A 47,245-nucleotide genomic window follows, 5' to 3' on the forward strand; every position below is an offset into this window, starting at 1 on the left:
ACGACGACCACTTCGTCTCCTCGTACCTGTCTCGCTACACCGGCTACTACCTCACCGGCGATGGCGGCCACATCGACGAGGACGGTTACGTGTTCGTCATGGGACGCATCGACGACGTCATCAATGTTGCCGGCCATCGGCTGTCGACCGGAGCGATGGAGGAGGCTCTCGCCGGGCATCCGGCCGTCGCCGAATGTGCAGTCATCGGGGTGGCGGACCCGATCAAGGGACAGATCCCGCGCGGATTCGTCGTCCTCAAAGACGGTGTCGACGCCGATGAAACGGACCTGTCGGCAGAGCTGGTCCAACGGGTGCGCACCCAGATCGGTGCCGTCGCCGCGCTCAGAGACATCGCGATCGTGGCGGGCCTGCCCAAGACCCGGTCCGGAAAGATCCTGCGCAAGACCATGCGAGCAATCGCCGACGGTGTGCAGGAGCCGGGCCCCTCGACCATCGATGACGTGAGCGTCCTCGACGCCATCCGTCCCATCTTGCGGCGCACTGACACCGCACGATCGACGGAAGGCGGACGATGAGGACTTGGTTGATCACGGGAGGGACCTCTGGCTTCGGCCGGGCGTATGCCGAGGAGGTCCTGGCGCAGGGTGATCAGGTGGTACTGACGGCGCGGAGGGTCGAGCAGCTCGACGGGTGGGCACAGAATCACGAAGCCCAGGCGCTGGTCCTGCCACTGGACGTCACCGATCCGGCCCAGGTCACCGACGCGGTCGCGGCCGCTCACGGCCGGTTCGGTGCGATCGACGTGGTGGTCAACAACGCCGGCGGCGGCTCGCACGGAGCCGTTGAGGACGCGGACGAGGCGGAGATCCGGTCGACGTTCGAGGCCAACTTCTTCGGCACGGCCAGGGTCATCCGTGCGGTTCTGCCCGGGATGCGAGCCCGTCGCAGTGGTTGCATCGTGAACATCTCGTCGGTCGGTGGCCTGCGTGCCTTTCCGGGTGTGGGGTATTACAACGCGGCGAAGTTCGCCGTCGAAGGGCTCTCGGAGTCGCTGCGCCACGAGGTGGAGCCGCTGGGGATCACGGTTCTGGTCGTCGAGCCCGGGGCGTTCCGCACGAGGTCCGACAGCGCCGGCTATTCGGATTCCACCGCCCCGGTGCTCGAGGACTACGCGGGCACTGTGGGTGTGTTGCGTGATGCACTCGTCGCCATGAACGGCAGGCAGCCCGGTGACCCTCGGCGGGCCGCGCAGGCCGTCGTCCAGGCGGTGGTGGGAGGCAACCCGCCACACCACCTCGTGCTGGGCAACCTCGGGTTCGAGCAGGTCACCGGGAAGCTTGAAGCGATGCTGGCCGAGATCCGGGCCTGGGAACCCGTCTCCCGCAGCGCGGACTTCCCCGAGAGCACGCACACGCCCGGCGCCTACGTCTGACCGGCGACCGATGTGGCCACCGGCTCCGTCTATCGGCATTTCCCGTCGAAAGCCGTGGAGGCAACATGACCATCACCAGTGAGAACGCTGCGGCCGAGCCCGCTGACTTCACCCGGCAGCGCCCCATCCCGGACAACCTCGTCCCGGATCTCAACGACGTGAACGCCTTCACTCACGACAAGCTCGCCTCCGGAATCGTCCGGCAGTACGCCCCCTGGGCCTGGGGTCGAGCCGAGAAGCTCGGCTCGCGGGTATGGGATCCTCGGGTGCTCAAAGCTGCACGCGACGCGCAGCGGTTCGTGCCCGAGCTGCGGACGCTGGACCGGCTCGGTAACGAGGTCCACGACGTCGACTTCCACCCCGCCTACCACGAGCTGATGTCGCTGGGCTTCGGCTCCGGCGTTCACTCGCTGGCGTGGACGGCGGATCAGCCAGGTGCGCACTCGGCCCGCGCCGTGCTGTCGTACCTGTGGAACCAGATCGACGGATCGACCGCCTGCCCGATCGGCATGGCGTACGCATCGATCCCGGTCCTGCGCAACCGGCCCGAACTGGCGCCGTGGGCCGAGGCGATCGCGGCAGAGGGCTACGACCCGGCGGACGTGCCGATCGAGCAGAAGTCCGCGGGCACGATCGGCTACTTCATGACCGAGAAGCACGGCGGCTCCGATCTCCGCGCCAACGTCACCGTCGCGCGCCCGGTCGGCCGCCGCGGCCCGGGCGAGACCTACGTGATCAACGGGCACAAATGGTTCGCGTCGGTGCCGATGTCGGATGCGTACTTGACCGTCGCCCAGACCGAAGGCGGGGTGTCCTGCCTTCTGGTTCCGCGCCGACGTCCGGACGGCAGTCTCAACGGGATCAGGATCAACCGACTCAAGGACAAGCTGGGCAACAAGGCGAACGCCTCGTCGGAGATCGAGTACCACGACGCCCTCGCCTTCCTCGTCGGTGAGGAGGGCAAGGGCGTGCGGGTGATCCTGTCCTCGGCCGAGTACACCCGGCTCGACTTCGCCGTCGGCTCCGCCGGTCTGATGCGGGCTGCGCTGTCGCAGTGCCTGCACCACAACGACAATCGCTCCGCGTTCGGCGCGCCGCTGTCGCAGCTGCCGATCCAGGCGCCGGTACTGGCCGACCTCGCGCTGGAGTGGGCCGGGGCCGCTCACCTCGGGTTCCGCGTGGCCCGCGCCGAGGACCACCAGGACGACGTGTCCGAGGAGCTGGTCAGCCGTCTGCTGACTCCGGTGGCGAAGTTCTGGAACTGCCGGCGTGTATCGAGCGTGACCGAGGAGGTGATCCAGTCCATCGGCGGTAACGCCTACATCGAGGAGCACCCCTGTCCCCGCTACTACCGGGAGGCACCGCTGAACGCGATCTGGGAGGGCACCTCGAACATGATGGTGATGGACGTCGGGCGCGTCCTCACCCGCGAGCCGAAGGCGATCGAGCCCGTGCTCGACGAAATCCGCACTGTCGCCGCGGAGCACCCGCTGCTGGACGATGTCCTCGCCGAGATCGAGGAACTCGTCATGGCGCCGGAGAACACCGCCCGCTACCTGGTGACCCGAATCGCGCTCGCGGTGCAGGCAGCGCTGCTCGTCCAGCACGCGCCCACGGTCGTCTCCGACGCGTTCGTCGCCTCACGGCTGGGAACCAGCTGGGGACCCGGGTACGGCACGCTGCGCGGCGTCGACTTCGAGGCCGTCATCGACTTCGCTCGGCTCAGCTGATCGACAGCTACACCTCACTCGCGTCAAGAAACCGGCTGGGAATTAGGCGGTATTCCTCCCGGTCTGAGCACCTCCCTGGATGTGTATCAGCGACAATATTGCTATCAACGATAAATTTATTTCGGCTCGAGCAGTGCTGTCTGCACTATGTTGATCGGCGGATAGGACGTTGCATTGAAGAACGTTTCAGTGCTCGACCGATTGGGGTGTTTTGGGGTGGCGGTTCGTAGTTTCGACAAGTTGTTCGTCGACGGCCAGTGGTTGGACTCGACCGGGTCGGGACGGATCGAGGTGATCTCGCCCCACACCGAGCAGGCGATCGCCTCCGTGCCCGACGGCACCGCCGGTGACATGGATCGGGCGGTCGCGGCCGCGCGGCAGGCGTTCGACCAGGGCGCGTGGCCCCGGCTGGCCCCCGAGGAGCGGATCGCCACCGTAGAGCGGTTCGCCGATGCCTTCCGGCGGCGGCTGCCCGAGGTGGCCGAGGTGGTGAGCGCGGAGAACGGCTGCCCGATCACGCTGTCCACCCACCTGCAGGCGGCCGGCCCGCTGGCCATCGTCGAGAGCTTCCTGACGGTGGCCAAGGAGTTCCCCTGGGAGAGTCAGCGGCCGGGGGCGACGCACGCGTCGGTGACCGTGCGCCGCGAGCCGGTCGGAGTGGTCGCGGCCATCGTGCCGTGGAACGTGCCGCTGATCCTCACCCTGTCCAAGTTGGTGCCGGCGCTGCTGGCCGGGTGCACGGTCGTGCTCAAGCCGGCCCCGGAGACCCCGCTGGACGCGTTCGTCATGGTGGAGGCGCTGGTGGAGGCCGGACTGCCGGCCGGCATGGTCAACGTGGTCCCGGGCGGGCGGGAGGTCGGCGAGCACCTGGTCCGCCACCGCGATGTGGACAAGGTCGCGTTCACCGGTTCCACCGCCGCCGGGCGGATCATCGCCGGCATCTGCGGCGAGCAGCTCAAGCGGTGCAGCCTGGAGCTGGGCGGCAAGAGCGCGGCCATCGTGCTCGACGATGCCGACCTGGCTGTGGTCGCAGAGGGTCTGAAGGCCACCTCGTTGCTCAACAGTGGGCAGGGCTGTGTCAACCAGTCTCGGGTGCTGGCCAGCCGGGCCAACTACGACAACGTGGTTGAGGCGGTGGTGGGGACCATGCGCTCGATGCCGGTGGGTGACCCGGCCGACCCGGCCACCGAGATCGGCCCGATGACGACCCGGCGCCAGCAGGAGCGGGTGGAGGGCTACATCGCGCTGGGCGAGAAGGAGGGCGCCGAGCTGGTGCTCGGCGGAACGGGCCGCCCGGACGGCCTGAACCGAGGCTGGTACGTGCGCCCGACGGTGTTCCGCAACGCGGACAACAACATGCGGATCTCCCGCGAGGAAATCTTCGGGCCGGTGATCACCGTGATTCCGTTCGACGACGTCGACGACGCCGTGCGCATTGCCAACGACTCCGAGTACGGCCTGGCCGGTTCGGTGTGGACCAGTGACTCCGACGCCGGAAATGCCGTCGCCCGGCGAGTCCGCACCGGCATGGTCGGCATCAACGGCTTCATGCCTGACTACGCCGCTCCCTTCGGCGGCTACAAGGCCTCCGGCATCGGCCGCGAGTTCGGCCCCGAGGGCCTGTCCGCCTACACCGAGATCAAGGCCATCTACCCGCCGCCGACCGCTTAGCGATGAGATCAGGGGTGGGTGGGGGCGCCGGGCCGGTCGGTGTCGAGCCGTCCGCTGAAGCGGAAGTAAGCGGCGATCAGAATGCCGATGGACAGCCAGCTGAGGCCGAGGATCTTGGCGTTGGCGTCGGCGTTCCAGAGCGCGTAGAGCAGCACCGCGGTGCCGATGACCGGGGAGATCCAGTGGACGAGCACCTTGCGGCTGCGGCCGCGGACGCCGAAGTGCACGAGCACCGCGATGTGCAGCAGGATGTAGGCGGTTATTGCACCGAAGGTCACCAGCGTCGTGAGTAGTTCTTCTTCCTGGGTACCGGCGATTCCGATCACCAGTGACAGCAGGGCGATGAACAGCATGGCGTTGCGCGGCACCCCGCGCGCGCTCACCGTCGACAGGAACCGGGGCAGCTGCCGGTCCCGGGCCATGCTGAACACCAGTCGGGACGACGTCGCCTGTGAGGCGATCGAGTTGGCGAAGATCGCGATCAGGGCAGAGGTGAGCGTGACCAGCACTTTGAACCACACCCCGACGACCTGGCCGGCGAGGTCGTAGTAGGCGCTGTTGGTGGCGTCTCCGTCGGGGAAGGTGGTGCCCCGCGGGACGTAGATCGCGGCCAGATACACCTGCAGCACGAACAGAAACGTCACGGCGACCAGTACGATCATGGTCGCCTTCGCCACGGCGCGACCCCCGCCGCGGGCTTCCTCGTTCAGCGTCGAGATCGCGTCGAATCCGATGAAGGCCAGTGCGGCGATCGGAATGGCGCCGAACACGATGCTCCACGAGAACCGGTCCGGGTCGAAGAACGGCCACAGCATCAGGTGGGCCCGTAATCCGACGAGGTCGGACAGCACCCAGACCACGAAGATCGCGAGCACGACGAGCTGGATGAGGAGGAACACCTTGTTCATCGTCGCGGTGACGGCGATGCCGCCGAGGTTGATGCCGGCCGCGAGCACCACGAAGACGATGATCCAGGCCCAGGCGGGGACCGCGGACCACAGACTGACCATGGCAGCGGCCGAGAACACCGACGCCAGCGCCGGCAACAACAGGTAGTCCAGAAGGATCGCCCAGCCGGCGAGAAACCCCACGAAGCTGTTGAGCCCCAGCCGCACGTAGGAGTAGACCGACCCGGCAATGGGATAATGCAGCGCCATCTCGCGGTAGGACAGGCCGCTGAACACCATCGCGACCGCGGCGACCACGAAGACCAGCCCCACCATGCCCGCGGAGAAGTTGAAGATGAGCCCGAACACCGCGAGCGGCGAGATCGGCACGATGTAGATCAACCCGTAGACGACCACGTCGGTCAGCGACATCGACCGGCGCAGCTCCTGCCGGTAGCCGAACTCCTCCAGCGTGGGCGCGCCAGGCCGCTGCGCGGAGCCGGCGGCGCCGGGGCTCGGGCCGCGGCCGCCGGGCTCAGTCATGCCGGCGGAGGAAATCGCCCACGACCCGGGTGAACTCCGCGGGCGTCTCGAGGTGCGGGATGTGGCTGGCGCCGGCGAACTCGTGGTGGCGTACGTCGCTGATGCGCTCCACGAACGGTGCCCATGCCTGGGGGCGGGCCTCGTCATACTCGCCGCTCAGCACGAGAGTCGGGGCGGAGATGCCGTCGAGACGGTCGATGACGGACCAGCCGACAAGCGTTCCGGTGATCGTGAACTCGCTGGGTCCGAACATGGTGCCGTAGACCGTCGGATCGTTCTCCACGTTCGCGAAGCTGTCCTGTAGATCCTGGGGCCACGGGTCGAGTCGGCAGATATGCCGTCGGTAGAACTGGTCCACCGCGGAGAGGTACTCGGCACTGTCGGTCGTGCCGGCCCGCTCGTGCTCGGCGATGAGGTCCTGGGTCTCACGCGGCATGGCACCCAGCAACTCGGTGATGCCCTGTGCGAACAGCGACATCGATGCCAGACCGTTGGCCAGGGTCATGCTCGCCACCCCGCCGGGGTGCCTCAGCACGTACTCCGGCGCGAGCATTCCGCCCCACGAGTGCCCGAGCAGGTGGAACCCGTCGGTGAGCCCGAGGCGCTCCACGAGGTTGCGCAGCTCGGCGACGAACAGCTCGATGGTCCAGAACTCCGGCGGGGCGTCGGGCAGGTGGCTGCTGTTGCCGCAACCGATCTGGTCGTAGTGCACCACCCGGCGCCCGTCGTGCCCGAGCGCTCCCACAGCGAGCGTGTAGTTGTGCGCCATGCCGGGGCCGCCGTGCAGGACCACGACCGGCCGGCGCTCCTCATTCGGCTCCGCCGGATGAAGCACCCGCACCCACGTCTGGTGGTCACCGAACGGGAGCGTCAGCGTTTCGACCCGCCCGGGGACCGCAGCCTCGCCGGCTGTCGATTCCAAGCCGTTTGATTCCATGCTCGAATCCACGATGGTGACTGAAACATGGAAACGGTCTGCCGGCAACGCCTTGAATATGAGTTTTTTTAATGAGAGGGTGAGAAAAATCGCGGCGCGCGCTGTCCGTCGCCCTCTTGGGCCCGTCGCCGCCATCGCGGTCATATTGTCATCGGGGACGATAGTCCCCGGAGGTCTACAGGCGGGAGATTCCGGAACCCGTGACAGGGTGGGGGAGTGTTCGCATTTAGGTAATGCGACACCTGTCTCCTCGTGGCACACGCACCGTCGTCACCCCTCGGCACCACTGCCCGGGAGACCCGGTTGTCGTCATGTTCTTGATGCCGGCGACCTATGATTGTTTTCGCTGACGATCCTCCGGGACGCGAATTTGACATGTGACGTGGTTCGAACAAGGGTGGCGGTACCTACGGCGCGGTACCCCGCCGGCTCGTGCGCCAGGACTGGCATCGCCTCGACCTGATATCGCGATTCGGATTGCCGCACGCGACACGCTGCCTACGGCTCGGGCGAGGCTCGCCAAGTTTCCTGGGGTGACCGAAGAGGAGGTGTGGGACGTAATCAGCGGGCTGCGAAACTGTAAACGACTTGGCCACCTTCGCCTTCCGGTCACCATTGACATACCGGACGGTCCGAGTCTGTACCTCATGTACGGAGCCCCCCGTCTTGTCCTGAAAGTGGCGCTGTCCGCCGTTGTCGAGTGCCGTCGGTGATGATCCGGTCGATCTGCTCGTGGTCGGAATCGATCGAAGATCAGCTGGAAATCGGCTCACAGTAGACCTGACTCACCACGTATCCTGGAGACGTCTCGTGCCGGGTGAGGACAGCGGAAGGGGCAACCGCCCACAATGGGACTGAACACCAGAGATCACGGCAAAGGCTAAAAACAGCGTGATCTGGGCGTGTTGCGGCCGCATGTCGCCAACCGTCCCGGCAGAGCGGCTGACGATGAGGAGTTCCACCTCCCCGTGACTGGAGTGTGGGTGCGCGGATGACATCAATGAAGATTGAACAGATACGGCGACTGCGTCGGCCAAAGGACGATCAGGGCTCGGTTGTGTGGGGTGAACGAGTGCTGAAATCCTATCTACGCGCCATTCTGAGATCCAGCGCGACCGCCGCTGATCCTGCCCCTGCAGTCCATTCGTAGCCGTTCTGGCACGTCCGGCTGCGCCCTCGTCGGCGGCGCGGTGCATGTGGCTCGATTCCCTGCCCGGCCGCCGGATCAGCCTGCCATTTTCGCTTGAGCCACCGTGCCCACGGCCATGGCCTGACCGCACCCTGCTCGCGGCCCACCCTGCCGCCGTCATCCGAAGTTGTGAATCGAATGGGCACCGCTCGGAGACGAAACCCGGGCGAGCCTCGAAAAGCTGGAGGAACAAGGTGATCCACTCCCGACGGTCGTTCCTGATCGGCGTGCCCGTCGTGGCCGCAGCGGCGATGGTGACGACGTCCACAGCGGCGATGGCCGCCCCATCCCACCAGAGCCCGATCGCTATCCGGTCCCGATCCGCCGTCGAGGACCCCAAGCTCCCCGAACTCGTCATCGACTACCCCGACCACGTCGACCTGCACGTCCACTACGTCCGACACGACGCGAACAATCCCGCCGGCTGCACCATCCGCGGCCCCGAGGAAACCATCCAAGCCGACGTCCCCGCCGACACCGCCGCCGTACACATCGCCGGCGTGCGCTACGAGCTGCTGCAGTTCCACTTCCACACCCGCTCCGAGCACGTCCTGGACGGGCACCACTACTCCCTCGAACAGCACTACGTGCACCGCGGGCCACAGGGCCAAACCCTCGTCATCGCGCTGTTCCTCACCCACGGCGGGCGCGGCGGCACCCCCCAGGACGCGGTACTGCACACCCTCCCCCAGGAGTGCGGCACAGATCGGCAGATCACCGTCAACCTGAAGAAATCGCTGCCCGGCGATCTGTCCACGTTCCGCTACGACGGCTCACTCACTACCGCGCCCTACACCGAAGGCGTCGCATGGCTCATCCTGCGCCGGCACCACGCCGTCACCGACGCCACCGTCAACCGCTTCGAGGAACTGTTCCCCAAGGGCAACGCACGCAAGCTGCAGCCACTGAACAACCGCACCGTGCGCTACCGCCGACAGCGGTAGCCGGCCCGGCGACACCGACGGCCCACGTCTGTAGATCGTCTCTTCTGCGTCTTCATCGACGTGTCAGCGTGGGACAACCGTGCCTGGCGTCATTCGGGTTCAGCGCTTCGACAAGTGGGGGTACATCATGCAGGTCGGCGTCACCCTGGGCTTCAGTAATCTTCGAGACGACATGACCGACGCGCAGATGTTCCGCGCCGAAGCACAGTTGGCGCTTCGCGTCGAAGAATTCGGCTTCGACACAGTTTGGGCAGTCGAGCACCATTTCGACAACTACAGCATGTGTACGGACAACATCCAGTTCCTCGCGTGGGTCGCCGCCCGCACGGATCGGGTCAGGCTCGGGACGGCGGCCGTCATCCTGCCGTGGCACGACCCCCTGCGGGTCGCCGAAAAGATGATCATGCTCGACATCCTGTCCGAGGGCCGCGCGCTCTTCGGAATGGGTCGCGGCCTCTCCCGCAAGGAGTACGCGTCACTCGGCGTGGACATGGGGGAGTCGCGAGAGCGCTTCGACGAGGCCGCCGCGATGATCCTGGGCGCACTGGAGACCGGGGTCATCTCAGGCGACGGGCCTTTCTACTCGCAGCCGGAGGTCGAGCTCCGCCCGCGACCCGAGTCCTCCTTCGCGGATCGCGTCTACTGCGTGGCGGGCTCGCCGGAATCCGTCGTCTCGGCCGTGGCGGCGAAGGGCAGGCTGCTGGCCTTCATCACCGGTCCGGTCGAGGACGACATGGCGAACTTCCTGGCCTATCGCGAGCAGTACGAGGCGGCCCACGGGACCGAGGCTCCGCCGATAGCCGTGACCCTGAACCTCTACTGCCACGATGACGGCGAGCTCGCCCGGGAGCGCGCCTCCGGGTACGTGCCCCGCTTCTTCTACTCGAACGTCGAGCACTACGAGATGGCGGGCGAGCACTTCACGGGTATCGGCGGCTACGACCGGCACGACGAGCGGGCCCGCCAGCTTCGCGAGCTCGGGCTGGAGAACGCCGCCGCCCGTTATGCGGGGGCCGCTCTCGTCGGCACGCCGGACGACGTGCTGGCCACGTTGGCGCACGTGCGCGACGTCCTGGGTCGCTTCGAGCTGCAGTTGGTCCCGTGCTTCGGCGGTATGCCGGTGGAGCAGGCCGACGCGAGCCTGGAGCTCTTGGCGCGCGAGGTGCTCCCGGTTGCGAAGAAGTTCGACTGAGCCACGGCGCGCTCCGTCACACCTGGGCCCAGCGTTCCTTCGGGCACTTGACAGTCGAGAACAGTCCTCCTAACCTCTTAAATTAAGTTTGATGGTTACAGGAGAGGCGATCATGGCCCGCAAGTTCGCCGAGTTGATGTTCACGCGGGCCGTCCGCGCTGCGCAAGCCAGATACGGCGGCAGGGCGGACCGCCTGCTCACCGCCGCCGACCCACGGGACCGGCTCGGGCCGGACGAGGTGGAGTTCCTGCAGACCCGCGACGGGTTCCACCTCGCCACGGTCGGCGAGACGGGCTGGCCGTACGTGCAGTTCCGCGGGGGCCCGCCCGGGTTCCTGCAGGTACTCGACGAGCGCACCATCGCCTGGGCCGACTTCCGCGGCAACCGCCAGTACGTGAGCACCGGCAACCTCGATCCGGCAGGGGATGCGCGGGTGGCGATCATCGCCATGGACCACGCCCGGCAGCTGCGTATCAAGCTGCTCGGCACCGCGCGGATCATCGATGCCGACGCCGACCCCGAGCTCACAGCACGGGTGACCGTGCCTGGTTACCGCGCGGTCGTAGAGCGGGTAGTGGTGGTGGAGCTGGCGGCATTCGACTGGAACTGCCCGCAGCACATCACGCCCCGATACACCGCCGACGAGCTGCGGGACGTCGTGGCTCCGCTGGTGGCCGAGCTGGAGCAACTGCGCGCCGAGAACGCCCGGCTCCGCTCCGCTGCACAGGACGCACCGGTCAGGGCACGTTGAGGATCTCGAGGCGGCACGACCCTGCGATACGTCCCGCCACTTGCTCTGACGGCCGTTTCATGGCCCGCTCGATGCGGCCGAGCCGAGGCCCGCGAGCGCGGTCGCGGTGAGGTTGCTCAGCGCGCACCCGTTCGGCGGATGGGTGCCCATAGTTGGTCGGCGTCGCCGGCGGCGAGCCGGCCTCGGTAGACGTCGATCTTGTGGTCGATGATCTTGAGGTTTTCCTGTATCTCAGCGAGTTTGGCAATCACGTCGGCACGGTGGGCTTCCATCAGGGCGAGTCGTTCCTGCTCGTTGCCGTGCCCGGCGGATACGAGCTCGGCGTAGCGACGGATGGCCTTGATGGGCATGCCGGTGGCCCGCAGCTTGGTGCAGACGACGATCCAGTCGAGGTCGCGCTGGTGGTAGCGGCGCCAGCCGCCGCCGGTGCGGTCGACGGTCGTGACGACCAAGCCCGCGCGTTCGTAGTAGCGCAGGGTGTGGACGCTGACCCCGGTGCGGCGCGCTGCCTCGGCGATGCTCAGCCCTGACCGGGGGTCGGAGCGAGCGGGCTCGGGTACCGGTTGCGGCTTGACTTCGAGCACGCTCTAAATCCTAGCGTCGTGATCATGATTGCTTCAGCGCCGCAGCGGACCACCGCCGGTGAGCCCGGACGACGCCGACGATTCCTGGTTCTCGCGATCTGTTGCGCCAGCGTGATCGTCGTGGTCATGGACATCTCCATCGTCAACGTCGCGCTGCCGGTCATCCGGCGCGATCTGCGCGCCTCGGTGTCCGGCCTGCAGTGGACGGTCGACGCGTACACCCTGGTGCTGGCCGGCTTCCTGGTGCTGGCCGGGTCCGTCGCCGACCGGGTCGGCCGTCGGCGAATCTTGCAGGTCGGCCTCGCTACGTTCGGGCTCGGCTCGTTGCTGTGCGGCCTGGCGCCGAGCATCGATTGGCTGATCGCGGCGCGTGCGCTGCAGGCCGTCGGTGGAACGATGCTCAACCCGGTGGCGATGGCGATCGTCGCCACCACGTTCCCGGAGCCGGCCGAGCGGGCCAGGGCCATCGGCGTGTTCGGCTCGGTATCCGGCCTGGCGCTGGCGCTGGGTCCGATCCTCGGCGGCGCCCTGGTCGACGGTTTCGGCTGGCGCTCCGTCTTCTGGATCAACGTGCCGATCGTGGTGGCCGCGATCGTGTGCACCGCGCTGTTCGTGCCCGAGTCACGTGCTGCCCGGGCACGCCGGTTCGACCCGGTGGGCCAGATCCTGATGATCCTCATGCTGAGCTGCGTCGTCTACGCGATCATCGAGTCCACCAGGTTGGGCTGGACCTCGCCGGTCATCCTCGGTTTACTCGGCATCGCGATGCTCAGCGCGCTGGGCATCCTCGGCTATGAACCGCGCCGAATCGACCCGCTGCTGGAGCTACGCCTATTTCGCAGCGTGCCGTTCAGTTCGGCGATCCTGATGGCGCTCTTCGCCTTGTGCGGGTTCAGCGCGTTCCTGTTCGTGACCACTCAGTATCTGCAGGACGTGCGCGGTATGTCGGCGCTGACGGCCGGGCTGTGCCTGCTCCCGGTCGGGGTGCTGGTCGTGGTGCTGTCGCCATTCACCGGCCGAATAGTCGGCGCGCGTGGTTCTCGACTACCGCTGGTGGTCTCCGGGGCCGCGCTGGCGTTCGGCGGCGCCGCGTCGATCTGGCTCGTACCGGACACTCCGCTGCCGGCCGTGCTCGCGATCCATCTTCTCTTCGGCATGTTCCTCGCCACCGTCAACCCGCCGATCACCACCACGGCAGTCTCCGGAATGCCCCGGTCGATGGCCGGAGTGGCAACCTCGTTGGCCTCCGCCGGCCGGCAGACGGGCACCACCCTGGGCGTCGCGATCTCCGGAACCATCGTCGGATCGGCCTCGGCGCGCGGCGGGACGGCGTTCACCAGCGCCGAGCACGGCGTGTGGTGGCTGGTTCTCGGGCTCGGCGTCGGGATCCTTGCCATAGGGCTCCTCAGCACCGGGCGCTGGGCCTCGGACACCGCCGTGCGGGCCGCAGCATTGTTCGAGGGCGTCGACAACGGCGCCGCGGTGGGCCGGCCGTGAACCACGTGGGCTGCAGGACGTCGAGGACGGACCTATCGTCAGCGTTTCGGTGTACCCGCGCCCCCGCTGAGGAGGGCCGCGTGAGGGCTGTCGACCACTTCGCGCCTGACATGCCGAGTCGGGTGACGAACTGATCGCCGGCGAGATCGACAACTGGGAGGCGAACCGATCATGCAGGTGCAGGGCTATCCACTGGAATGCGTGACGTCCGAGGGCGAACGGATGCTCGTCATCGGTTGGGTCGAGATCGGAGGCACGCTCGGCGGAGGCGAGATGCCCGCCCCGTGCGTCGTCAGCCTCGACGGGACACCATCCGAGTTGCACGCGCTGACGGGCCCGGTCGAGTTCCGGCTACCGAGCGGGCACTAGCCCGGCGAACAGCGAGCGATCGCGGTCGCGAGGTCGCGTCCGCGTTTCACGCGGCGGGCCCAAGGAATCCGGGCTGATCCCTCGATGGGGTCGATCGGCGAGCCGAGACCGAGTGTGCGGTGTGCCGGCATGCCGCGCGGATGTCCGGCGGCCCATATAGGAATGTCGTCGTGGACCAGGTCGTGGTCGACGTGCTCGACGCCGTAGAGCGTCAGGACTGGTCGACGGTGCGGTTGTTGCTGCATCCCTACCTGCATTGGACCCAGGACGGCGTCGTAGTGCGCGGTCGTACCAAGATCACGGCCGACCGGCCGTGACGCGTCACGCAGTGACGCGTGGGGTGACCACGTCGCAACGCGTTACGCGTCCCGCCCACCCTGTTCCTCGTCGAGGGCGGTGACCAGCCGATCCAGCACACGCATCGCGCTGTCGAACGCCTCGGGGCCGACGTGGTCACCCCATGCCGTCTCGATCTCGGCGACCCGCTTCCCGGCCAGTGCGAGGACCTCCCGCCCACGAACCGTGGGGAAGATCAGCTTGGCGCGTCCGTCGGCAGGGTCGCGCCGACGCTCGAGGTAGCCCTTGCGCTGGAGGTCATCCACCAGTTCGGCACAGGCCGCGAGGCTCAGCTGAGCCCGTCCTGCCAGCGTCGTGAGCCGGACGCCGTCCACGCCCACGTTCCCGAAGATGTGCAGGTGGGCGTCCCGTAGATCGGTGACGCCGTTCTCGGCCGCCACCGCGAGGACCTCCCGCCGGAAGCGCTGGAGGAGGCGGACGAGGAGCTGCCCCACCGCCAGGCGGTCGGTTGGCAGTGGCCGGGTTGACGATCTCACGATCGAGCACAATACTCCGGAATCCGAAGCATCGGATTCCGAAGTATCTGGAGGAGACGTGCAGGTCGACACGGGCATCGGCCCCGTGCATGTCGAGGTCGTCGGGGACGGCCCGGCTGCCGTGCTGTGGCACAGCCTGTTCCTGGATTCACGCCAGTGGGACCGCGTCCGCCACACCCTGGCGGCCCATCGCACGCTTGTGCTGGTCGACGGCCCCGGGCACGGGCAGGGCGGCCTGCCGCCCCACCGCTTCACGTTCGACGACTGCGCCGACGCCGCCGCGCTCGCCCTCGGCACCCTGGGCCTCGGGCAGGACGTCGACTGGGTCGGCAACGCGTGGGGTGGGCACGTCGGCTACGCGTACGCCTCCCGGTACCCGGCGCGAAGCCTGGTGACGATCGGCGCACCGCCGACGCCGCTACCGCCCGCCGAGCGGCGGCAGATCGCTCTGCTGACCGCGGCTTACCGTGCCGTCGGCCCTCGCCCTCTCACCGGCGCGGTCGTCGCCGCCCTCCTCGGTGCGGACGCGGACGCGCAGTCCGTCGCCGTGGTCCGCGACACGTTCCGATCGAACAACCGAACGGGGATGCAGCGCGTGATGCGCGCGATGATGCTCCAACGGCCGGATCTCACCGACCGGCTCCACCGGATCTCCGCACCGGTCCTGCTGATCGCCGGGGACCGGGATCCGATGTGGACACCGGCCCGGGCCGCGGAGACCGCTGCAGGGCTCCCGCACGTCCGGACCGCCGCGATCGAGAACGCCGGGCACCTCCCTCCGCTCGAGAAGCCGGCGCGGACGGCCGTGGAGATCCTCTCGTTCTGGCGTCAGACGTCGCCCGTGACGTCCTGACAGAAGTGGGGGAGTGCCGGCCTCGGCCCGCGGCGACCGTCCTCACGGTGGAGTCTGCGATACCGCCGATTAACGCTGCCATAAGCCAACGTTTTTTCAACGTCCGTCGCAGATCAGGAGAAGGTCCGCTGCGAGAGATGAACTGTGAAGAGGGTGGCCAGCAGCAAACCCCGCGTCGTGATCACCCACTGGGTCCATGACGATGTCATCGACCACCTGCATCAGTTCTCCACGCCGGTACCGGTGGCCGGTCGCACCGTGTTGTCCCGTGACGAGGTGCTGGCTCGCGCGCGCGACGCCGACGGTCTGCTCGCGTGCATGACCGACCGCGTGGACGATGACCTTCTCGATCGCTGTCCACGCCTGCGGGTCATCAGCGCAACGCTGAAGGGGTACGACAACTTCGACGCCGCCGCCTGCACCCAGCACGGGGTGTGGCTGACCGCACTGCCCAGCCAGCTCACCGCACCGACGGCAGAGCTCTGCATCGGGCTGATCATCGGGCTGATGCGACACGTGGCTGCAGGCGACAGGCACGTGCGCAGCGGCGCATTCCGCGGCTGGCGACCAGAGCTGTACGGAGCCGGCCTGGCCGGGTCAACGGTCGGAATGATCGGTATGGGCGCGATCGGGCAAGCGCTGGCACGGAGATTGCGCGCGTTCGACGCACGAGTGCTCTATCACGACGTCCGGCCGCTGATGCCCGAGCACGAGGCCGAACTGGACGTCCGGCGGGCGTCGCTGGATGAGCTACTCGGTGCGGGCCATGTGGTGCTGCCGCTGCTGCCGCTCCGAGATGACACCGCAGGCCTGCTCGACAGAAGCGCACTCGCCCGGATGCGGACCGGGGCGTACCTGGTGAACGTCAGCCGTGGGTCCGTGGTCGACGAGGCTGCCGTGGCCGATGCGCTCGAATCGGGACGGCTCGGCGGCTACGCGGCCGACGTCTTCGCCCTGGAGGACTGGGCCCGGGCCGACCGCCCCGGTCGCATCGACCCGACCTTGCTCATGCACCCGAACACCCTCTTCACCCCGCATCTGGGTTCGGGGGTCGACGACGTCCGGCGCGCGATGAGCCACGCGGCCGTCGACCAGATCGCCCAGGCCCTGGCCGGCGGGCGCCCTGAATACGCAGTCAACGACGCACACAGCGGAACAACCTGAGCTCGTGCAAGGAGTACAGCATGCGACGACAAATCCTGCTCCTGAGGTTCGAAACGCAGACAACGCCGCGCGCGGGAGATCCGTCCAGCTTGACCGTGCAATCGGGTCCGGGCTCGATAACCCTGCTGGAGGGCGACGACTCCTGGGTGCCGACCGAGGCGTCCTACGAGACCCGCGTCACCATCACCGGTGAGACCACCTTCGTAGAGGAAGGCGAAATCGTCTTCAACGGTGCAGGTTTGCGGCTGACCACGGTCGGTGCGGGCGTTATCGAACCCTCCGCCGAGGAGGGCACGTCGCGCGGTGCTGTGAACTGGCAGGTCGAGGGCACGGGCCGGCTGAGCGGTGCAACCGGACTGGTGTCAGCGAACTTCGAGTTCGAGCCTGAGCGCGGGAGTGCTGTGGACTATCACATTGTTCGGCTCTTCCTCCCCTGACCGGGGCCCGGATGCCACGGATCAGGGCGCTGCGGTGCCGGCGCTGTGCCAGTCGCGGACGGCGGCCACCGCCTCCTGCTGGCTGAGCCGGGAGCCGGCGTCGTACGGCGGGTTGAACCGGTCCGCACCCAGCGCCTGCCGGACCTGAGCGACCAGCTCCGCTTCGTCCTGCCGGAGCAGCGGCAGCGGCAAGGTCCGCAGGCCGACCCGGCGGCGCAGGCCCTCGACTGCCCCCGCCAGCAGCGCCGCCCTCTCGGGGTCACCCTCCACGAACGCCAGCCGAGCGAACGCGGCCAGGCACAGAGTGAGGCCGCGAGTGCTGTGGGCCACCAGGCTCAGCTCCAGCGCCTCATCCATCTGCGCCCGGGCCTCCTCCGGTCTGCCTTGTGCGACGGCCATGGTGCCCAGATACACCCGGGAGACGGCGGCGAGCCAGGGGTTGTCGAGCCGCTCCGCGAGGTCGCGCATCTCGGTCAGGTGGCTCAGGGCGTCGTCGTGGCGGCCGACGGTCACCTCCACGAAACCGGCGGTGCAGGCGGCCAGCGCTGTCCAGAACGGCTCGTCCTGGCCACGGAGCTGCTTCAGGGAGACCAACGCGCCCTGTAGGGCGCCGTCGAAGTCGCCGACGACCCCCGAGGTCCATGCCATGACCAGCTGGGAGACAGCGCGGAGGTAGGGGTCCCCGATCCCGTCCAGCAGCGGCGCCAGACGCTCGCGGGCCGCCAGCGCCGCTTCGTCGTCGCCGACCTCGACGCCGGTCGCTGCCGCCGTCGACGCCAGTTCGACCTGGGCCTGGAGGTCGAAGGAGTCAGCAGTGGGCAGCAACTGGTCGACCCAGGAGTGGGCCTCGCCGAGATGGTCCCGCAGGAACCAGAAGAGCCAGAGGACCCGGAACATGTGGGGCAGCGGCCCGGTGTCGTGGTCGAGGTACCAGCGCACGGCGGCGGCCAGATTGCCTTCCTCGACATCCAGACGCTCGAACCCCCCGCGCAGGCCGGCGCCGCGCAACTGCCGGTCGGCCTGCTCGGCCAGCGCCCGGTAATAGCCGGCGTGCCGCGAGCGGATCTCGGCGGCGTCAGGCCGGGCCGCCAACTGCTCGGCCACGAACGCGTGGATGGTCTCCAGCATCCGCGGCCGGGGGCCGTCGCCGGCGGGGGCGAGGTGGATCAGGCTGTGGCGAGCCAGTGCCTCGGACCGTTCCAGCGCCTGATCCTCATCCAGGACGGCCACCTGGGCAGCGGCCTCGACGGTCCAGCCGTCGACGAACACCGCCGCGACCTCCAGCAGCGACCGCTCGGCATCCTCCAGCAGCCCGACGCTCCACTCCACCGTGGCCCGCAGGGTGCGCTGCCGCTCGGGCATGTCCACCGCGCCCACTCCCAGCGCGTCCAGCGACCTGGCAAGCCGGCCGAGTAGCGCGTCCGGGTCGAGCAGCCGTGTGCGGGCGGCCGCCAGCTCGATCGCCAGTGGCAGCCCCTCCAGCCGCCGGCAGATCTCCGCCACCGCCGCCGCGTTGCTCGCGGTGAGGGCGAAGCCGGGGCGCACCGCGCGAGCTCGGTCCACGAACAGCGCCACCGCCGGCGAGGCCGCAAGCTCCGCCACGGGCACGCCGGCGGGATCAGCGGGCAGCTGCAGCGGCTGAACCGGGTACACCAGCTCCGCCCGCAGCCCCAGCTCCGTTCGGCTGGTCGCCAGGATCACCACGCCACGACAGCGGGTCAGCAGCGCGTCGACGTCGCAAGCGGCGTCGACCACCTGCTCGAGGTTGTCGAGGATGAGCAGCCACCGGCCGTCGTCGAAGTACTCGACCAGGGTCTCCAGCGGCGAGCCTGTGCCCGCCAGCTCAGCCCCCACCGCCCGGGCAACGGCCGTCAGCACCAGCTCAGGCTGGGTGATCGCCGCCAGCGGAACGAACGCGGTGCCCGCCTCGAAGCGGTCAACCAGCCGCTCGCCCACCGCGACCGCCAGCCGGGTCTTGCCGATCCCGCCCAACCCGGTGAGGGTCACCAATCGCACGTCGGGGCGCCCGGCCAGATCGGCTACCTCCTCGATGGACTGCTCCCGTCCGACCAGCGAGGTCACGTCCACCGGCAATGGGCGCGGCCCTCGCGGAAGCGCCATGGCCGTGGCCGAGGAGCGCGCTGCGGCGAATCGCTCGCTCAGCAGCATCGCCAGGTCGTCGCGCACCAGCCGCCCCAGCTCCGCCGGTGTGCGGAAGTGACGGTAGGACGCCGTGCCGTCCTCCGTGATGCGGGCCAGCAGTTCGGTGAGGCGCGGATCGCGGTCCGGCGCCGGCGCCTTGACGTACAGCAGCCGGGGCAACGACCGTGACAGCTCGAACTCGTCCTCCAGGCCGGAGACCTCCATGCCCGGCCCGATCCACCCGTACTGCTGTCCGTACAAGCCGACGAACACATCGCTTTGCGCCAGGTACGCCTGGTACAAGTCCCGCGGTGGATACGGCCGCGCCCCCGCCTCGAACGTCACCGGCGTCAGCCGCAGCGCCGAGATGGCGCGCGAGACCGCCTGCCGCTCATCCGCCAGCTCGCCCAGCGTGGAGCTGACGAAGACCCGCAGACGCCGGTCCGGAGTCCGGATGACCCCGCCCCCCGGCAGCCCCTCGTGTCCTGATTGCCCCATCTGCGGCTCCACCTTGCGAGTCTCGAACGGGGCGGCCCTGCAGGCAACACGAGCGCAGGCGCCAACCTGTCCGTCGGTTACCACTGCCCTGTGCTGGTGCCGCCGGTCCCGGCGCACAAGCTCGGGGTGCTCGCGCGTCGGCGGCCGCCGGCGCTCCGCTTCGTCTATCCCGCTGGGCGACCGTCCCGTTCGTGTGGATCTATGGAGCGGGTGTGCCGTTCGTTGGAGGCGGAGGCGTGTTGTCGCGACGCTGCGGCGTCGTCTCTTCGGCGATGTGGATCACGAAGCAGAGCGGGACCCTGGGTCGCTCCTTGCGGAGGCCATGCTTATGGCGTGTAGACGAGGCCGGATGACTGTGGTGTGACAGATTCCGCGCCCGATAGATGTGTCTCACAGGAGAATCGCCCACGGTCGCCGATGTGGTCGCCGTTGAGACTGATGGGACTGCGGATCTCAGTGGTCGCAATGGAGGAGCAATGCCACCGAATGTCGCTCCCAGTGAGGGTGATCACGCAATCACGTTGTCACAGATAGCCGCTCGCTCTCGTCATGCCCATGACAAGAGCAGATCCACGTCCAGGCAGGTCACGGTTCGCGCTCAGGTGCACCAGGAGGATCGACATGAAATGGCCGATCCGGAGCGGGCTGCGGCAACCGGACTCGGGGCACGATATGGCAGGCTGCGGAACTCCCGGCCAACGGCGCCCGTGTGCCGCCAGGGCGCACGCACAGGGATCTGCGAGGGAGGCCGAAATGTATCGTCACGCCATCGTTTGCGCCGCGCCGTCGAGTGAAATCAGGAAGCAGGTGAAGGGCTCAACGACGTCTTCGCGTGCCGGCGCTGCGCAGCCACGATCTCGGCTGCTGGTCGCGCGCACAACGCACAGGCATCTCCGCGTCGGTGGTTCCAGAGGTTCTTGGTGAGTCCACAGTGGAGTCTCCGGGTTGTGAGTGGGTGGCGGGTGCTACCGGGTCGGGACCGGGAGTCCGAGCTGCTGGCACAACCGCTGGAAGCCGTGCTGGGCGGGGAAAGCCGGGCACTGGTTGTGCACGGTGAACCCGGCGTGGGCAAGACCGCCCTGCTCGACCACGCCCTGGCGCACACCCCCGGCGCCCGGATCGCCCGCGCCGCCGGCATTCAATCGGAAATGGAACTGGCCTACTCCGGTCTGCACCAGCTCTGCGTCCCCCTGCTCGAACATGCCGACCGCTTACCCACCCACCACCACGACGCGCTCACCACCGCCCTGGGCCTGCACGACGGCCCGACGCCCGACCGCTTTCTCGTCGGCCTGGCCGTGCTGGGTCTGCTCGCCGAAGCGGCCCGCGGACAACCCCTCATCTGCCTCATCGACGACGCCCAGTGGCTCGACCGGGCATCCGCCCAAACCCTTGCCTTCACCGCCCGCCGTCTCGGTGCCGAATCCGTCGCCATGCTGTTCGTGACCCGCCGCACCTCCGACATCCCCGAGCTCGATGGCCTCCCCGACCTCCTCCTCACCGGCCTGTCCGACCACGACGCCCGCGCACTGCTGGCCACCGCGCTGCCCTGGCCCGTCGACGAGCGCGTTCGCGACCGGATCATCGCCGAGGCCCGCGGCAACCCCCTCGCCCTGCTGCAACTCCACCGCGGCCTCACTCCCGCCGAACTCACTGGCGGCTTCGGGCCCGCCCCAGCAACCGCACTACCCACTCGGATCGAGACCTCCTTCCAACGTCAACTCACCCCCTTGCCCAGCCCCACGCGACAACTGCTGCTCCTCGCCGCAGCCGAGCCTCTCGGCGACCCCACCCTGCTCTGGAAGGCCGCCCACTACCTCGGCATCAGCCCCGAAGCCGCAGCTCCCGCAGCCGCGGTCGAACTCCTCACCATCGACAACCAGGTCCGCTTCCACCACCCCCTTGAACGCTCCGCCATCTACACCGCCGCCTCACCCGACGAACGCCGCCACGCCCACCACGCCCTCGCCTACGCCACCGACCCGCACGCCGACCCCGATCGCCACGCCTGGCACGCCGCCCAAGCCACCACCCACCCCGACACCACCATCGCCGACGCCCTCGAACACTCCGCCGCCCGGGCTCAAGCCCGCGGAGGCCTTGCCGCCGCCGCCGCGTTTCTGGAACGCGCCGCCCACCTCACCCCTGATGCCGGCCACCGCACCCAACGAGCACTCGCCGCCGCCCACGCCAAGCACCGCGCCGGCATACCCACCGCCGCCCAGGCCCTCATCTCCCTCGCCGAAGCCGGTCCCCTCACCACCCACCAACAGGCCGACATCAACCTCCTCCGCGCCCAGATCGCCTTCACCACGCGCCGCGGAAACGACGCACCACGGCTCCTCCTCGAAGCTGCGCAGAAATTCGAGACGATCAACCCGCGAAAAGCCCGCGAAACCTACCTCGAAGCACTCTCCGCAGCCATGTTCGCCGGCCTGCTCGCCGACAGCGGATGTATTCGAGAAATCGCCGAGGCCGCCCGCACCGCACCGCCCGCCGCAGAGCCGGCCTGCGCGGCAGATCTTCTGCTCGACGCGTTGGCGGTTCTCTTCACCGACGGCTACGCCGCCGCCGTCCCGTTGTTGAGAAGGGTGCTCGGCGCTTTCCGCAGCGAGGACATTCCTACGGAGGAGGCGCTCCGTTGGTTCTGGCTCGCTTCCCGTGTTCCATCGCTTTTGTGGGACTTCGACACCCTGGACGTGATCAACGCCCGCTTCGTCACGCTCGCCCGCGACGCAGGCGCGCTCGCCGAGCTCCCCATCGCGCTCTGCGCGCGCATCCTCGTTCTCACCGCCAGAGGTGACCTCGAGGCGGCCGAGCAGATGGTGGGCGAGCTGGAAACGGTGACCGAGGCGACGACCAGCCCCGTCGTGCCCTACGGCGCCCTCCTGCTCGCTGCCTGGCGCGGTAACGAAAGCAAGGTCGACACGCTCATCCACACCACCACCACCGGATCATTCCGCCGCGGCGAAGGAATCGGTCTCTTCTTCGTCGGCTGGGCGCAAGCGCTCCTCTACAACAGCCTCGGTCGCTACACCGACGCCCTCGCCGCAGCCGAACAAGCCGCCAAGCAACAGGAGATGACGGGCCTGCCCACATGGTTGGTGCAGGTCGAGCTCATCGAGGCGACAGCCCGGAGCGGCATGCCCGGCCGCGCCGCCTTCGCGCTGAAGCAGCTCACCGACGTCACGCGGGCCAGCAGCACCGAGTGGGGGCTGGGCATCGCGGCCCGGTCCCGCGCGCTACTCACCGACGGCCCGGCGGCCGAACGCATCTACCGTACGGCGATCCACCGGCTGTGCAGGGCCGGGCTTCGTGGGGAGCTGGCCCGCGCGCACCTCGTCTACGGCGAATGGCTGCGGCGCCGGCGTCAGCGCGTGGCCGCCCGCCAGCAACTCCGCACCGCCTACGACATGTTCACCGACCTCGGCATGGAAGCCTTCGCCGGGCGCGCAGGCCGCGAACTCCGCGCCACCGGTGCCACCACCCGTAAACGCGCCAACGGAACCCCAAATCTCCTCACCCCCCAAGAAGGCCAGATCGCCCGCCTCGCTCGCGAAGGACTCTCCAACGCCGAAATCGGCGCCCGGCTCTTCATCAGCCCCCGCACTGTCGAGTGGCACCTCCGACGAATCTTCAAGAAGCTCCACATCAGCTCACGCAAGCAACTCGACGGCTGAACTGCGCGACGCCGCGTCTTCTACCGCGGCCTGCCTTGCGCCTCAGCTGTCGAGCCGCCAGGTCCGTCTCTCGCTGGGCCCATCGCGGTGCCACCGCAGGGGACATGCGAGCGGTTCTCCGAGTCCGGCCTCTGCAGGATCGAAGAGGGCGGCTCGGGCCACGGTGTGTTGGGCAGCGTCGATGTGCTGCCAGCCGACCATCTCTCCATCGACGCGTGCGACTGACGTGGATGAGCGACGGGTGGCGGCGAGGACCCTGCGTGCCCAGGCGAGTTTGCTGGGTGCGGGTGCGAACGCGGCGTTGGTCATGCGAAGTTGCCGGGGGCGCAGGCACAACTTGCCTGTGAAGCCGAGCGTCACCGAGTGCCGCAGGTCCGCGCCCAACCCGACGATGTCGTCGGGGTCGACGCTCGGCCCGTCGATCGGCCCGGGCAGCCCGGCCGCGCAGCTGGCCATCACCAGACGTGAACGGGCGTAGAGCAGCGCAGCCGCCCCGCCCGTGATCCCCAGCTCACGTCCCAGCCCTGCCGATCCGAACGCGAGCCGCAACGTGCCATGAGCAGCAGCGATGTCATCGGCGTTCTCGATACCAGCGGCCGTCTCCAGCAGCGCCACGATCATCACACCCGCCCGCAGCTGTGCTTTGACGGCCCGGATCTGATCCACCGACTCGGTTCGAGGCAGAACGACCCCCCGCAGTCCCGGAGCGGCGACGACCGCGCGGAGGTCACCGCTGCAGAGGTCGGTATCCGATCCATTCACCCGCACCCACGCGTTGCCGCCGTCGGAAAGATACTTCGCGACCGCGTAGCGGGCGGGTTCCCTCTTCTCGGGTGCAACGCTGGTCGCCAGGTCGAGGAGCAACGCGTCCGCTTCCTGATTCTCGGGCGTGCTGAACTGATCGGGACGGTGGCCGGGAACGATCAGCCACGTACGGGCGTCGACACCGCTGATTCTGCTCACAAATCTCCTTCATCGTCGCACCGAAGGAAGCGACATCTCCTCCGGTTCTCGTTGACCCAGGTGACGCTGGATCAGATTCGCTGCCCGGCATTCAAGAAATGTCCAAAGTGGCCTTTCCGTCGTCATCACTCGGGTGCGGCCTCGCGAGATCGATCCCCCTGTCCGATCTCGCGAGACCAACGCCAACACTGGAACAGCGAGCACCTTTGTCGCACCCTTGTCCGACAAGGGCAGACCCACGGGGCCCCGCGGTAACGCCACGGCCGCCCGCACCAGCGGGATCCCTGGAACCGTCTCTCCCCGGGGAGGTTCCCGGCCCCGCTCGCGTGCCGGTGCGGCGTAGAGTCCGTCGCTCCCTGGGAGGAGATCTGACCGCGACGGCGCACTCACCGGGCGTTGCTGATGTCCAGCACAGCAAGACACCGGCCTGGACGGGCGGCCTGGCGGCTGCTGACCTGTGCGACGACTGCGTCCGTCGCTGACGACGGGACTCCACAACGGACCATGACCGCGCGCCACCCGCGCGGTCGGCGACTGTCGGAGAATCATCGATGGTCGAGCCTCTGCGCTGCTCAACCTGCGCAGGCCGTTCGGGGTGAACGCGTCGGGTCCAGGCCGCCATGCGGCGGTCGGCTTCTCATGCCGGCCCACCAACCGCTGTTCGAGAGATCGACCAGTCGTGCCTCGGCGCGACCCCGAGGAAGGCGAAGGAGACGGGAATTGTCCGGAACACAGATCTGGCCCACCCAACCTTCGGAGCCGTCCGACGGACACGTGCCGTCGGTGAACCGCTCGCGCGTGGTGATCATCGGTGCGGGCTTCGCCGGATACGACGCGGCGCGTTCGCTCACCAGGGCGCTGCCACCGGACTCAGGCGTGGAGATCGTGCTGGTGAACCCGGTGGACTACTTCCTCTACCTGCCGCTGCTGCCCGAGGTGGCTGCGGGGATCCTTGATCCGCGGCGGATCACCGTGCCGATCCCGGACACGCTGCGGGGGGTGAGGCTCGTACTCGGGGACGTGGCGTCGGTGTCGCTCACCGAGCGCACCGTCTCCTACACCGACCCCGAGGACCGCTCACACAGCCTCGGCTACGACCGGCTGATTCTCGCGGTAGGCAGCGTGAACAAGCTGCTGCCGATCCCTGGCGTCGCCGAGCACGCCCACGGCTTCCGCGGCGTGGCCGAAGCGCTCTACCTGCGCGATCACGTCGTACGACAGTTCGAGCTGGCCGACTCGACCGACGACGCCGACGAGCGGACCGCCCGGTGCACGTTCGTGGTGGTGGGCGCGGGGTACACGGGCACCGAGGTGGCGGCCCACGGGCCGCTCTTCACCGACGCGATCCGGGCCGGCCATCCCCACCTGCGGCACCAGAAGGTGCGCTGGTTGCTGCTCGACCTCGCGCCGAAGGTGCTCCCCGAGCTGGATCCGCGGCTGTCCCGCGCGGCCGACCGGGTGCTGCGGGAGCGCGGCGTCGAGATCCTCACCGAGACCTCGGTGCGGGAGGCCACGAGGGACGGCGTGCGCCTCACCACCGGGGAGTTCGTCCCGACGCGCACCATCGCCTGGTGTGTGGGCGTGACTCGCCAGGGCAAGCTCGCAGGGCGCAATGTCGCGGCGTCACTCGGCTACGGGCGAATACGCCGGCACAAGCACCACGACCTGGGCTTCGTGGTGGACCTCGGGGGCACGCAGGCTGCCGCCAACCCGCTGCGGATCCCGCTCTCCGGACTGCCGGCGAAGACCGTCGCCCGGGGTTACCACCTGCTCAGCATGCCCGGCAACCGCGTGCGCACGGCGATCGACTGGATCCTCGATGCTGTGACCGGCCGTCAGGTCGTGCAGCTCGGACTCGTGCGGTCGGCCGCCGTACCCCTGGACACCGAGGCCCCGCGGACGGCCCAGGAGGGCACCCGTTCCGGCTGACCGGCCGGCTCCGTGCGGCAGTCATGCGGACCAGCCAGAATCCGAGAACTACCGCGGTGGTGCGGGAATCCGTTCCGTTGCCTTGGCTGCAAGTTCCTCGTCGTCGACCAGTGTGATCATCTCGACCCCAGGAGCGCACAGCATGACCACGACGAATCGACTCGTCCTGTCGGCAAGCAGGTTGGCGACCGTGTAGTGGATGACCTCGCCGCCCGGTTCCCAGAAGGCCTCTCCCGCGGTGATCGGATACGGCGCCTCACCCTCGAGCTCGAAGAGCATCTCTCCCTCGAGCATGTAGCCGAAAACAGGACCGGAGTGACGGTGAGGGGCGAGGCCAGGGTCCCCTGGCGGCAGCTCGAGGAGCCGGATCATCGCAGAGGAACCCTGAACGATGAACGGCGGCACAACTTCCAGCAGATCCTTCTCTATCATGTTGCTGACAGCAGCCATTTCTCTCTCCTTTGTGCGAGGTGCACCTCTGTCTCCGGTGAGTCCCCGGTTGAGCACTCAAAATTCGTTAGTGTGGAGTATTTTACAATAACGGAGGGCAGCATAACCGGTCAGTCCCGGACGATAAGTACGGTCTTGCCGGGGTGGCGGCCACGGATGGCGCCGCTCTTGTAGGCGGTTCGGCCCTCGGCCAGGGGAAACGTTGCGGCGACACTGACTTTCAGCGTGCCGGTGTCGATCAAGTTCGCTATCCGGGCCAGTCCGTGCTGTTCCGGCGTCACGATGAAGAAGAGGGCTGTGACGCCGTGCTTGTCGGCCATCTCCTGTGACGGAGGCTCCTGGAGGGTGATCAGGCGCCCGCTACGGCGGAGCGCTGCGAACAGGCCTTCCGGTGCGTCCCGCCCTGCGGCGTTGATGACGACGTCGTAGACCCCGGTCTCCGCGTCGAGCGGCTCCAGTTCGGTGTTGATCGCGCGCGCGGCACCCAGGGCGAGTACGTGTCCCACGTCGGGGGTCTTGTGCACGGTGCATGTGACGTCGGCTCCCAGCGCCGCCGCGAGTTGGGTGAGGAAGGAGCCGACACCGCCGGCCCCTCCGTGCACCATCACGCGCTGTCCCGGTTGAACTGCCGCATGTTCGACGACGGCCTCCCATGCGGTCAGTGCCGGGAGCACGGCGGCCGCTGCGACGACGTGCGACGCCGTGCGAGGCCGGGTGGCCACGCACGTTGCCGGCACGCTGACGTACTCCGCCGCGGCGCCGTCCCGGTCGAACGGAACCAGCCCGTAGACCTCGTCACCGGCCGAGAATCCGGAGACACCATCGCCGACCTCGGTCACGACGCCGGAGAACTCGTGGGACGGGATGACGGGAGTCCGGTCGGTATCGCCGGAGGCCCACGTCTCGGGCCAGGTCAGTTCGTCGAACGTGATCGCCGCCGCGTGGACGGCGATCAGCACCTCGCCATTCCCCGGGGTCGGCCGTGGCGCAGATTCATACACCAGAACCTCAGGACCACCCCGGGTGTGAGCCCGCAACGCCATCATGCTGCACATAGCGATTCGAAACTGCCCGGCCGCACCGGGAACACCCAGTTCATGGCAGCGATCCTGATCGGTAGAACCCGGAGCATCCAGCAGCGAGTCCCACAGGGCTGGACACGAACCGCGACACATCTGGAACACGGCCGCACACTCCCCACCCATGTGCGCATCCACCGGAAAGGCAGCACAGATCCTTCGCGCGATCCGCCGGATCCTCGAGTACGGGTCACGCGTTGTCAGGGATCAGAAACTATGAGTTCAAACATTTCTGTCACGTCGTCCGATGGCGTACCCACGGATGACCGCCGGGCTGTGACCGAGCACAAGGAACTGACACATGAGTGATGACCGGACGTTCGTGATCGCCGGAGCAGGACTGGCCGGGGCCAAGGCGGCGGAGACCCTACGCACCGAGGGGTTCACCGGCCGCGTGGTGCTCCTCGGCGAAGAGAACCATCCCCCGTACGAGCGACCACCGCTGTCGAAGGGCTACCTCCTCGGCACACAGGAACGCGAAACGGCCTTCGTGCACCAGCCTGCCTGGTACGACAAGCAGGGGATCGAACTGCGGCCCGCGTGCCGAGTCGAGGACGTCGACCCGGCGAGCCAGGACGTCACGCTGGCCGGCGGCCACAGATTGCGCTACGCCGAACTGTTGCTCGCCACCGGCGCCGTCCCGCGACGACTCGACGTGCCCGGTGCCGACCTGGCCGGTGTTGCCTACCTGCGCACGATTGATGACTCCGACGCGCTGAGCGCCACCCTGGTCGCCGGAACGCGAGTGGTCGTGATCGGGGCAGGGTGGATCGGGCTCGAGGTGACGGCCGCGGCCCGCCAACGGGGCTGTGCAGTCACCCTCGTCGAGCGTGACAACCAGCCCTTGCGTCAGGTCCTCGGTGACGAGATGGGCGCCGTATTCGCCGACTTGCACAGGGCGCACGGCGTCGACCTCCGCCTCGGAAACGGGGTCCGCGAGATCGTGGGCGACGGTGGGCGGGCGTCCGGAGTGGCGCTGTCGAGCGGGGACACCCTGCCTGCCGACGTCGTCGTCGTCGGAATCGGGGTGATTCCGTCCGTCGAACTCGCAGAACGTGCGGGGCTGTTGATCGACAACGGTGTGCTGGTCGACTCGCGGTTGCGTACCAGCGATCCGCACATCTACGCCGTCGGCGACATCGCCAACGTCGACCATCCGACGATCGGCCGACGCGTACGTGTGGAGCACTGGGCCACCGCGCTCCACACCGGGCCGGCTGCCGCCCGTGCCATGCTCGGCCAGGACGTCGTCTACGACCGGCTGCCGTACTTCTTCACCGACCAGTACGACCTCGGGATGGAGTACACGGGCCACGCTCAACCCGGTGACTACGACGAGGTCGTCGTACGCGGCGACCTGGACACCCGCCAGTTCATCGCGTTCTGGTTGTCCGGTGGACACGTCCGCGCCGGCATGAACGTCAACGTCTGGGACGTCACCGAGGATGTCCAGCGCCTCATCCGCTCCGGAACCGCCGTGGATCCCAGCCGGCTCGCCGATGAACGAGTGCCCCTCGCCGAGGTCTGACCGGACGGGGGGTCCCGTGGTCGACCCGGGTACCGACCAGGGACTTACACAGGGACCCTCGCCGTATCACACACGACGATGGATAGCGCACCTCGAAACCGGCTCGGACATGAGGCGCAATACGGCGCCGCCCTGCCGCTCGGAGATCATTGACGCAAGCATCGTCAGGGACCAGAAATCATGAGCGCAACCACTCCTGAAACGCCGTCCAGCGGCGTGCCTGCACAGCTGTCACGGAAGTTCGATCGTGTCGATGAGCGTTATCGCGTGGCGGCCGGGCTGCGGACGGTGGCCAACCGGGTCTTTCCCACTCACTGGTCGTTCCTGCTCGGCGAGATCGCGCTCTACAGCTTCCTGGTCCTGCTGCTCTCGGGCGTCTACCTGGCGTTGTTCTTCGACCCCTCGATGCAGGCCGTCACCTACACCGGCCGCTACGACAACCTCCGCGGCGTCACCATGTCCAAGGCCTACGAGAGCACACTCCGGCTCTCCTTCGACGTGCGCGGTGGACTGTTCATCCGGCAGATCCACCACTGGGCCTCGCACCTGTTCATCGCCGCGATGATCGCCCACCTGCTGCGCACCCTCTTCACCGGCGCGTTCCGCAGACCACGGGAGGCCAACTGGGTGATCGGCATCCTGTTGCTGCTCGTCGGCAGTTTCGCCGGCTTCACCGGCTACTCCCTACCCGACGACCTCCTGGGCACCACCGGACTGCGCATCGCCTCCGCACTGACACTGTCGATCCCGGTGATCGGCACATGGACCCACTGGGCCCTGTTCGGCGGCGAATTCCCCGGCACCGAGATCATCCCCCGCCTCTACCTCATCCACGTCATGCTGCTGCCCGCCGTCCTGCTGGCCCTGACCGCCCTGCACCTCGGACTCCTCTGGCGCCAGCGCTCGGCGCAATTCCCCGGCACCACAACCAGAACCAGTGCCGGTAAGCGACGCGCGGTGCAGCACACCGAGAACACCACCGTCGGCGTCCGGGTCTTCCCGACATACGCCGCACGCACCGTGGCGTTCGGGATGCTGACCACCGGCGTCCTCGCCATCATGGCCGCCATATTCCAGATCAACCCGATCTGGAACTACGGGCCCTACAACCCCGTGCACGTCTCAGCCGGCGCCACCCCCGACTGGTTCTTCCTCTATCTCGACGGAATGACCCGAATCTTCCCACCCTGGAACATCACCATCGCCGGCTACACCATCCCACCCACGTTCTGGGCAGGCCCCGCTTTCCTGCCCCTGTTCTACCTCATCGCCGCCGCCTACCCCTGGCTCGAACGCACACTCACCAAGGACAACGCCCACCACAACCTGCTCCAACGCCCCCGCGACACACCCGTCCGCACCGCCCTGGGCGCTATGGCGGTCTCCTTCTATGCCGTCCTCACGCTCTCCGGCAGCAACGACCAGATCGCCTTCTTCTTCAACATCTCGCTCAACGCCACCATCTGGGCCGGCCGCATCGGGCTCCTCGTCCTCCCCCCGATCGCCTACTACCTCACCTACCGGATCTGCCTCGGACTCCAACGCGACGACCGCGCCGTTCTGCGCCACGGCATCGCCACCGGAATCATCCGCAGGCTTCCCCACGGCGAGTTCATCGAGATCCACCAGCCTCTTGTGGGAAGCAACGGCAACGGCAAGCCCGTTGCGCTGACCTACCAGGGCTCACCCGTGCCCAAGCGGATGAACCAACTCGATGTCGGTGGTAGGCCACCCTCCGGCTCGCTCGTCACGCCCGACCCGATCGAAGAAACCATCGCCCTGGAGCGAGCTCGAAACGGCGAGTCTGCCGTCGAGACGGCACAGCAGGGTCGCGACAGCACGGCTTCGCGATAGGCAGCCACCCGCATCACGTTCCAACGAACGGCACGCTCGCACGATAGGTCCGCATGAACGAACCGCTCGGGGACTGTCTGACGATCGGTGTAACTGGTCCGACACGCCGAGCGCAGCTCGGGGGAGGGACCAGTTATGAGCGACACGATCGAGCCTGTGGCGGATCGGATTGATCAGCAGCAGCTTGCCCAGCAGCTCGTGGATGCGGCGCGGGCGGAGGGGATCGAGCTCGTCGGCCCGGACGGCCTGCTCACGGGGTTGACCAAGACGGTGCTGGAGACCGCTCTGGAGGCGGAGATGAGCGAGCACCTGGGCTATGAGCGCCACGACCCGAGCGGGCGGGATGGGGGCAACTCGCGCAACGGCACCCGGACGAAGACGGTGTTGACCGAGATCGGGCCGGTGCAGATCGAGGTCCCTCGTGATCGGGACGCCAGCTTCGACCCGATGATCGTGCGTAAGCGCCAACGCCGCCTGGACGGGATCGACGAGATCGTGCTCTCACTGACCGCCCGCGGTCTGACCACCGGCGAGATCGCCGCCCATTTCGAGGAGGTGTACGGGGCCAAGGTCAGCCGGGACACGATCTCGAGGATCACCGACAAGGTGCTCGAGGAGATGGCCGAATGGGCCAACCGGCCGCTGGACGCGATCTACCCGGTTCTGTTCATCGATGCCATCCATGTGAAGGTGCGTGACGGGCAGGTCACCAACCGGCCGTTCTACGTGGTCATCGGCGTCACCGTGGACGGGCACCGCGACATCCTCGGGATCTGGGCCGGCGAGGGTGGTGAGGGCGCGAAGTACTGGTTGCAGGTGCTGACCGAGGTCCGCAACCGCGGCGTCGCGGATGTGTGCATCGTGGTCTGCGACGGGCTCAAGGGTCTGCCCGAGTCCATCACCACGGTGTGGCCGCAGGCATTGGTCCAGGCGTGCGTGCTGCACCTGATCCGCAACAGTTTCCGCTACGCCTCCCGCAAGTACTGGGAGCAGATGGCCCGGGACCTGCGCCCGGTCTACACCGCACCCACCGAGCAGGCCGCGGCGGCGCGCTTCGAGGAGTTCGCTGACACGTGGGGCGAGCAGTATCCGGCGATCATTGGGCTGTGGCGTTCGGCGTGGTCGGAGTTCGTGCCGTTCCTGGACTACGACGTGGAGATCCGCCGGGTCATCTGCTCGACCAACGCGATCGAGTCAATCAACGCCCGCTACCGGCGGGCGGTCAAGGCCCGCGGGCACTTCCCGACCGAGCAGGCCGCGCTCAAGTGCCTCTACCTGGTCACCCGCTCGCTCGACCCGACCGGCAAGGGCCGAGCGAGATGGGCGATGCGCTGGAAGCCCGCACTGAACGCCTTCGCGATCACCTTCGCAGGACGAATCATCCCCACCAACGGCAGCTAACCATCACGACCAGTTACACCGGTCGTCGGACACTCCCACCGCTCGTCCAGCAGCCCAGGCGGTGCGCGCCGAGGCCCCCGCGTTCCGAGCAGGGCATGCGAATGGATCAGAGTAGCGTGACGACCGCTGCAGTTGCTCACGTCTGCTCCTGCCGGGTAGGGCGCGTCAGTGAATTGACGAGTGGCGGTGGTGCCTCGTGCTGCGGGACCGGCGCAGCGAGCGCGACGTCTTCGACCGGCTGTTGGCCGCTGTTCGGGCGGGTGAGAGCCGGTCATTGGTGGTGCGTGGCGAGCCAGGAGTGGGCAAGACGGCGCTGCTGGAGTACGTGACCGAGCGCGCAACGGGATGTCGGGTGGAGCGTGTCACGGGCGTCCAGTCGGAGATGGAGCTGGCCTTCGCCGGGTTGCACCAGCTGTGCGCGCCCGTGCTGGGGCGAGTCGAGCGGCTACCTGTTCATCAGCGCGATGCGCTGTGCAGGGCGATCGGGATGACGGGTGGCCCCGCACCGGATCGCTTCCTGGTCGGGCTGGCACTGCTCGGCCTGTTGGCCGAAGTTGCCCAGGAGCAGCCGCTGGTGTGTCTGGTGGATGACGCGCAGTGGTTTGATCAAGCTTCCGTGCAGGCCTTGACGTTCGCTGCGCGCCGTCTCTCGGCGGAGTCGGTGGCTCTGGTGTTCGCGGCGCGGGCGTCTGATGACGTGGCAGAGCTGACGGGCTTGCCGGAGTTGACCGTTACCGGGTTACCTGCCGATGACGCGCGTGAGTTGCTGCGCTCCGCGCTCCCCGGGCCGGTGGACGAGCAGGTGCTCGATCGGATCGTCGCCGAGACGCAGGGCAATCCGCTGGCGCTGCTGGAAGTGTCTCGGGGGTTCACGTCGACCTTGGCAGGGAGTTTCGGGCTTCCCGACGGGTCTGCGCTCCCGGTTCGACTCGAGGAGAGTTATCGCCGGCAGCTCGCGCTGCTCCCATCAGGCACGCGGGGACTTCTCCTGGTTGCCGCAGCGGAACCCGTCGGCGACCCGGTGCTGGTCTGGCGGGCGGCCGAGCGGCTCGGGATCGGGGGAGAGGCGGCGGCGCCGGCAGCGGAAGCAGGGCTGGTCGAGATCGATGCAAGGGTGCGGTTTCGCCATCCCCTCGTGCGCTCGGCGGTCTACCGGGCAGCTTCGCCGGAGGATCGGCAGGGCGCACACCGGGCGCTGGCGGCGGCAACCGATCCCGAAGTCGACCCGGACAGGCGCGCCTGGCACGCCGCACAGGCCGCATGCGAGCCCGTCGAGGACGTCGCCGCGGAACTCGAACGCTTGGCCCATCGGGCGCAGGGCCGCGGCGGCGTCGCAGCGGCCGCCGCATTTCTGGAGCGAGCGACCCACCTGACGTCGGACTCGGCGCGCCGGAGCGTGCGTGCGCTTGCAGCGGCACAGGCCAAGCTGGAGGCAGGCGCGCCGGGCGCTGCGAGCGGGCTGCTCGCGACCGCGGAAATGGGCTCGCTCGACGAACTCCAGCGTGCTCGGCTGGAGCGAATGCGCGCCCAGATCGCATTCGCCCGCAACCGCGGCAGCGACGCACCGCCGTTGCTGCTCGACGCCGCCGTACGCCTGTCACCACTCGACGCCCGGCAGGCCCGCGAGACCTATCTCGAAGCACTCGCCGCAGCGGTCTATGCCGGTCGCACCAACAGCGGGCGCGGGGTGACCGAAGTGGCCGAGGCCGCGCTCGCGGCGCCGCCGCCGTCGTCGCCACCTCGGCCGCTCGATCTGCTCCTCGACGGCCTCGCGATGCGGTACGCAGAGGGCTACGCCGCAGGCCTGCCAATGCTCAGACGAGCGCTGCACGCATTTCGCCACGACCGGGAACACGACGAGGAGAACGGCCGCTGGCTGTGGCTGGCGTGCCTCGTTGCGCAAGACATCTGCGACGACGAGACGTGGCATGCGCTGGCTACTCAACAGGTCCGCGTCGCACGTGGCGTCGGCGCGCTCAAGGTTCTGCCCATCGCGCTCACCTACCGTGCCGCAGTGCATGTGCAAGCGGGCGAGTTGACTGCAGCATCGACGCTGATCGAGGAGTCCGACTCCATCACAGCGGCAACCGGCATCTGCTCCCTCAGGTCGTCGTCGCTGATGCTCGCCGCCTGGCGCGGTCGGGAGGCCCAGACGGTGGAGCTGATCGAGGCCGGCGTCCAGCACGCCACCAGGAGGGGCGAGGGGAGGGGGATAACGCTGTGCGAGTACGTGACTGCTGTCCTGCACAACGGTCTCGGCCGATACCCGGCCGCGCTGGTCGCCGCTCAACAAGCTTGCGCTCATGACGATCTCGGGCTGCTCAGCTGGGCCCTCAGCGAACTGGTCGAGGCAGGCGTCCGCAGCGGCCGATCCGAGCTCGCCGCTGATGCCCTTCGACGACTCTGTGAACGTACCCGCGCCAGTGGTACGGAATGGGCCCTCGGGATCGAGGCCCGATCCTGCGCCCTCCTGAGCGACGGTCGCGATGCCGACAACCTCTATCAGGACGCCATTGATCGGCTCGCGCGATGCCGTATCACCGTCCAACTCGCCCGCGCCAATCTCGTCTACGGTGAGTGGCTCCGCCGGAAAGGCCGACGCGCCGACGCGCGCGAACGGCTGCGAACCGCCCATGAATTGTTCACCGAGATGGAGATCGAGGCGTTCGCTCAGCGGGCTGCTCGCGAGCTGTCGGCGACCGGTGAGCAGCCGAGGTCAGCTGCCGACCCGGTCAACAGTCTGCTCACCGGTCAAGAGAGGCAAATCGCCCAGCTTGCCGGCAAGGGCCTTTCGAATCCCGAGATCGGCGCCCGGCTCTTCATCAGTCCGCGCACTGTCGAGTGGCACCTGCACAAGATCTTCGCCAAGCTCAACGTCACCTCTCGGAAGCAACTTCGTGGCTGATCCGATGGCGTCGGCAGGATCGTCGGTTATCTCTGGTTCTTCGTGAAGTAGGACGATCAGACCTGCGCCGGTGAAATGTGGGACCTGACACTTCCTCGATTGTCACATGTCGGCGGTCCATCTCGTCTTCATCATGCGTGCGGAGGATCCCGCACCGGTCGAGGCACCGAGAGGGGTGAGGCGGTGACGCCGGGAATTCGGAGAGCGGTGGGGGCCACAGCCAGGAGCCGGTCGTGACCGACGAAGCCGAACTGGCGGCCGCCTATACCCGGGCACGACCTCGGCTGGTGCGGATCGCCTACGCCGTGACAGGCAGCCACGCCGAAGCCGAGGACGTCGTGTCCGACTGCTGGCTCCGCCTGGTCACCGCGGACGCCGACACACCGGTCAAGGACGTCGAGGCCTGGGGCACCGTCGTCGTGGCTCGGCGCGCGCTGGACACCCTGCGCTCCGCCCGGCTCCGCCGCGAAACCTATGTGGGGCCCTGGCTGCCCGAGCCGTGGGTCGATTCACCGCTGCCCGCAGATCCGGCCGAGCTGGTCACCCTCGATGACCGCGTCAGCTTCGCACTGATGGTCATGCTGGAAACGCTCAGCCCACCCGAGCGCACCGCCTGGGTACTGCACGACCTGTTCGACATGGAGTTCACCGAGGTGGCCCGCGTGGTCGGCCGCACCCCCGCCGCGGTGCGACAACTCGCCGCCCGCGCCCGCAAACGCGTCGCAGCCGGCACCCCACGCCTGGAGGTCGACCGCGGCACCCATGAGGCGGTGGTCGCCGCGTTCCGATGCGCCTCCATCGGCGGCGACCTGCCCACCCTCATGACGATGCTCGACCCCGACGTGCGACTGACCAGCGACGGCGGCGGACAGGTTCGCGCGGCCCGCCGACCCGTACACGGAGCAGGCCGCGTCGCACGCATGCTCGTCGGCATGGCGAGATTCCTCAGGGCTGAACGCCAACCAGCCGCGGTGATGGTCAATGGCGCACCGGGCCTGGCAGTCCTCGAGGGTGACGAGTGCGATTTCGTCATCTCCCTGACACTCGACGGCGACCGCATCTCCCGCGTCGACATCATCCGAGCACCGGACAAGCTGGCCCCTCTCCGCGACACCTCGTGATGTCCGCAGGTTTCTCAGCCTGCTCCGGTCCCATCCCGTGCTGCGGCTCGGCACGTGGGAAGGAAGGATCTGTGATGCGATACCAGAATGTCCTCTGGGACAGCGCGCGCTGGGACGGCTTCGCGTTCCGCGACGGCGACATCGTGATCAGCACGCCGGTGAGAAGCGGCACCACCTGGATGCAGACGATCTGCGCGCTGTTGGTGTTGGGAACACCGGAGTTCGGCCGGGGATTGGACGAGCTGTCGCCGTGGCTCGACTCGCTCATGCAGCCGCGTGCGTCGATGGTCAGCGATCTGGAAGCTCAGCGGCACCGCCGGTTCATCAAGTCGCACACGCCGCTGGACGGGTTGCCGTTCGACACCCGGGTGTCCTATGTGTGCGTCGGGCGCGACCCGAGGGACGTCGGCATCTCGTTCGGCAACTTCAAGGCGAACATGGACCCGCGGGCGGTTCAGCGCGCTCGGGAGGCGGCGACCGGCCTCCCGGCCACGGACGAGATCTCCGCCTACCTGTCGGCGCCGCAGGAGGAATCCGAGCGTGATGAGTTCCGGCGCTGGATGCTGGACGCCACCCCGGTAGCGAACAGCGGTCCCAGCTTGGGCCTCACGTTGCATCACCTCGCCACGTTCTGGGACGCGCGTGACTCGGCCAATGTGATCTTGGTCCACTACGACGATCTCAAGGCCGATCTGCCTGGCGAGATGCGTCGCCTGGCCCAGCGGTTGGACATCACCGTGCCGGAGTCGGCGTGGCCGTCGCTGGAGCGGGCGGCGACGTTCGAGGACATGCAGGAGAACGCCGGCCGACTCGTCCCGGAGTCCGGCCTGGCCATCTGGCGGGATGAGCGGCGGTTCTTCAACCGCGGCGTGAGTGGGCAGTGGAGGGGTGTGCTCGCGGACGACGATCTGCGGGAGTACGCGGCTCGGACGGCCGAACTGGCCGCGCCCGACCTGCTGGGATGGGTCCATCGCGAACCGCTCACGGTGTCGTGATCCGGCTCGCGAAAAGCCGGAGTAGCCGGTTTTCGCCGCGTGATCGCCTTCCTGTCCGGTGGGCGCTCGATGAAGCACGTCGCTCCGGCACTGCGTGGAGCGGCAATCCGGAGGTCGCGCAGTGATCGCCGAGGTCAGAGCAGGGGTACCCCGGGTAGTGTGCTGTGGTGCAGCGGCCCACCCTGAAGGACGTGGCGGAGCGCGCCGGGGTCCATGTCGGCACCGCCTCCCGCGCCCTCAGCGAGTCCTCCCGCCACCTGGTCAGCAACACGACGCTCGGCAAGGTGCTCGCGGCTGCACAGGCGCTCGGATACACGCACAACGTCAGCGCGCGAACCCTGCGGACCGAGCGGTCGTCGGCGGTGGGGATGCTTCTGCCCGATCTGACCAACCCGATCTTTCCCCCGATGGTTCGCGGTGCCGAGGACGTGCTGCGCGACCTGGGGTACAGCGTGTGGATCGCCAACACCGACGGCGACGCCGAGCTCGAATCGGCCGCTATCGCGTCGTTTCGGCAGCGGTCGGTCGACGGCTACATCTTCGCGACCGCACGCCTCGACCACCCGCTGATCGAGGAGATGTACCGGACGTCGACCCCGCTCGTACTGGTGAACCGGCGGCTCGCGCGCACGGACGTCCCGGCCGTCACATCCGACGACGCGCACGGCACGGTTCTCGCGCTGACCCATCTCTACGAACTGGGCCATCGCGAGATCGTCTACGTCGCGGGTCCGCAGGAGTTCTCCACCGGCCTGCACCGGAAGCGGGCGTTCGTGCAGAGCATGAAGGACCTCGGGCTCCCGGCGGGGCCGGATCGGGTCGCACATTGCGTGGCGTGGTCGGCGGAGGCCGGGCGGTACGCGCTCGGCGAGCTGCTCGACGCGGGGCGCCGGTTCACGGCGGTACTCGCAGGCAACGACCTCATCGGACTCGGCTGCTTCGATGCTCTGCGGGAGCGCGGGCTGAGCTGTCCGGCGGACGTGAGTGTGGTGGGCTTCGATGACACGCCCTTCATGGACCGGGTCGCTCCGCCGATGACCACGATCCGAATCTCACAGTACGAGCTCGGACAGGAGGCGGCACGCCTTCTGGTGGATATTCTCAACGCGCCGGAACGCCGCAATCGATCGCTGATTCTCGCCCCCGTACTCGTCGTGAGGTGCTCCGCAGCTCCGCCGGGTCGGGGTTCCGTCCCGCCCTGATTCGGCCGAACGTCATTCGTCGCGCGCCGCTCAGCACACTCCAGAGCGATCGATTGCAATTCGAGCCCTTAGGCCTATCGCGTCAACCGGCGACCATACGCAGCGGGGCGGCCAGCGCGTCCGGGGTCGGCACCCGCTGCCCAGCCACGGAGCTGCGCGTCTGCAGCCTGCGGCTCGCGATCTCTGCAGCATCCGACACTGCCCGGCCCAGGCCCGCCACGCGCGCCGGGGCGAACGTGGAGTTCGGCCCGGCTATCGACAACGCTCCGGCGGGCTGCCCGTCGGCCCCGAGGACCGCCGCCGCCACCGACGTGCGCCCCGGCTGGAATGACCGGCACACGAGGTAACCGTGGATGCGCGCGCCGGCGAACTCGTCCGCCAGCGCTGCCATGTCAGGGAGCGAAATCTGCTCCTGCCTGCAGACTTGGCGCACGCGCAGGTCGGCGTCCTCCGGGTCGAGCGCGGCCAGCGCGCTCTTGCCGCACCCGGACATGAACGCCGGCGCCCGCATGCCGACCCGGTTCGCCATGCTCACCCTGGTCGGGCCGGACTCCCGATGCAGGTAGATCACCCAGCCCTCGACGAGCTGGCCTACGTGCAGCTCCTGGCCCGGGGTGCGCTGCAGGGCGGCGGTGCTGCCCTCGACCGCGTCGACGAGTCCGGTGCGGTCGATGATGAGCCCGCCGAGCTCGAGCAGCAGCGGCCCCAGCCGGTAGCCGGCGCGGGGGACCGCCTCCAGCAGACCTTCCGACACGAGGGTCCGGCACAGCAGATGGACGGTGGATCGCGGTAGTCCCGTGCGTTCGGCGAGCGCGCGTACGGAGAGCACGTCCAACGTCGGGCGAAATGCCCGAAGAATCCGTGCTGCCTTCCCTACGGACGCGCTCATAAGTCGATTCTGCGGGCGTCGCAGGAAAATGTCCAGGCGCGGTGTCCGGTATCGCTGGAAATCTTTCTGTGATCGACCAGAAAATGACAGATCAGGATCGTTTGGCATGGGCAGCGTCTTCCGAGTGCAAGCGGGCAGTACCGCCTCACCGTCGCGGGTATCTGTCACTGCACCCCGCTGTAGCTGATCTATGCCGAGAACGCCTCGCAGAACGAACCGAGGAGCGGCGCCGTCCTCGACGCGTTCCTGGATCGACGCCGGCCGGCCCCGGAGCAGCCCGCGAGCCGGCCGGGTCGTGTGCGGACGACGTGCGACCCGGTCAGATGTGAGCCCTGCCCTGCCCCGCCTCGTACCGGGCACGGGTGGCCTCGTCGATCTCGGCCCAGACCGCGTCCGAGGCCCGGCCGAGCACCCAGGCGCCGGCGGTCTCGAGACCGCGGGCCATCTCGGCCGTGTCGACACCGACGAGCTCGCCGTGCCGTACGAGAGCGCGTCCGCCGACGAAGACCGCGTCGAGGGGTCGGCCGGAGGAGTGGAACAGCAGGTGCTCGGCCGGTGTGGCACCGCCGAGCCCGAACGGCCCGACGGGCGCCACGGCGATGTCGGCCTGCTTGCCCGGGGTGAGGCTGCCGATCTCGTCGGCGATGCCCAGGATCTCGGCCGAGCCGATCGTTGCCATGCGCAGCAGGCTCGGCGCGTCCACGCTCGGTGACCACGCGGTGCGGGCTCCGCTGCGTCCCTGCAGGTGCTCGGTCTGCGCGTCGATCATGCGGATGAGGGAGTGCCCGATTCGCAGCTGCGCGAGCAGGTCGCCGTTCACGACCGACGGTGCGTCGCTGCCGAAGGCGACCGGCACACCACTGCGCAGCGCGCGGGCGACGACGGGCGTGACGGTCATCTGGCTGGCCTCGATCTCCGGCGTGCACACGATCGCGCCCCCGCGGTCGCGCAGCAGGAGCAGTTCCTGGTCGGAGATCGCGCCGGTGTGCACCCAGAGCAGGTCCGGTCCGAGCAGTCCCTGCTCGTCGGCCTGCGTGACCTGCTCCTGCAGGTTGGAGTGGATCGTTGCGCGCAGGCCGAGCTCGCGGGCGGCGGCCACCTCGAGCGCGTGCGCCTCCGGAGTGACGTGGTCGATGTTGTTGAGCGCCGCGGCGAGCCGCACGCGAGGGTGCCCCGCCCACTCGGAGTGGAGCGCGCGCAGGAAGCTGACGCGCTCGGCGAACGAGGCGAACCCCTGCTCGGTCATCTCCGGGCGCTCCCGGAAGCTGAAGCCGAACAACACCCGGATTCCGACGTCCGCGAGGGCGTCCAGCGCGGCCTGTGCGTGCGCAGGCGAGTTCGTCGAGTGGCAGAAGTCCAGAGCGGTCGTCACCCCATGGGTGAGCAGCTCGGCAGCGCCGCCGAACGTCGCGGCGTAGAGGTCGGAGGACCGGAACCGGGCCGACAGCGGATGGACGACTCCGAAGTACTCCCGGCCCCAGCACCCTGAGGCGAGACCGCGCACGGGTGCCTGCCAGAGGTGGACATGGGTGTCGACGAGGCCGGGGAGCACGATCGAGCGGGAGGCGTCGAGCACCTCGTCCGCTTCCGCGTCGATCCGCTCCGCGACCGCTTCGATGCGGTCACCGACGATCAGGACGTCACCGCGCAGCTCGCCCAGCTCGTCGTCCATGGTCAGGAGGTGCCCGCCGCGCAGCAGAGTCGTTCGTTCCATGTCTACCCCATCTCGATTCAGGTGAAGTGGAACTCGCGAGCGGCCGGGTCGAGGCGACGTGACAGGGTCGCCCGCGCGAACTCCTCGAGGTTGGCGAGGAACAACCGCAGCAGCTCCTTGGTCTTCTGGTCGGCGAGCTCGCCGTCGCCGTCGTACTTCGCGGCCGCATCGCAGACGTAGACCTCGGGTTTCGCCAGTACGGCCGCCTCGAGGAAGAGCAGCGTCTGACGCAGCGCGAGCTGAGCGCGCAGCGTGCCGTGGACTCCGATCGAGGCGCCGATGAGCCCGACGGGCTTGAACCGGAAGCAGTTGACGTGGGGTGGGAACGAGATCCAGTCCAGAAGGTTCTTCAACGGAGCCGGGATCCCGTAGCAGTACTCCGGCGAGGCGATGATCACGGTGTCCGCCCTGCGGATCCGATCGTCGAGTCGCAGAACCGATTCCGGCGGGGCCCCGTCGACGACGAGGTCGTTGTTGATGAGGGGGAGCTGTTCGATGCCGTCGAGCACGTCGATCGCGATCGACGCCGGGGCCGAGGCGATGAGCTCACGGACGAGGCCGGCGTTGTAGGAGCCGCTGCGCAAACTCCCGCAGATGGCCAGCACCCGAAGGACGGTGGGGGAGTCGGGTGGCATCGGATCGCCTCATCGGGGTCGGTCGTGGACAACGGCGACCGCGCAGATCTCGAAATGCAGATCGGGCGGGACGAGGCGGACGACCTCGACCGTGGTCGACGTGGGGAGGTGGGGCAGGTGCACCCTCGTCTCTTCGGCGACAACGGCGTTGTCGCGTTCGAGGTCGACGAGGAACTTCGTCACCGAAACGACGTCGTGAAGGGTCGCCCCGGCGTCTACGAGCGACCGGGAGAGGGCCCGGAATGCGCGCCGAACCTCCGATCGCACGTCGTTCTCCGTGTCCCCGGGGATGGGGAGACCCAGGCATCCGGAGACGAAGACCAGATCACCTCCGCTCGGTATCCGAATCGCGGGGACGAACGGCAGTCCGGGGATTCCGTACAGCTCGGTGGCGTCGCCGTGGGCCATGAATGCGGCCCCGTTCTCACTGCTCATGGAATGCCTCTCGAATCGTTGTCGACCAGAGGGACGTGGCGCGTGACCGAAGACGTGTCAGCGACAGGCGAGCGAGACGGTGCCGATGCGGTCGACAGTCGCGACGACCACGTCGCCTGCGGCCACGGGCGTAGCGGCGGTCAACCCGCCGGAGAGCACGATGTCTCCGCGCCGCAGCCCTTCGTCGTCCTCCGCGAGCGCGCGGACGAGCCATGCGACCGCTGCCGCAGGGTGCCCCATGGACGCTGCACCAGATGCGGTGGCGACCACTTCGCCGTTCTTCTCGAGCACGACCCCTACGAGACGCAGATCGATCCCGCCGACGGCCACCGGAGCCCCGACGACGAACCTCGCGGCCGAGGTGTTGTCCGCGACGACATCGGGCGTCGTGAACCGGTAGTCGTGGAAGCGCGAGTCGAGCACCTCGATTCCGACGGCCACCCCCGACGTCGCCCCGAGCACGTCCGCCGCCGTGATGTGCGAACCGCTGATGTCACTGCCCATGACGAAGACCAACTCGGGCTCGCAGCGTGGCTGGATCAACACCGAGGTGTCGAGGGGTTGACCGAGGTCCAGGGCGTGCGCTCCGGTGAGGAAGCCGTGGATGGGCTCGTCCACACCGACCTGGACCTGTTTCGCGCGGCTGGTCAGACCGAGTTTCCAGCCGACCTGCGGACCGGCGCTCTGGCGCAGCCGCCGCTGAACGGCGTAGGAGGTTGCGAGGTCGAAGCCCGGCGCCTCGTCGGAGATCCGGCCGATCGACGTTCGGTCGGCAGTGGCCTTCGTGAGTCGCCGGGCCAACTCGTCGACGTCAGGGACCGTCCCCTCGGCGCTCATGCGCTCGTCCTTCCGACGCGGACGGTGACCGGGCCCAAGCGGTCGAACTCGGCTCTGAAGACGTCGCCCTCGTTCATCGGAACCGCCGCGTGCAGAGCGCCCGTCATGATCAGTTGTCCTGGCTCGAGGGAGACGCCGTCCTCGCCCAGGACGTTGGCCAGCCAAGCGAGAACCGCGACCGGGTCGCCGAGCGCCGCCGCTCCCGCACCGGTGTCGACGACCTCACCGTTGCGAGTGAGCGTCACGCCGAGGAAGCGGGCGTCGAATTCGTCGAGCGGTACGACTCTGCTGGAGACCGCCACGGCTCCCTGCGACGCCAGGTCGGCGACCGTGTCGGCCAGGCGGATCCGCCAGTCCACGATTCGCGAGTCGATGATCTCCACGCCCGCGACGGCACCTGCGATCGCCGCCCGCGCGGCCGTCACCGTCACGCCAGGCCCTTCGAGCCGCTCCCCGAGCACGAAGACGATCTCCGCCTCGATCCGTGGCGCGATGAACTCCGCCGGCGGGATCGTGTCGCCGTCGAGGTACAGCACGGAGGCGAGGACGGGTCCGTAGTCGGGCGAGTCGACGCCGATCAGTTCCTGCATGGGCTTCGAGGTCAGGCCGACCTTGTGGCCGATCACCCGGTCGCCGTCGGCGAGCAGCAGGGAGACGAGCTCCTGCTGGATCGCGTAGCCGTCAGCCATGTCGAGTGCCGGCTCCGCGTCGGTGAACGGTGGAATCGGAACTTTCTTGCGGCGGGCGTAGTAGAGCGCCCTCGCCTTCGCAAGGGCGTCTGTCACAGGCAATTCTGCTCCCAGCTCGAGGATGTTCCTGCCGTCGTCGGAGGGCACCGTCGCGCCTGCCGAGGGTTGTCCGCGGAGCGGGTCAGAGACGGAGTACCGAACTTGCGTTGCCGCCGAGCACCCCTTCCATATCGGCAGCCTCGATTCCGGGTACGGCTCTGACCCGGTTCATCCAGTCCGTCGCGGTCACGCGGGGGGCGTCGGTGCCGAGCACGAGGCGATCGGCACCGAAAGTGTCGATCATGAACCGGTAGGCGCCGGGGTCATCGGTCAACGTCGTGTCGTAGTACAGCTTGCGCAGCTCACCACCGGGATCACCCGCGAGCCAGTCGTGTTGGCCGAGGCTTTCGCTCATCTCCTCGAAGCGTCGCCAGAGGTAGGGGAGGGTGCCTCCCATCGGCGCGATGATCCAGCGGATGCCGGGGAAGCGCCGGGTGACACCGGAGATCACCAGGTGGGCTGCGGCGAGCCCCGCTTCCTGCGGGCCGCCGAACTTGGGCCCGAGCATGTAGGCGTCCATGCCCGTGGTGAAGGTGTCCGGCGTGCCGACGGGGTGGACGAAGACGGCGGTGCGCCGCCGATCGAGCTCGGCCCACAGCGGATCGAAGGCCGGGTCGCTCAACGGACGGCGGAGTGCGGTCGTTCCGATGCCGATGCCGGCGAACCCCAGGTCGTCGAGGCAGCGCACCGCCTCCGCGATGGCTTCGTCGATGTGGGGTAGCGGGACCGCGCCGAATGCGGCAAGCCTGCCCGACCAGCGGATGGTCGCCTCCGCATAGAGATCGTTGGCGAGGCGCGCCACCATCGTGGACGCTTCGACCTCGTCGAAGTAGGGCTGGTTGTGCCCCAGGCCGAGCACCTGGTGCTGCAACTGCGCCGCGTCCAGGTCTTTGATCCGGGCGTCGAGTTCCGGCGGGTGCTCCGGCCAGGCGCGGCGCCCGGCCCCGTGCCGGGCGAACGCGTCGATGAACGTCGGAGGGAAGTAGTGGGCGTGGACGTCGATTATGGTCATGTCCGCCTCACAGGAGGAACGTGATGTCGAAGGGGTTCTTGCCGAGCATCGCCTTGCCGTAGAGCTCCCGCGGGACGCGTACGCCGGTGCCGGCGTGCCGGCTGGCCACGTTGAGATCGCGGAAGATGCGCTGGAGCGGGTTGGAATCGGCGAAGGCCGAGGTGCCGTGGGCCGATACCAGGAGGTCCATCGCCTCCTTGACGAGCTGGCTCGCGGTGGCGCCGTCGACCCGGTTGCGGGCCCGAAGTTCCAGGTCGATCCGCTCGCCCCGCTGCCCGTGGTCGTCGAGGACGCCCGCGAGGCGGTGGAGCAGCAGATCAGCGGTGTCGATCTTGTTCGCGGCCTCGGCGAGGTCCATCTGGAACGCCACCGACTCCGACTGGTTCGGGTAGAAGGTGGCGCTGATCGAGCGCTGCGGAGCCTTCTCACGGACGTAGTCGAGCGCGGTGCGAACCGCGCCGAGCTGGGAGCCGATCAGGACCATCACGAGGATGCCCGCGAGGTTGGTCTGGTAGAGCGGCTCGTCGGGGAACTGGTCGGCGAACTCCTCTCCCAGCGTGGCCTGCACACTCAACAGCCGTCGTTGCGGAACGAAGACGTGCTCGGCGACCACCGTGTTGCTTGCGGTGCCCCGCATGCCCATCACATGCCATGTGTCCTGGACCGTCAGTTCACTCATCGGCATGAGGGCGAAACTGATCTCGGGTGCCTCGGCGGTGCCGCCGTAGGGGATCCCGAGCATGGCCCAGTCGGCGATCTGGGAGCCGGACGAGTAGGCCCACTTGCCGGTGACCCGGACGCCGCCTTCCGCGGGCTCGACCTGCGCGGTCGGGGTGAGGACGCCGATCGCGCACACGTCGGGGTTCGCGCCCCAGACGTCCTTTCGCGTCTCCTCGGGGAACAATCCGATGAGGTAGTTCCCGGTGTTCACGACCGAGGTGACCCACGACGTCGACGTACAGCCTCTGCCGAGCTCGACGGCGACGTCGAGCAGCGTCCGCATGTCGACCTCGTGGCCGCCCAGAGCGCGGGGAACCGTCAGGCGGAGCATGCCCGAATCCCGCAGCGCCGCAACGGTCCGGTCCGACAGCCGGCGCTGACGGTCGTGGTCGGCCGCTTCTTCCTGCAATAGGCCCCGGAGTGCCGCGGCGCGGGCCAGCGGCCCGGCGGCGGACGGCGCACGGGCCTCCCTGGACTTCTTGATGGGGGTGGTCATGCGGGGGAGTCTTCCCCGACTCTCAGCCGTTTCGCAAACCATTGCTCTCCAATTTTTCTCCGAAAAAATGCCATTGTCCAGCACTGTTGGACATGCTTATTCGGGGAAATCGGCGCCTCCCAGCGGAAATGGATGCAATCGATTGCATCCGACGCGATGGTGAACCCGTGCCGAACGAGAGTGGACGTGGCCGCGCCCGGTCGCCGCGGCAGGAACGCGTGGTCGCGGCAAGAACTCCTCGGCGGCGCCGGTCTGCTCGATCTGCTCTTGGCGCGCCGCGACGTCCGCGACGTCCCGGTCGTCCGGATGGGGATGCTCTCCGCGAGCGGCAGCGGCTCGCGGCGCGCGGGGCGTAGGAGATCTCGCCGCTCGGTCGCGAGGCGGCGAGGTTGCCGGTCGACAGCCTCGACGGCCGAACGGCTGCAATCGATCGCTTGTTCTGGGCCCTCACTCGTGGTGAAGTGCTGGACGGGCGTCCTCCGGCGCGCGGTTCTTCCCGGCACCAGCCATTCGTGACGTCGCCACCCGCTCGCCGCTTGTTCGGCGACTCCGGGGCGCCACCCGTATGCAATCGATTGCTGTCACATCGGAGGAGAGAACATGGGTGACCCGCAGGATCCCACCGCGGTGCGCGTGGGATGGATCGGAACCGGTCGGATGGGGTTCGCACTCGCCCGCCGACTGGTCGGTGCAGGCTACGACCTCGCGGTCTTCAATCGGACCCGCGCCAAGGCCGAGCCGCTGGCAGACCTCGGCGCCGAAGTCGTGCATCGACCGGCCGACCTCGCGGATCGCGACGTCGTCTTCGTGATCGTCTCCGCTTCGGCCGACCTCGCCGCCGTCCTGACCGGGCCCGACGGCCTCCTCACGGACCCCGTGACCGCGCCGCGGATCGTCGTCGACTCGTCGACCGTGTCCGTGGACGCCTCGGCGACCGCGCGCGCGGCGGCATCCGGACGCGGTGCCGGCTTTCTGGCGGCGCCTGTCAGCGGGAATCC

39 protein-coding genes are annotated in these 47,245 nt (G+C 68.4%); 23 read left to right on the top strand and 16 right to left on the bottom strand.

What is annotated here, in order from left to right; translation table 11 throughout:
- The 4 genes from ABD743_RS44105 to ABD743_RS44120 all read left to right on the top strand — a co-directional run.
- Positions 1 to 536 (top strand): AMP-binding enzyme (locus ABD743_RS44105; protein ID WP_425567066.1); only part of this gene is annotated, 536 nt, incomplete at its 5' end.
- Positions 533 to 1,393 carry an oxidoreductase gene (locus ABD743_RS44110; RefSeq protein WP_344730647.1) on the top strand — a complete coding sequence of 287 codons (861 nt, stop codon included), beginning with the start codon at positions 533 to 535 and terminating at the stop codon, positions 1,391 to 1,393. The genes ABD743_RS44105 and ABD743_RS44110, both read left to right, overlap by 4 nt.
- A gap of 65 nt (positions 1,394 to 1,458) precedes the next feature.
- Positions 1,459 to 3,123 (top strand): acyl-CoA dehydrogenase family protein, encoded by a 1,665-nt coding sequence (locus ABD743_RS44115; RefSeq protein WP_344730650.1) that lies wholly within the window; start codon positions 1,459 to 1,461, stop codon positions 3,121 to 3,123.
- 216 nt (positions 3,124 to 3,339) lie between these two features.
- Entirely contained in the window at positions 3,340 to 4,794 is a 1,455-nt protein-coding gene (locus ABD743_RS44120; RefSeq protein ID WP_344730652.1) for an aldehyde dehydrogenase, read from the top strand.
- A gap of 8 nt (positions 4,795 to 4,802) precedes the next feature.
- On the opposite strand, the gene ABD743_RS44125 is transcribed toward ABD743_RS44120, so the two are convergent.
- Complete coding sequence (locus tag ABD743_RS44125; RefSeq protein WP_344730654.1) at positions 4,803 to 6,224, bottom strand: APC family permease; 1,422 nt, start codon at positions 6,222 to 6,224, stop codon at positions 4,803 to 4,805.
- Positions 6,217 to 7,305, bottom strand: a complete 1,089-nt coding sequence (locus tag ABD743_RS44130; RefSeq protein WP_344730656.1) for a proline iminopeptidase-family hydrolase — start codon at positions 7,303 to 7,305, stop codon at positions 6,217 to 6,219. The genes ABD743_RS44125 and ABD743_RS44130 overlap by 8 nt, the downstream gene beginning before the upstream one ends.
- Positions 7,306 to 8,544: 1,239 nt before the next feature.
- Here ABD743_RS44130 and ABD743_RS44135 point away from each other — a divergent pair.
- The 3 genes from ABD743_RS44135 (at position 8,545) to ABD743_RS44145 (ending at position 11,237) form a co-directional block, all read left to right on the top strand.
- Positions 8,545 to 9,294 (top strand): carbonic anhydrase family protein, encoded by a 750-nt coding sequence (locus ABD743_RS44135; protein ID WP_344730658.1) that lies wholly within the window; start codon positions 8,545 to 8,547, stop codon positions 9,292 to 9,294.
- 79 nt (positions 9,295 to 9,373) lie between these two features.
- Positions 9,374 to 10,486 (top strand): LLM class flavin-dependent oxidoreductase, encoded by a 1,113-nt coding sequence (locus tag ABD743_RS44140; protein ID WP_344730660.1) that lies wholly within the window; start codon positions 9,374 to 9,376, stop codon positions 10,484 to 10,486.
- A 91-nt stretch (positions 10,487 to 10,577) separates the two neighbouring features.
- The gene (locus tag ABD743_RS44145; protein WP_344730662.1) at positions 10,578 to 11,237 is read left to right on the top strand and encodes a pyridoxamine 5'-phosphate oxidase family protein; all 660 of its coding nucleotides are present in this window, start codon (positions 10,578 to 10,580) and stop codon (positions 11,235 to 11,237) included.
- A 116-nt stretch (positions 11,238 to 11,353) separates the two neighbouring features.
- On the opposite strand, the gene ABD743_RS44150 is transcribed toward ABD743_RS44145, so the two are convergent.
- Positions 11,354 to 11,821: a MerR family transcriptional regulator gene (locus ABD743_RS44150; RefSeq protein ID WP_344730664.1), complete on the bottom strand. Its 468-nt coding sequence runs from the start codon at positions 11,819 to 11,821 to the stop codon at positions 11,354 to 11,356.
- 24 nt (positions 11,822 to 11,845) lie between these two features.
- On the opposite strand from ABD743_RS44150, the gene ABD743_RS44155 reads away from it, so the two are divergent.
- The 3 genes from ABD743_RS44155 (at position 11,846) to ABD743_RS44165 (ending at position 14,004) form a co-directional block, all read left to right on the top strand.
- On the top strand, positions 11,846 to 13,318 hold the full coding sequence (locus ABD743_RS44155) for an MFS transporter (protein WP_344730666.1): 1,473 nt from the start codon (positions 11,846 to 11,848) through the stop codon (positions 13,316 to 13,318).
- A gap of 201 nt (positions 13,319 to 13,519) precedes the next feature.
- Positions 13,520 to 13,687, top strand: coding sequence for a hypothetical protein (locus ABD743_RS44160; protein ID WP_344730668.1), 168 nt, complete (start codon positions 13,520 to 13,522; stop codon positions 13,685 to 13,687).
- Positions 13,688 to 13,857: 170 nt separating this feature from the next.
- Complete coding sequence (locus ABD743_RS44165) at positions 13,858 to 14,004, top strand: hypothetical protein (protein WP_344730670.1); 147 nt, start codon at positions 13,858 to 13,860, stop codon at positions 14,002 to 14,004.
- Between the two features lie 42 nt (positions 14,005 to 14,046).
- On the opposite strand, the gene ABD743_RS44170 is transcribed toward ABD743_RS44165, so the two are convergent.
- Positions 14,047 to 14,520, bottom strand: coding sequence for a MarR family winged helix-turn-helix transcriptional regulator (locus ABD743_RS44170; protein WP_344730672.1), 474 nt, complete (start codon positions 14,518 to 14,520; stop codon positions 14,047 to 14,049).
- Between the two features lie 58 nt (positions 14,521 to 14,578).
- Between ABD743_RS44170 and ABD743_RS44175 the strand changes: the two genes are divergently transcribed.
- The 3 genes from ABD743_RS44175 (at position 14,579) to ABD743_RS44185 (ending at position 16,974) form a co-directional block, all read left to right on the top strand.
- A complete protein-coding gene (locus ABD743_RS44175; RefSeq protein WP_344730674.1) occupies positions 14,579 to 15,373 on the top strand; it encodes an alpha/beta fold hydrolase in 795 nt (264 codons plus the stop codon).
- A gap of 153 nt (positions 15,374 to 15,526) precedes the next feature.
- Complete coding sequence (locus ABD743_RS44180; RefSeq protein ID WP_344730675.1) at positions 15,527 to 16,537, top strand: NAD(P)-dependent oxidoreductase; 1,011 nt, start codon at positions 15,527 to 15,529, stop codon at positions 16,535 to 16,537.
- A gap of 20 nt (positions 16,538 to 16,557) precedes the next feature.
- Positions 16,558 to 16,974 carry a hypothetical protein gene (locus tag ABD743_RS44185; RefSeq protein WP_344730677.1) on the top strand — a complete coding sequence of 139 codons (417 nt, stop codon included), beginning with the start codon at positions 16,558 to 16,560 and terminating at the stop codon, positions 16,972 to 16,974.
- A gap of 21 nt (positions 16,975 to 16,995) precedes the next feature.
- On the opposite strand, the gene ABD743_RS44190 is transcribed toward ABD743_RS44185, so the two are convergent.
- The gene (locus ABD743_RS44190; protein WP_344730679.1) at positions 16,996 to 19,614 is read right to left on the bottom strand and encodes an ATP-binding protein; all 2,619 of its coding nucleotides are present in this window, start codon (positions 19,612 to 19,614) and stop codon (positions 16,996 to 16,998) included.
- Between the two features lie 947 nt (positions 19,615 to 20,561).
- On the opposite strand from ABD743_RS44190, the gene ABD743_RS44195 reads away from it, so the two are divergent.
- A complete protein-coding gene (locus ABD743_RS44195) occupies positions 20,562 to 23,294 on the top strand; it encodes an AAA family ATPase (protein ID WP_344730681.1) in 2,733 nt (910 codons plus the stop codon).
- Positions 23,295 to 23,336: 42 nt separating this feature from the next.
- Here the strand turns inward: ABD743_RS44195 and ABD743_RS44200 are convergent, their stop codons facing one another.
- The gene (locus ABD743_RS44200) at positions 23,337 to 24,257 is read right to left on the bottom strand and encodes an HpcH/HpaI aldolase/citrate lyase family protein (RefSeq protein ID WP_344730683.1); all 921 of its coding nucleotides are present in this window, start codon (positions 24,255 to 24,257) and stop codon (positions 23,337 to 23,339) included.
- 783 nt (positions 24,258 to 25,040) lie between these two features.
- Between ABD743_RS44200 and ABD743_RS44205 the strand changes: the two genes are divergently transcribed.
- Positions 25,041 to 26,186, top strand: a complete 1,146-nt coding sequence (locus ABD743_RS44205) for an NAD(P)/FAD-dependent oxidoreductase (protein WP_344730718.1) — start codon at positions 25,041 to 25,043, stop codon at positions 26,184 to 26,186.
- Positions 26,187 to 26,234: 48 nt separating this feature from the next.
- On the opposite strand, the gene ABD743_RS44210 is transcribed toward ABD743_RS44205, so the two are convergent.
- Positions 26,235 to 26,636, bottom strand: a complete 402-nt coding sequence (locus ABD743_RS44210; protein WP_344730685.1) for a cupin domain-containing protein — start codon at positions 26,634 to 26,636, stop codon at positions 26,235 to 26,237.
- Between the two features lie 110 nt (positions 26,637 to 26,746).
- Positions 26,747 to 27,595 (bottom strand): NADP-dependent oxidoreductase, encoded by an 849-nt coding sequence (locus tag ABD743_RS44215; protein WP_344730687.1) that lies wholly within the window; start codon positions 27,593 to 27,595, stop codon positions 26,747 to 26,749.
- 421 nt (positions 27,596 to 28,016) lie between these two features.
- On the opposite strand from ABD743_RS44215, the gene ABD743_RS44220 reads away from it, so the two are divergent.
- From ABD743_RS44220 to ABD743_RS44250, 7 genes are all read left to right on the top strand, one after another.
- A complete protein-coding gene (locus tag ABD743_RS44220) occupies positions 28,017 to 29,243 on the top strand; it encodes an NAD(P)/FAD-dependent oxidoreductase (protein WP_344730689.1) in 1,227 nt (408 codons plus the stop codon).
- Positions 29,244 to 29,420: 177 nt separating this feature from the next.
- Positions 29,421 to 31,097 (top strand): cytochrome bc1 complex cytochrome b subunit, encoded by a 1,677-nt coding sequence (qcrB, locus tag ABD743_RS44225; protein ID WP_379659491.1) that lies wholly within the window; start codon positions 29,421 to 29,423, stop codon positions 31,095 to 31,097.
- Between the two features lie 135 nt (positions 31,098 to 31,232).
- On the top strand, positions 31,233 to 32,498 hold the full coding sequence (locus ABD743_RS44230) for an IS256 family transposase (protein ID WP_344730693.1): 1,266 nt from the start codon (positions 31,233 to 31,235) through the stop codon (positions 32,496 to 32,498).
- A gap of 196 nt (positions 32,499 to 32,694) precedes the next feature.
- Entirely contained in the window at positions 32,695 to 35,403 is a 2,709-nt protein-coding gene (locus ABD743_RS44235; protein ID WP_344730695.1) for a helix-turn-helix transcriptional regulator, read from the top strand.
- Between the two features lie 233 nt (positions 35,404 to 35,636).
- Entirely contained in the window at positions 35,637 to 36,524 is an 888-nt protein-coding gene (gene sigJ, locus ABD743_RS44240; RefSeq protein ID WP_344730697.1) for an RNA polymerase sigma factor SigJ, read from the top strand.
- Between the two features lie 74 nt (positions 36,525 to 36,598).
- Complete coding sequence (locus ABD743_RS44245) at positions 36,599 to 37,519, top strand: sulfotransferase domain-containing protein (RefSeq protein WP_344730699.1); 921 nt, start codon at positions 36,599 to 36,601, stop codon at positions 37,517 to 37,519.
- A 167-nt stretch (positions 37,520 to 37,686) separates the two neighbouring features.
- The gene (locus tag ABD743_RS44250) at positions 37,687 to 38,721 is read left to right on the top strand and encodes a LacI family DNA-binding transcriptional regulator (protein WP_344730701.1); all 1,035 of its coding nucleotides are present in this window, start codon (positions 37,687 to 37,689) and stop codon (positions 38,719 to 38,721) included.
- Positions 38,722 to 38,803: 82 nt separating this feature from the next.
- On the opposite strand, the gene ABD743_RS44255 is transcribed toward ABD743_RS44250, so the two are convergent.
- The 8 genes from ABD743_RS44255 to ABD743_RS44290 form a co-directional block, all read right to left on the bottom strand.
- Positions 38,804 to 39,610, bottom strand: coding sequence for an IclR family transcriptional regulator (locus ABD743_RS44255; protein ID WP_344730703.1), 807 nt, complete (start codon positions 39,608 to 39,610; stop codon positions 38,804 to 38,806).
- Positions 39,611 to 39,929: 319 nt separating this feature from the next.
- Positions 39,930 to 41,324, bottom strand: coding sequence for an amidohydrolase family protein (locus ABD743_RS44260; RefSeq protein WP_344730705.1), 1,395 nt, complete (start codon positions 41,322 to 41,324; stop codon positions 39,930 to 39,932).
- 17 nt (positions 41,325 to 41,341) lie between these two features.
- Positions 41,342 to 41,959 (bottom strand): NADPH-dependent FMN reductase, encoded by a 618-nt coding sequence (locus tag ABD743_RS44265; RefSeq protein ID WP_344730707.1) that lies wholly within the window; start codon positions 41,957 to 41,959, stop codon positions 41,342 to 41,344.
- Positions 41,960 to 41,968: 9 nt separating this feature from the next.
- Positions 41,969 to 42,394 carry a RidA family protein gene (locus tag ABD743_RS44270; RefSeq protein WP_344730709.1) on the bottom strand — a complete coding sequence of 142 codons (426 nt, stop codon included), beginning with the start codon at positions 42,392 to 42,394 and terminating at the stop codon, positions 41,969 to 41,971.
- 57 nt (positions 42,395 to 42,451) lie between these two features.
- Positions 42,452 to 43,231, bottom strand: coding sequence for a 2-keto-4-pentenoate hydratase (locus ABD743_RS44275; protein WP_344730711.1), 780 nt, complete (start codon positions 43,229 to 43,231; stop codon positions 42,452 to 42,454).
- Positions 43,228 to 44,016 carry a 2-keto-4-pentenoate hydratase gene (locus ABD743_RS44280; RefSeq protein ID WP_344730713.1) on the bottom strand — a complete coding sequence of 263 codons (789 nt, stop codon included), beginning with the start codon at positions 44,014 to 44,016 and terminating at the stop codon, positions 43,228 to 43,230. Before ABD743_RS44280 ends, ABD743_RS44275 begins: the two co-directional genes overlap by 4 nt.
- A gap of 85 nt (positions 44,017 to 44,101) precedes the next feature.
- Positions 44,102 to 45,031 (bottom strand): amidohydrolase family protein, encoded by a 930-nt coding sequence (locus tag ABD743_RS44285; RefSeq protein ID WP_344730715.1) that lies wholly within the window; start codon positions 45,029 to 45,031, stop codon positions 44,102 to 44,104.
- Between the two features lie 7 nt (positions 45,032 to 45,038).
- Positions 45,039 to 46,247: an acyl-CoA dehydrogenase family protein gene (locus ABD743_RS44290; RefSeq protein WP_344730716.1), complete on the bottom strand. Its 1,209-nt coding sequence runs from the start codon at positions 46,245 to 46,247 to the stop codon at positions 45,039 to 45,041.
- A gap of 600 nt (positions 46,248 to 46,847) precedes the next feature.
- Here ABD743_RS44290 and ABD743_RS44295 point away from each other — a divergent pair.
- Positions 46,848 to 47,245 (top strand): NAD(P)-binding domain-containing protein (locus ABD743_RS44295; protein ID WP_344730717.1); only part of this gene is annotated, 398 nt, incomplete at its 3' end.

The organism is Pseudonocardia yunnanensis (assembly GCF_039534065.1).
Taxonomy (GTDB): Bacteria; Actinomycetota; Actinomycetes; order Mycobacteriales; family Pseudonocardiaceae; genus Pseudonocardia; species Pseudonocardia yunnanensis.

Coding starts and splice junctions, on each gene's coding strand:
- ABD743_RS44275 (WP_344730711.1), bottom strand. CDS start 43,231: ATGAGCGCCGAGGGGACGGTCCCTGACGTCGACGAGTTGGCCCGGCGA.
- ABD743_RS44245 (WP_344730699.1), top strand. CDS start 36,599: ATGCGATACCAGAATGTCCTCTGGGACAGCGCGCGCTGGGACGGCTTC.
- ABD743_RS44130 (WP_344730656.1), bottom strand. CDS start 7,305: ATGACCGCGATGGCGGCGACGGGCCCAAGAGGGCGACGGACAGCGCGC.
- ABD743_RS44230 (WP_344730693.1), top strand. CDS start 31,233: ATGAGCGACACGATCGAGCCTGTGGCGGATCGGATTGATCAGCAGCAG.
- ABD743_RS44220 (WP_344730689.1), top strand. CDS start 28,017: ATGAGTGATGACCGGACGTTCGTGATCGCCGGAGCAGGACTGGCCGGG.
- ABD743_RS44265 (WP_344730707.1), bottom strand. CDS start 41,959: ATGCCACCCGACTCCCCCACCGTCCTTCGGGTGCTGGCCATCTGCGGG.
- ABD743_RS44155 (WP_344730666.1), top strand. CDS start 11,846: ATGATTGCTTCAGCGCCGCAGCGGACCACCGCCGGTGAGCCCGGACGA.
- ABD743_RS44115 (WP_344730650.1), top strand. CDS start 1,459: ATGACCATCACCAGTGAGAACGCTGCGGCCGAGCCCGCTGACTTCACC.
- ABD743_RS44270 (WP_344730709.1), bottom strand. CDS start 42,394: ATGAGCAGTGAGAACGGGGCCGCATTCATGGCCCACGGCGACGCCACC.
- ABD743_RS44290 (WP_344730716.1), bottom strand. CDS start 46,247: ATGACCACCCCCATCAAGAAGTCCAGGGAGGCCCGTGCGCCGTCCGCC.
- ABD743_RS44210 (WP_344730685.1), bottom strand. CDS start 26,636: ATGGCTGCTGTCAGCAACATGATAGAGAAGGATCTGCTGGAAGTTGTG.
- ABD743_RS44110 (WP_344730647.1), top strand. CDS start 533: ATGAGGACTTGGTTGATCACGGGAGGGACCTCTGGCTTCGGCCGGGCG.
- ABD743_RS44125 (WP_344730654.1), bottom strand. CDS start 6,224: ATGACTGAGCCCGGCGGCCGCGGCCCGAGCCCCGGCGCCGCCGGCTCC.
- ABD743_RS44285 (WP_344730715.1), bottom strand. CDS start 45,031: ATGACCATAATCGACGTCCACGCCCACTACTTCCCTCCGACGTTCATC.
- ABD743_RS44185 (WP_344730677.1), top strand. CDS start 16,558: ATGCGACGACAAATCCTGCTCCTGAGGTTCGAAACGCAGACAACGCCG.
- ABD743_RS44260 (WP_344730705.1), bottom strand. CDS start 41,324: ATGGAACGAACGACTCTGCTGCGCGGCGGGCACCTCCTGACCATGGAC.
- ABD743_RS44255 (WP_344730703.1), bottom strand. CDS start 39,610: ATGAGCGCGTCCGTAGGGAAGGCAGCACGGATTCTTCGGGCATTTCGC.
- ABD743_RS44145 (WP_344730662.1), top strand. CDS start 10,578: ATGGTTACAGGAGAGGCGATCATGGCCCGCAAGTTCGCCGAGTTGATG.
- ABD743_RS44190 (WP_344730679.1), bottom strand. CDS start 19,614: ATGGGGCAATCAGGACACGAGGGGCTGCCGGGGGGCGGGGTCATCCGG.